General features: G+C 40.0%; 31 protein-coding genes, 8 tRNA genes and 1 pseudogene (2 of these 40 cut by a window edge). 31 read left to right on the top strand and 9 right to left on the bottom strand.

Features of this window, described 5'->3' with window-relative positions; genetic code table 11:
• The 13 genes from IGJ87_RS12025 to gor all read left to right on the top strand — a co-directional run.
• A tRNA-Lys gene (locus tag IGJ87_RS12025) sits at positions 1-8 on the top strand (it extends 65 nt beyond the left edge of the window).
• 7 nt (positions 9-15) lie between these two features.
• Positions 16-97 (top strand) — tRNA-Leu (locus IGJ87_RS12020).
• Positions 98-114: 17 nt separating this feature from the next.
• Positions 115-187 (top strand) — tRNA-Thr (locus IGJ87_RS12015).
• Between the two features lie 11 nt (positions 188-198).
• Positions 199-270: transfer RNA gene (locus IGJ87_RS12010), tRNA-Gly, on the top strand.
• A 16-nt stretch (positions 271-286) separates the two neighbouring features.
• Positions 287-372: transfer RNA gene (locus IGJ87_RS12005), tRNA-Leu, on the top strand.
• Between the two features lie 10 nt (positions 373-382).
• Positions 383-456, top strand: a tRNA-Arg gene (locus IGJ87_RS12000).
• Positions 457-477: 21 nt separating this feature from the next.
• A tRNA-Pro gene (locus IGJ87_RS11995) sits at positions 478-551 on the top strand.
• 57 nt (positions 552-608) lie between these two features.
• Positions 609-682, top strand: a tRNA-Arg gene (locus IGJ87_RS11990).
• A gap of 135 nt (positions 683-817) precedes the next feature.
• The gene (locus tag IGJ87_RS11985) at positions 818-1,285 is read left to right on the top strand and encodes a CtsR family transcriptional regulator (protein WP_002289036.1); all 468 of its coding nucleotides are present in this window, start codon (positions 818-820) and stop codon (positions 1,283-1,285) included.
• 6 nt (positions 1,286-1,291) lie between these two features.
• On the top strand, positions 1,292-3,784 hold the full coding sequence (locus tag IGJ87_RS11980) for an ATP-dependent Clp protease ATP-binding subunit (protein WP_002289035.1): 2,493 nt from the start codon (positions 1,292-1,294) through the stop codon (positions 3,782-3,784).
• 220 nt (positions 3,785-4,004) lie between these two features.
• Entirely contained in the window at positions 4,005-4,928 is a 924-nt protein-coding gene (locus tag IGJ87_RS11975) for a peptidase U32 family protein (protein ID WP_002289033.1), read from the top strand.
• Between the two features lie 5 nt (positions 4,929-4,933).
• Positions 4,934-6,187, top strand: a complete 1,254-nt coding sequence (locus IGJ87_RS11970; protein WP_002318037.1) for a peptidase U32 family protein — start codon at positions 4,934-4,936, stop codon at positions 6,185-6,187.
• Positions 6,188-6,320: 133 nt separating this feature from the next.
• A complete protein-coding gene (gene gor / locus IGJ87_RS11965) occupies positions 6,321-7,667 on the top strand; it encodes a glutathione-disulfide reductase (protein WP_002289031.1) in 1,347 nt (448 codons plus the stop codon).
• 693 nt (positions 7,668-8,360) lie between these two features.
• Here gor and menA read toward each other — a convergent pair.
• The 3 genes from menA to pplA form a co-directional block, all read right to left on the bottom strand.
• Complete coding sequence (gene menA, locus IGJ87_RS11960) at positions 8,361-9,314, bottom strand: 1,4-dihydroxy-2-naphthoate polyprenyltransferase (protein ID WP_104889239.1); 954 nt, start codon at positions 9,312-9,314, stop codon at positions 8,361-8,363.
• Positions 9,315-9,326: 12 nt separating this feature from the next.
• A complete protein-coding gene (locus tag IGJ87_RS11955; RefSeq protein WP_002294811.1) occupies positions 9,327-10,430 on the bottom strand; it encodes an FAD:protein FMN transferase in 1,104 nt (367 codons plus the stop codon).
• An 89-nt stretch (positions 10,431-10,519) separates the two neighbouring features.
• A complete protein-coding gene (pplA, locus tag IGJ87_RS11950; RefSeq protein WP_002307821.1) occupies positions 10,520-11,455 on the bottom strand; it encodes an extracellular electron transfer flavoprotein PplA in 936 nt (311 codons plus the stop codon).
• Positions 11,456-11,756: 301 nt separating this feature from the next.
• Between pplA and IGJ87_RS11945 the strand changes: the two genes are divergently transcribed.
• From IGJ87_RS11945 to IGJ87_RS11930, 4 genes are all read left to right on the top strand, one after another.
• Positions 11,757-13,691 (top strand): NAD(P)/FAD-dependent oxidoreductase, encoded by a 1,935-nt coding sequence (locus tag IGJ87_RS11945; protein ID WP_002307820.1) that lies wholly within the window; start codon positions 11,757-11,759, stop codon positions 13,689-13,691.
• A 456-nt stretch (positions 13,692-14,147) separates the two neighbouring features.
• Entirely contained in the window at positions 14,148-14,564 is a 417-nt protein-coding gene (locus tag IGJ87_RS11940) for a NusG domain II-containing protein (RefSeq protein ID WP_002328264.1), read from the top strand.
• Positions 14,565-14,577: 13 nt separating this feature from the next.
• Positions 14,578-15,144 carry a Gx transporter family protein gene (locus tag IGJ87_RS11935; RefSeq protein WP_002289378.1) on the top strand — a complete coding sequence of 189 codons (567 nt, stop codon included), beginning with the start codon at positions 14,578-14,580 and terminating at the stop codon, positions 15,142-15,144.
• A 22-nt stretch (positions 15,145-15,166) separates the two neighbouring features.
• Positions 15,167-16,153: a polyprenyl synthetase family protein gene (locus IGJ87_RS11930; RefSeq protein WP_002328262.1), complete on the top strand. Its 987-nt coding sequence runs from the start codon at positions 15,167-15,169 to the stop codon at positions 16,151-16,153.
• Positions 16,154-16,307: 154 nt separating this feature from the next.
• Here the strand turns inward: IGJ87_RS11930 and scm are convergent.
• Positions 16,308-18,090: pseudogene (gene scm / locus IGJ87_RS11925) on the bottom strand (collagen-binding MSCRAMM adhesin Scm).
• Between the two features lie 286 nt (positions 18,091-18,376).
• Between scm and IGJ87_RS11920 the strand changes: the two are divergent.
• Positions 18,377-18,901 (top strand): DUF664 domain-containing protein, encoded by a 525-nt coding sequence (locus IGJ87_RS11920; RefSeq protein ID WP_104889211.1) that lies wholly within the window; start codon positions 18,377-18,379, stop codon positions 18,899-18,901.
• A 316-nt stretch (positions 18,902-19,217) separates the two neighbouring features.
• Here IGJ87_RS11920 and IGJ87_RS11915 read toward each other — a convergent pair whose 3' ends face one another.
• The 4 genes from IGJ87_RS11915 to IGJ87_RS11900 all read right to left on the bottom strand — a co-directional run bounded on the left by IGJ87_RS11915 (position 19,218) and on the right by IGJ87_RS11900 (position 23,040).
• A complete protein-coding gene (locus IGJ87_RS11915) occupies positions 19,218-20,186 on the bottom strand; it encodes a biotin--[acetyl-CoA-carboxylase] ligase (protein WP_002328258.1) in 969 nt (322 codons plus the stop codon).
• Between the two features lie 156 nt (positions 20,187-20,342).
• Positions 20,343-21,149, bottom strand: a complete 807-nt coding sequence (locus tag IGJ87_RS11910) for an ABC transporter ATP-binding protein (RefSeq protein WP_002328257.1) — start codon at positions 21,147-21,149, stop codon at positions 20,343-20,345.
• On the bottom strand, positions 21,146-22,054 hold the full coding sequence (locus IGJ87_RS11905) for an ABC transporter permease (RefSeq protein ID WP_002338722.1): 909 nt from the start codon (positions 22,052-22,054) through the stop codon (positions 21,146-21,148). Before IGJ87_RS11905 ends, IGJ87_RS11910 begins: the two co-directional genes overlap by 4 nt.
• A gap of 17 nt (positions 22,055-22,071) precedes the next feature.
• Positions 22,072-23,040: an ABC transporter substrate-binding protein gene (locus IGJ87_RS11900; protein WP_002328255.1), complete on the bottom strand. Its 969-nt coding sequence runs from the start codon at positions 23,038-23,040 to the stop codon at positions 22,072-22,074.
• A gap of 727 nt (positions 23,041-23,767) precedes the next feature.
• Between IGJ87_RS11900 and rpoB the strand changes: the two genes are divergently transcribed.
• Positions 23,768-27,385, top strand: coding sequence for a DNA-directed RNA polymerase subunit beta (gene rpoB / locus IGJ87_RS11895; RefSeq protein WP_002295964.1), 3,618 nt, complete (start codon positions 23,768-23,770; stop codon positions 27,383-27,385).
• A 78-nt stretch (positions 27,386-27,463) separates the two neighbouring features.
• Positions 27,464-31,117: a DNA-directed RNA polymerase subunit beta' gene (gene rpoC, locus IGJ87_RS11890; RefSeq protein WP_089030517.1), complete on the top strand. Its 3,654-nt coding sequence runs from the start codon at positions 27,464-27,466 to the stop codon at positions 31,115-31,117.
• 362 nt (positions 31,118-31,479) lie between these two features.
• Here rpoC and IGJ87_RS11885 read toward each other — a convergent pair whose 3' ends face one another.
• On the bottom strand, positions 31,480-32,505 hold the full coding sequence (locus tag IGJ87_RS11885) for a LacI family DNA-binding transcriptional regulator (RefSeq protein ID WP_002300082.1): 1,026 nt from the start codon (positions 32,503-32,505) through the stop codon (positions 31,480-31,482).
• A gap of 274 nt (positions 32,506-32,779) precedes the next feature.
• Here IGJ87_RS11885 and IGJ87_RS11880 point away from each other — a divergent pair, with 274 nt between their 5' ends.
• The 11 genes from IGJ87_RS11880 to msrA all read left to right on the top strand — a co-directional run.
• Positions 32,780-34,465, top strand: coding sequence for an alpha-amylase family glycosyl hydrolase (locus IGJ87_RS11880; protein WP_002328253.1), 1,686 nt, complete (start codon positions 32,780-32,782; stop codon positions 34,463-34,465).
• A gap of 12 nt (positions 34,466-34,477) precedes the next feature.
• On the top strand, positions 34,478-35,761 hold the full coding sequence (locus tag IGJ87_RS11875; RefSeq protein ID WP_002288135.1) for an ABC transporter substrate-binding protein: 1,284 nt from the start codon (positions 34,478-34,480) through the stop codon (positions 35,759-35,761).
• Positions 35,762-35,830: 69 nt separating this feature from the next.
• On the top strand, positions 35,831-36,700 hold the full coding sequence (locus IGJ87_RS11870) for a carbohydrate ABC transporter permease (protein ID WP_002302347.1): 870 nt from the start codon (positions 35,831-35,833) through the stop codon (positions 36,698-36,700).
• A complete protein-coding gene (locus IGJ87_RS11865) occupies positions 36,697-37,533 on the top strand; it encodes a carbohydrate ABC transporter permease (protein WP_002328252.1) in 837 nt (278 codons plus the stop codon). The genes IGJ87_RS11870 and IGJ87_RS11865 overlap by 4 nt, the downstream gene beginning before the upstream one ends.
• 25 nt (positions 37,534-37,558) lie before the next feature.
• Positions 37,559-38,626, top strand: coding sequence for a zinc-dependent alcohol dehydrogenase (locus IGJ87_RS11860; RefSeq protein WP_002338724.1), 1,068 nt, complete (start codon positions 37,559-37,561; stop codon positions 38,624-38,626).
• A complete protein-coding gene (locus IGJ87_RS11855) occupies positions 38,623-39,450 on the top strand; it encodes a sugar phosphate isomerase/epimerase family protein (RefSeq protein WP_002328250.1) in 828 nt (275 codons plus the stop codon). Before IGJ87_RS11860 ends, IGJ87_RS11855 begins: the two co-directional genes overlap by 4 nt.
• Before the next feature lie 44 nt (positions 39,451-39,494).
• Positions 39,495-40,520, top strand: a complete 1,026-nt coding sequence (locus IGJ87_RS11850) for a Gfo/Idh/MocA family protein (RefSeq protein WP_002318027.1) — start codon at positions 39,495-39,497, stop codon at positions 40,518-40,520.
• Positions 40,517-42,700 carry a glycoside hydrolase family 65 protein gene (locus IGJ87_RS11845; RefSeq protein ID WP_002302351.1) on the top strand — a complete coding sequence of 728 codons (2,184 nt, stop codon included), beginning with the start codon at positions 40,517-40,519 and terminating at the stop codon, positions 42,698-42,700. The genes IGJ87_RS11850 and IGJ87_RS11845 overlap by 4 nt, the downstream gene beginning before the upstream one ends.
• Positions 42,700-43,830 carry a glycerate kinase gene (locus tag IGJ87_RS11840; protein ID WP_002328248.1) on the top strand — a complete coding sequence of 377 codons (1,131 nt, stop codon included), beginning with the start codon at positions 42,700-42,702 and terminating at the stop codon, positions 43,828-43,830. The genes IGJ87_RS11845 and IGJ87_RS11840 overlap by 1 nt, the downstream gene beginning before the upstream one ends.
• A complete protein-coding gene (gene pgmB, locus IGJ87_RS11835) occupies positions 43,827-44,504 on the top strand; it encodes a beta-phosphoglucomutase (RefSeq protein ID WP_002328247.1) in 678 nt (225 codons plus the stop codon). The genes IGJ87_RS11840 and pgmB overlap by 4 nt, the downstream gene beginning before the upstream one ends.
• 83 nt (positions 44,505-44,587) lie before the next feature.
• Positions 44,588-44,657, top strand: partial view of a peptide-methionine (S)-S-oxide reductase MsrA gene (gene msrA, locus IGJ87_RS11830; RefSeq protein ID WP_002328246.1) — the 5' portion only. The gene runs 458 nt beyond the window's last position; the window shows 70 of its 528 coding nt (coding positions 1-70); it begins with the start codon at positions 44,588-44,590; its stop codon lies beyond the right edge, outside the window.

Here is a 44,657-nt window from a genome sequence, read left to right as displayed (position 1 = left end):
ACGGCTCATATTTTTGCGGGTGTGGCGGAATTGGCAGACGCACTAGATTTAGGATCTAGCGCCTTACGGCGTGGGGGTTCAAGTCCCTTCACCCGCATAATTTAAGTTTTACATGCCGGCTTAGCTCAGTTGGTAGAGCATCTGATTTGTAATCAGAGGGTCGAGGGTTCAAGTCCTTTAGCCGGCATCTTTAAACACGCGGAAATAGCTCAGTGGTAGAGCACCACCTTGCCAAGGTGGGGGTCGCGGGTTCGAACCCCGTTTTCCGCTTTGCCAAAGCAATCGCGCCGGGGTGGCGGAACTGGCAGACGCACAGGACTTAAAATCCTGCGGTGAGTGATCACCGTACCGGTTCGATTCCGGTCCTCGGCATTTCAAATATGCGCCCATAGCTCAACTGGATAGAGTGTTTGACTACGGATCAAAAGGTTAGGGGTTCGACTCCTCTTGGGCGCGTAGTCTTTTTTATTTTTTAAACGGGAAGTAGCTCAGCTTGGTAGAGCACTTGGTTTGGGACCAAGGGGTCGCAGGTTCGAATCCTGTCTTCCCGATTTTTTTTATCTTGCTTTTTGTTTTCAAATGATTTATAATTTTTTTAAATTGAATATGCGCCCATAGCTCAACTGGATAGAGTGTTTGACTACGGATCAAAAGGTTAGGGGTTCGACTCCTCTTGGGCGCGTCGATACGGAATAGTATATTCCGTATTTTTTTTTGTTGATTCTAAAGGATTTATTTAACAAAAAGCGTTCTTCTTTCTTTCTATTACCAAATTCGTTATAATTAAGGTCAATATTAGTCAAAGGGAATGAATAAGATGGCACATCAGAATACCTCGGATTTAATTGAATCATATATAAAGAAAATTCTGGAAAATAGTGAAATGATCGAGATTCGAAGGATTGAAATGGCAGACCTCTTTAACTGTGTTCCTTCACAAATCAACTATGTGATTAATACCCGTTTTACCATCCAACGTGGTTATCTAGTAGAAAGCAAACGTGGTGGTGGTGGTTATATACGAATTGCAAAAGTAAGGATTTCAGATAAAAAACAATTACTTGAGCAGATAAATCAGTTATTTGATGATACAATCAGTGAGAAAAATGCTTTTGCTATTATTCAAAAACTTTATGAAGACCAAATAATTACAAAAAAAGAAGGAAACTTAATGTTGAGTGCAATTGCAAAAAACACATTGAATTTCAATGAATATGAAGATCATACACGTGCTCGGATTCTCCGAGCATTTCTGGAACGTTTAAGTTATGAAGATGGGAAGTGAGATTAGATGGAAGAACTTTTTACTGAAAGAGCCCAAGCAGTATTAGAAATTGCACAAGAAGAAGCAAAACGATTGAAACATCAATCAGTTAGTTCAGAACATGTTTTACTAGCCTTAGTGGTCGAGCAAAATGGAATTGCTGGAAAAGTATTACGTGAAATGGATTTGAATGAAACGGAAATTTATGAAGAAATTGAACATCTGATTGGTTATGGTGGTATCCGTTCTTACCCTAAAGGAGTCTTTCTTCCATATTCACCAAGAATGAAACAAGTTTTTGCTTTAGCTAGCAGCGAAGTGAAGAAAACTGGTTCTCAAAAAGTTGGAACAGAACATATTTTGATGAGCTTATTAAAAGATGAAAGTATCATGGCTACTCGAATCATGATCAACTTAGGTATCAGCCTTTCAAAAGCCCGTCAAGTTCTGAAACAAAAAATGGGGCTAGCTGGTGATTCTGCTGGAAAAGGAATGAATCGTCGTAGAAATGTAAATGTACAAGATAAACGGCAAACACCGCAAGGAACACCTACGCTAGATTCATTAGCACGTGATTTGACGAAATTAGCAAAAGAAAACAAGCTGGACCCAGTTGTTGGTCGTTCGAGAGAAGTGAAACGGCTTATCCAGATTCTTAGCCGACGGACAAAGAATAACCCTGTACTGGTGGGTGAACCTGGTGTAGGCAAAACAGCTATTGCTGAAGGGTTAGCTCAAAAAATCATTTTAGGTGAAGTGCCAGAAGACATGCAAGAAAAGCGCCTGATGATGCTTGATATGGGATCTTTGGTTGCTGGTACGAAATATCGCGGTGAATTTGAAGATCGAATGAAAAAGGTCATCGACGAAATCTATAATGATGGTCAAGTAATCTTATTCATTGATGAATTGCATACCTTAATTGGTGCAGGTGGAGCAGAAGGAGCAATTGATGCTTCGAATATCTTGAAACCGGCGTTAGCTCGAGGAGAATTACAAACGATCGGAGCAACGACCCTAGATGAATATCAAAAATATATCGAAAAAGATTCTGCATTAGAGCGACGTTTTGCTCGCATTCAAGTAGATGAGCCAACTCCTGAAGAAGCAGAAGTGATTCTTCAAGGATTGCGTACAAGATATGAAGAGCACCATGGAGTGGAGATCACAGATGAAGCTGTACGAGCAGCAGTCAATCTTTCTGTTCGTTATATCACTTCTCGTCAACTACCCGATAAAGCAATTGATTTGATCGATGAATCAGCAGCGAAAGTCCGTTTGGATCAAACCGATCACTTAACAAAATCAACTGTGATCAAACTAGAAATCGATGAACTAGTACAAGAAAAGGAAGCAGCAATCCAAAAACAAGACTTTGAAAATGCTGCTCAATTACGCAGACAAGAAAAAGCACTACGTAAAAAGCTGCAAAAAGTTTCTGCAATTGAAGCAAAACAGGAGCAAGGTTATTCTGATCGTGTAACAGAAGAAGATGTTGCTACAGTTGTATCGGAGTGGACTGGTGTCCCTCTACAGCAGTTGGAGAAAAAAGAAAGCGAACGCTTGTTAGAACTGGAAGGACTTCTGCATGAACGTGTCGTTGGTCAAGATGAGGCTGTCAAAGCAGTTTCACGTGCGATCCGCCGTGCACGAAGCGGATTGAAAGATCCTGATCGTCCAATTGGTTCATTCATGTTCCTTGGACCAACTGGTGTCGGAAAAACAGAATTGGCCAAAGCACTTTCAGAAGTCATGTTTGGAAGTGAAGATGCCCTGATCCGTGTTGATATGTCAGAATTTATGGAAAAATACAGTACAAGCCGATTAATCGGGTCTCCTCCAGGATACGTAGGGTATGATGAAGGTGGACAGTTGACAGAAAAAATTCGTCAAAAACCATATTCAGTGATTCTCTTAGATGAAGTGGAGAAAGCACATCCAGACGTTTTCAATTTACTTCTGCAAGTATTGGATGATGGTCATTTAACAGATTCTAAAGGTAGAAAAGTGGACTTTAGAAATACAATCATGATTATGACTTCAAATATCGGAGCGACACAAATTCGAGAAGAAAAAAATGTCGGATTCAATGTCCAAGATGTTACTAAAGATCACAAAGCCATGCAAAAACGTATCTTAGAAGAGTTAAAGAAAGCTTTCCGACCTGAATTCTTGAATCGAATTGATGAGACTGTCGTCTTCCATTCATTGAGTAAAGATGAAATCCATACAATCGTCCAAATCATGAGCAAAGCGATTATCAAACGATTGAAAGAACAAGATATTCAAGTGAAAATCACACCATCTGCAATCGATGTGATCGGGAAAGCCGGATTTGATCCTGAATATGGTGCACGTCCAATCCGTCGCGCACTTCAAAAAGAAATTGAAGATCGATTGAGCGAGGCTTTGCTTGGCGGAGAAATTCGTTTAGGTGACCACGTAACAGTAGGTGCTTCAAAAGGTAAGATCACATTGAATGTTCGCGGACCTAAAAAGGAAACAGTAGGTTCCCTATAGTTACTTGGCCTGTGTAGCTGAATTTTTATAATAGTAAGACTTGATTAAGAGGTTGTGACAAGATTTTTGTCACAATCTCTTTTTATATTTGGACAGAATATATCGAACTTTATTTTGATTTTTTGTGAAATAATTTTCAAAAATCCGACTTTAAATAGAAGAAGTATTGGAAAGTTTTTAGAGCTATGCTACTATTATGAAGTTGTAGGAGGAGAAAATTATGATCGAACTCATAACCACAGTAGAAACTATTGAACAAGCAGAACAGTTGCTTGCTGCAGGTGCAGATACACTATATTTCGGTGAAGAGCAATTTGGATTGCGTCTGCCTGCTTCATTTACACGAGAAGAACAGCGACAATTGGTAGAATTAGCACACAAGTATGGTAAAAAAGCGAATATTGCTGTAAATGGGATCATTCATCCTGAAAAAATGAAAAATGTACCTGAATATTTGGCTTTTTTAAAAGAAATAAACGTAGATGTGATCACAGTTGGTGATACAGGTATTATTTATACGATGAAAAAAAATCCTGAATTGCGTATACCGTATATTTATGATGCTGAAACATTAGTAACGAGCGCACGTCAAATCAATTTCTGGGCGAAAAAAGGCGCAGTTGGAGCAGTACTTGCTCGTGAAGTTCCTTTTGAAGAGATGAAGGCGATGGAAGAAAAACTCGATATTCCTGTAGAAACCCTTGTGTATGGTGCTACATGCATCCATCAATCCAAACGTCCACTGCTACAGAATTACTATAACTATACGAAACAAGACGAACAAAAAGATCGTGAAAGAGGTCTTTTTATCTCGGAACCTAAAAAAGAAGAGACACATTATTCTATTTATGAAGATAGTCATGGCACACATATTTTTGCCAGCAATGATCTGAATCTCTCGAATGAATTGAATGAACTTTATCAGCATCATTACTGTACATGGAAATTGGACGGATTATTTACTCCAGGCGAAAAATTCGTAAACATCACTCGACTATTCGCCGAAGCAAAAAAACAAATTTTAGAAGGTAGCTGGGATCAAGAAAAAGCGGAAAAAATGACTAGCGAAATCAGTAAATTGCATCCTGAAAACCGTGAATTAGATACAGGATTCTTTTATATTGATCCTTCTGCTATCAAATAAGGAGTATGATGAAAGAAATGACAGTAAAAAGAAAATTGAAACGACCAGAAATCCTAGCGCCAGCAGGAACACTGGAAAAGTTAAAAACCGCGATCCATTATGGAGCAGATGCAGTATATATTGGCGGGAATGCATATGGTTTAAGAAGCCGTGCAGGTAATTTTACTTATGAAGAAATGGCTGAAGGAGTTGCTTTTGCAAAAGAACATGATGCGAAGGTATACGTTGCTGCTAATATGGTCACCCATGAAGGAAATGAAGATGGAGCAGGGGAATTTTTCCGCAGTTTGCGTGATGTCGGTATTTCTGCAGTAATTGTTTCTGATCCAGCTTTGATCGAAATTTGTGCGACAGAAGCCCCAGGTCTGCCGATCCATTTATCCACTCAAGCTTCAGCAACTAATTTTGAGACATTGGAATTCTGGAAAGAAGAAGGGTTGGAACGTGTCGTTTTAGCTCGTGAAGTTTCAATGGAGGAAGTGGCAGAGATTCGTAAAAATACGGATATCGAAATCGAAGCATTTATCCATGGTGCCATGTGTATCTCTTATTCTGGTCGATGCACATTGTCCAACCATATGTCGATGCGGGATGCAAACCGTGGCGGATGTTCTCAATCTTGTCGCTGGAAGTATGGATTGTTCGATATGCCTTTTGGTCAAGAACGAAACAGTTTAACTGATACAGGCGAAGTGGAAGAAGAATTCTCGATGAGTGCAGTGGATATGTCAATGATCGAACATATTCCAGAATTGATTGAAAACGGCGTAGACAGCTTCAAGATCGAAGGAAGAATGAAATCGATCCATTATGTATCTACGGTGTCAAATGTCTATAAAGCGGCTGTAGACAGTTATATGGAAGATCCTGAAAACTATGTCTGCAAGCAAGAATGGATCGACGAGTTATGGAAAGTAGCACAACGAGAATTAGCTACAGGTTTTTACTACAATACACCAACTGAAAACGAACAATTATTCGGTGAACGTCGTAAAATCCCAGTATATAAATTTGTCGGTGAAGTATTATCTTATGATGAGGCAACACAGATTGCTACGATACGTCAGAGAAACTTGTTTTCTGTAGGAGATGAAATCGAATTTTATGGTCCAGGATTCAGTCATTTCAGTCAAACCGTTGAAGTTATGCATAATGAAGAAGGCGAATCCATTGACCGAGCACCAAATCCAATGATGATTTTAACTATGCCAGTCGCACAGCCGGTGAAACCTGGAGATATGATCCGAAAACGTAAATAAGGAAAAAGCTGATATATCCCTGTTTTAAGCATCTTCGCATACAAAATTCAAGAAAAGTGTTACACTTGCTTTCTGTAGAAAAAGGATCGTTAAATAAAGGTTTTGATTGATCTCTTCAATAAGGAGGAACAAAATGCAAATATATGATTACATCGTAATTGGTGGCGGCTCTGGCGGTATTGCTTCAGCAAACAGAGCAGGGATGCATGGCGCAAAAGTTTTGCTGATTGAAGCGAATGAATTGGGCGGAACATGTGTCAACGTCGGTTGTGTACCTAAAAAAGTTATGTGGCAAGCAAGTACGATTTTGGAAACAATTGAACGAGATGCCTCAAGTTACGGTATCCAAGCAGATTTAAAAAATGTTGATTTCGCCGGTCTAGTAGAAAGACGAGAAAAATATATTGATTTTCTACACGGTGCTTATCAAAGAGGATTAGATAGCAATCATGTCGAGGCTATAAAAGGTTACGCTACTTTTATCGATAGTCAAACGATCGAAGTAAACGGTGAAACCTATCGTGCTCCTAAAATCTTGATCGCTACTGGAGGCCGTGCAAGTAAAATGACCATTCCTGGTGGAGAATACGCCATTGATTCAAATGGATTTTTTGAATTAACAGAGTTACCTAAGAGAGCAATCGTTTTAGGTGCTGGATACATTGCGGCTGAACTTTCAGGTGTATTTCGTGGTTTAGGTAGTGAAGTCATGTGGGCATATCGAAAAGAACGACCACTTAGAACGTTTGATAAAATGCTTTCGGACAATTTGATCCAAATGTACCAAGAAGCTGGAATAAAAACTTACGCACATCATATTGCTAAAGAAATTACTAAAAACAATGACGAATATACGGTGCTATTTGAAAATGGTGAAACCTTAACTGGTGATTGTGTACTTTTTGCCGGTGGACGTGTACCAAATACCGAAAAATTAGGTCTGGAAAATACAAATGTGGAATTGGACAAAAAAGGGTTTATCAAAGTAGATAAATACCAAAATACAACGGATGAACATATTTTTGCTGTTGGTGATGTGATCGGTAAATTAGATCTGACTCCTGTTGCAATCGCAGCTGGTAGACGTTTATCAGAACGTTTATTTAATGGAAAGAAAGATTCTTATCTTGACTATAAACTTGTTCCGACAGTCGTCTTTACGCATCCACCAATTGCAACAATTGGTTTGACAGAAGAAGAAGCATTGGAAAAATATGGCGAAAATGAATTGAAAGTTTATCGTTCACGCTTTACCCCAATGTACTTTGCATTAAATGATTATCGCCAAAAATGCGAAATGAAATTGATCTGTGTCGGAAAAGAAGAAAGAATCGTCGGCTTACATGCTATTGGTGTTGGTGTCGATGAGATGCTGCAAGGTTTTGCTGTGGCTATCAAGATGGGTGCAACTAAAGAAGACTTTGACAATACAGTAGCCATCCATCCAACAGGAGCGGAAGAATTCGTAACGATGCGATAATTTAATATTAACAGTTCCAACAGCTTTTTATTGAACAAACCATGTAAAACCAGAAAATCAGTATACTGATTTTCTGGTTTTTTGTTTTTTAGTTATTTATGTAAGATTGCTTCGATAATTCTCAAAACGAAATAAGTAGGGAAGTTGGAGATTTTGATTATCTTCGTAACTGACGAAGAGTAAATGAATCCATTTGGTATGCACTCTTAAGTTCAAAATATTGGTATCGATGTTTAAAAGAAATAGAAATGTATCGAAGAACAGATGATTAAAAAAGTGTGACTTTGTATAAATAAATTAGAAGAAGCAAACGAGGATGTTAAAAGAATACCATATAGTTACCAAACCAAGAAAGTTCTCGTCAAGTTCGCTGGTACGAATCACATCAAGTGACAAAAGGGACTGTGAAAAAAGTTGTGTCATAGTTAGTCACTTTTTCCGAACAAATGGTGTTCTCCTGCCAACTCCCAATCACAAGTCACAATATTCATAAAACATGAGAAGCTGTTTTTTGAACTTGTTCCTTGCGACTCGGAGCTAAACGGCAGACTCACGACCTCTTTCTTAAATGGTGTTCAAAAGCTTGCATCTGCGGTAATAAGCCCAACCAAACGAAAAATATAAGGAGCTATTTTTATTTGGCTGTTCTTATTACTTGATGCAGGGCAGCTTTTTCACAACCTCTTCATGCTGTTAAATGGCTTGCATAATGATTGTTAGTAATAGCCCCAATACATAACTGGCATTGAATAAGACCATATTTTTGATGGAATAGCTGAAACTGATAGGCTGGGGTAACGTTTGCTTGAATTGATCCAAATGCTTCTTCACAATTGGCAAGGTCAAGAAGGTGACCAAGATCGGCCATTCATAGATACCGCTCAACAACCCCATTAAAATCACGAAATAGCAAGCATACATCAATAGCTGGAATAAGACTGTTCCCGCAGGACGTCCGATATAAAAAACTAGTGTATAGCGATGATTTTCAATATCACGGTCAAGATCCCGCAAATTATTAGCCAACATGATATTGGCAATCGTAAACACCAAGGGTAAGGAAGCTAATACGATTGCTGCTATAGCCCAAAGATTTCCTACCAAAGCAAATTGTCCAGATGAAAAGTTGACTGTCAGATCATAGACATCTGAACCGAATGTATTGACATAAACGACCATGGCAAAAATTCCAAGGCCCATAGTCACCCCACTGAAAATTTCCCCTAAAGGCATTCGAGATAAAGGAATCGGTCCGAATGTATAGAATACTCCAATAAAACAACAGATAAATCCCATCAAAAGTAAAAGCCAACCCGTATTGATCGTTAGAATAACGCCGATAACAAAAACAAATGCAATCATAGCTAAAATCATGTTTCGAATCAATACAGGAGATAGATTTCTGCGGCCAATGACATTTTCTTCATACTTATATACTTCAGAATGAGCCTTTTCATAATCCATGTAATTATTGATAGCGGTAGTCGCTAAATCAAAAACTAGCATTCCAATAAAAAATAAAAAAGTGTTTAGCCAATGTATCTCATGAAAAAAAGCGATAGAGAATAATACCCCTACCGCAAAAGGAAATACACTAGCCACCTTTGTTTGTATTTCAACTACTTCTAAAAAGATTTTTAGTGTCATGGTTCGTACTCCTTATTTTAGTTCAGAACGGTCACCCATCGTGTAATGGGAGTCCTCCGATAATTTGAAGGTGTCTTTGATTGGATCGGTCACATATACTTTATCGTCTTTTGTCACGAAGATCGCTTCCGTCCCGTTATTCAATTCGCTTTCGACGTATTCCAGTCCTTTTTTCACACCCATTGAAAAGACTGCTGTAGACAACCCGTCACCATCAATTGATTTATCTGTTATGATCGTGACACTTGCGATATCATTGTCGAACGGATAACCCGTTTTTGGATCAAACAAATGATGGTATTTTTTGCCATCTACTTCTAAATAACGCTCGTAAATTCCAGAGGTAACTAATGTTTTGTTCCGTTCTTTAATAGAACCTAAAACAGATCCGCGAGCCATGTTCGGATCTTGGATGCCGACTGTCCAGTCTTGGTTTTCGCCTCTTGGGCTGTGGCCTAAGACATAGACATTACCGCCCAAGTCAACGATGGCAGTGGTCACTCCTTGTTTTTTCAAGACTTTCACTACTTCGTCCGTAATGTAACCTTTGGCGATTGCACCTAAATCGATGATCATTCCTTTTTCTTTTAGATAAACAGTTTTTTCTTTGTCATTTAGTTCGATCTTATGATAATCCACTAATTTCAATGCCTGATCGATTTCTTCTTGGGAAGGTTTTCTGGCGTCATCAAAACCGATTCGCCATAATTGTGTGATTGCACCAATCGCCATATCGAATCCGCCTTGAGAATCTTGGCTATATTCGTAGGCCCGCTTGACTAACGTGTAGACGTCATCAGAAACTTTTACTGGTTTGATCCCAGCTTGCTCATTCACTTCATCGATCTCAGAACCTTTTTGATTGATCGTGATTTTATCACCAAGTTCTTTTACTCGATCGAAGGCAGGTTTCAATGCTGATTCTTTGCCTTCATCATACACACGGATACGAACGTAAGTCCCTAACAAGAACTGTTCATCAGAATATGGATCTTTCAATATCTTGGTAGCTGCTGAACTTTCAGTGGTTGTTTTATTTGCTGAGTTGCTGCAGCCAGTTAGCACCATAAAAGAGATGCCCAGTGTGATTAAGGAAAATAGTAGTTTTTTCCGCATTGTTTTCCTCTCTTCATTTTGAAAGGTGAGACGACTGCCTAATCTGGCTATCGTCCCACCCTCCAACTTTTATTAGTATGATTATGTGATTATTTTTCTGTTACGATATTATCTACTTCGATTGTTTGAGTGTCGCCTTTTTCAGCTGCATTCACTAATTGTTGTGCGTACATGATGAATGAATGTGAGCTGTGTGTAGCACCTGTAACAACTTCTACATCAGCAGGTGAGCCATCTTCTTCGCCCATTGCTTTGACGAATTCGTCGTTCAGAGTAGGGATGTAAGTTTTTGGTTCTGTACCGCTTTTTGCTTTCATATTTTCATTATATTCTGTATCATCTTGTTTTGATTTACCGTCTTTGTCGATATAATCAAAGTTTGATTCAGTTACTTTGCCGCCAGCAACTGTCATTTCGAATTGCACACGGTAGCCGTTAGAGTAGTTCTTTTCTTCAAGCTTGTAAGTGCCGTCTTTCAAATCAGCACCATTGTCGATTTCGATTGTATCTGTGTTACCAGCTTGAGCAGCTTGGATCAATTGTTGTGCGTAGTTTTGGAAGCTTTCAGATGAGTGAGTAGCTCCAGTTACGACTTCCACACCGCTTGCGCTTTGTGCTTTTAAGAATTGGTCATTCAACTCAGGAATGTATTTTTCTGGGTTTGTGCCAGATTTTGCTTCCATGTTTTTGTTGTATTCTGCATCTTTTGTTTTTGATTCGCCGTTTTCATTGACGTTATCATATTTTGATTCAGTGATTTTGCCGTCTTTTACAACCATTTCAAAGACTGCGCGGTAACCGTTTGAATAATTTTTTTCTTCTAATTTATATGTGCCGTCTTGCAAGTCTCCGCCAGCAACAACTTTTGCAGATGATTCTGTTGTGCTTTTTGCAGTCGAAGATTGTGCTGTAGATGATTCAGAAGAAGAGTTTGAGCTTCCGTTGTCATCTGCGCCGCAAGCGCCTAACACTAGAGCTGAAAATGCTAATACGGCAAATCCAGTTACAAAACGTTTTTTCTTCATTTTAATACCCCACCATTCCATTTTTAGTCCACAATTTTTCTTTGTGATTCATTATACATTCTAATCTTTTTAGCCTATAAGTCAACTATTTTTGATAAATAACCCATGTAATATTTCAAACGTTTTCTTTCAGCAAATTTCGTGAAAAAACGCTTTATTTTAAAATTTGAAAAAAATCCAAAAGGAGTTAGACAAAAGAACAGAACATCTATATAATATATGGAGATTGTGTAATAAGTATCAAACTAAAAGAATTATCATATATTCATTATATAGATAGTCTATAAGGAGCGGATGATCAATGGCAAAGCAAAATATTGTCGTTGTAGGAGCAGGATATGCCGGTGTTTCAGCTACAAAATACTTGGCAAAGAAACTGAAAAAAGAAGATGTAGCAATTACTCTGATCGATCGTCATTCGTACCATACTATGATGACCGAGTTGCATGAAGTAGCTGGCGGACGTGTAGAACCAGAAGCAATCCAATACGATCTGCAGCATTTGTTTGCTCGTCAAAAGAATGTACAACTTGTCACAGACACTGTAATCGGTATCGATAAAGAACAGAAAATCGTCAAGACCAAATTAGGTTCCTATCCTTTTGATCAGCTGATCCTTGGAATGGGCGGAGAGCCGAATGACTTTGGTACACCTGGTGTCAAAGCACATGGATTCACCCTTTGGTCATTTGAAGATTCTGTAAGGATTCGGGAACATATTGAGAAGACAGTAGCAAAAGCTGCATTGGAACCAGATGATGAACTGCGTAAAGCCATGCTGACTTTCGTTGTCTGTGGTTCTGGATTTACCGGTATTGAAATGATTGGGGAACTGATCGACTGGAAAAATCGCCTAGCCAAAGATTATAAGTTGGATCCAAACGAAATCACACTGATGGTCGTAGAGGCAATGCCGACGATCTTGAATATGTTGGATCGAAATGATGCTGCAAAAGCTGAACGCTATTTGCGTAAGCACAACGTGGAATTATTATTGAATGCACCAATCGTAGAAGTGGCTGCTGATCATATCAAATTGAAAGACGGACGCAACATTCCGACTCACACACTGATTTGGACAGCTGGTGTCAAAGGAACTTCTGACGCTGCTGACTTTGGATTAGAATCAGCACGCGGACAGCGGTTGATCGCCAATGAATATATGCAGGCAAAAGGCTACGAAGATAAAAACATCTATATCATTGGTGATTTAGTCTTTTATGAAGAATTCCCAGGAACACCGACACCGCAGATCGTTCAAGCTGCTGAACAAACAGGACACACGGCTGCAGCGAATATCGTGGCTTCGATCAAAGGTGGAGAAAAGCACAAATTCAAAGGGAACTATCAAGGATTTATGGTTTCTATTGGAGCCAAATGGGGTGTGGCGAATTTATTTGACAAGATTCATCTAAGTGGATTTTTAGCTATCGTGATGAAACATATCGTTAATTTGAAATATTTCTTTGATATTCGTTCTGGTTATTATATGTTCCAATATTTAATGCATGAGTTTTTCCATATCAAAGATGATCGCAACGTGACTCGAGGACATTCTTCTCGTTACGGCAACGTCTTATGGAGTGTGCCACTTCGTATTTTCTATGGTTTAGTTTGGTTCGTTGAAGCCTCCAAAAAAATCATTGGTAATGGTGAAGTGTTAAAACCAAGTACTTGGTTTGGTGAAGGATCATGGTTCACTGGAAACAGTGTGTTCCCTTGGACATGGGAATACAATGTAACAGATGTTGCCAGTGGTGCTTCTGCTGCTGGTGATGCAACCACAGCTGCCAGCGGAGCAGGGGCAAGTGCCGGAGAAGCAGCGACTCAAGCTGCACATTTTGGTTTGAGTTATGCATACGGTGAAGAACCAATGGCTGTGATTGAGAAGTCACCAGACTGGTTCACAAAGATCATGCAAGTGATCATGCCAAACAATGACGTAGCAATGTTCTTCCAAAAATTCATGGTATTCTTTGAAATTGCCTTGGCATTAGCATTGATTGCTGGATTATTCACATGGCTATGCAGTGCGACAACGATTGTATTGGTGATCACGTTCTGCTTATCAGGCATGTTTTACTGGGTAAACATTTGGTTCATTTTTGTTGCTTTCGCATTGATGAACGGTTCCGGACGTGCGATTGGGTTGGATCGCTGGGTAATTCCATGGCTACAACGTACACTAGGTAATTGGTGGTACGGTAGACCAAGTTCCCAGTACGGCAAGAAATAAATAGATAAAGAACGTTATTTGAATGCAAGATTTCAATAGAAAGGGGCTGAGACAAACCGTCACAGCCTCCTTTTTATGTAAAATTAAAGGAATAAGATGCCCGAGATAAGCCTCCATGAGCAAGACACAGGTGTCGCAACCTCTGTTACAACCTCTTGTTATAAACGGTGTTCCAGAAGTAGCTTCTTCGAAAAATAAGCCGAAATTTCACAAAAACTTGAAAAGTAATTTTCGTAAATTCCTTCTTATTTCTTGAAGTTGCCCACTTCTGTCACAACCTCTTGTTATAAACGGTGTTCCACCTGCTGCTTCTCGGTAATAAGCCCAAAGAATTAGAAAACATGGAAAGCTGTTTTCTATTCTTCGTTCTTATTACTCAAAGCAAGACACAGGTGTCACAACCTCTTGTTTTTATGCTAAAATTGGGTGAGTTAATCTGGAAAAAGGAGAACAAAAATGAGCCTTAAAGAATTTGCTGAAAAAAGTCTGCTCAAACCTTGGGATGTTTTTATAATTTTTCTTTTGACTGTTCTTTCTTTTTTGCCAGTCATGATTTTTGGTCTTCAGCAAAACACCGTAACAGCAGAAAAAGAAGCGGTACTGCGTGTGGATGGCACAGAAATCAAAACATTCCCTTTGATGGCTGGAGAAGAGAGCTACACATATACTTACAAAGATGAACACGGAGATTATAACTTGATCGAGATAGATGGCGATCGAGTACGGATAAAAGAAGCAGATTGCGATGACCAGATCTGCGTACGTCGAGGCTGGGCAACGAAAAATGGCGAAACCATTGTTTGTTTACCACATAAATTAGTGATCGAGGTCCGATCAACAGATGGGGGTGACGAAGACAGTCTGATTTATTAGACCTTCACACACCATGAGTAAATTACAAAAAATGATTTATATTTCGCTACTTGTTGCACAAGGAGTGATCATTGGTTTATTGGAAAATATGATCCCTTATCCTTTTTCTTTTGCGCCTGGTGCAAAACTAGGCTTAGCCAATCTAATCACGATCGTTGCCATTTTTACCATGAAAAAACGAGACAGCTTCTTACTACTTTGGCTACGACTATTCCTGACTACTCTGCTAGGCGGAACGATTTCCACATTCCTTTATAGTATGAGTGGTGCTTTGCTTAGTTATTTTGGAATGTTATTGGTCAAGCAATTAGGACCAAAACGTGTCAGTATCATCGGAATTAGTGCGGCCGGCGGTTTCATGCATAATGTCGGACAGCTTTTGATGGCTTCTTTCATTGCACAATCATGGACAGTCATGTTGTACTTGCCAGTCCTTTCAGTTTTAGGGATTTTATCAGGGATTGCAATCGGGATCGCAGCGAATTATCTTTTACGACATGTGCAGACACTTCAACGATTCCAAAAAGATTATGAGCAGGGAACCAAACAAAAATGGAGCCCAATGTTTACCAAAAAATAATCGTCACACAAGGAGTTTTTTTATGAAGCTACATCCAATGTGGGAAAACTATCCTGCTTTAAGTAAAGAATTGACAGAAACACTAAAACGGATGGAAGAAACTGTCCGCCTGAAAAACAAACCTGTCGAACAAGCAATCAAAGAAACGATCCATGCCGGCGGAAAGCTGTTGCGTCCTGCCTATCAGCTATTGTTCTCACAATTTGGACCAGAGCAAGATCGAGACAAAGCCATCGCTTTGGCAGCTTCTATCGAAATGCTCCATACGGCCACACTGATCCATGATGATATCGTTGATGAAGCGGATCTGCGACGTGGTCAGCCTAATATCCGTAGTCAGTTTGGTAATGTCGTTTCTGTCTATGCAGGAGACTATTTATTTGTCTGCTGTTTTAAACTATTGTCTGATTACTCCACTTCCTTGAAAAGTCTCCAATTGAATTCTCGCAGTATGGAAAAAGTATTGAATGGCGAATTAGGGCAGATGGATGATCGCTATAATTATGAACTTTCTGTAAAAGAATATTTGGAAAATATTTCAGGTAAGACAGCTGAACTGTTCCAATTAAGTTGTTCTATTGGCGCTTTTGAAAGTGGAACAAGCGAGCGCTTCGCAAAAAAAGCAGGAGATATCGGACTTTCTATCGGGATGGCCTTTCAGATTATCGATGATATTTTAGATTATACAAAAGAGAGCCAGGAAATCGGCAAACCTGTACTAGAAGACATGCGTCAAGGGGTCTATTCTTTACCGTTGATCTACTCTTTGCAAAAAAACAAACCAAAGCTACTACCTTATTTAGAGAAGAAAGCGGCAATGACAGAAGAAGATGTCGACGCCGTACGCAAAATCGTTGAACATACAGGAGGCGTGGAAGAAGCTAGGAAGTTAGCGGCCTCTTACACAGAAAAGGCTTTGAAGGAAATAAAGAAATTACCTGCCACCTCTCTTCGAACAAAAGAGAATCTCTTTTCCCTTACCCAACTGATTTTGGATCGCAAAGACTGAATAGGGAAAGGTTCGATACGTAAATAAATTTCTCAGAAGGAAATCTACGTGTTTTTTGACAAATTGAATTGTAGTTCTTGTATTTATGATAAAAAGCAAAAATAAAGAGCAACGTCCGTTAGCGACGTTGCTCTTTTTTATCTTGAATATTTTTTTACCTTTTCGATTTCTTATAACTCATAAAAGTGATTCTTAAACCGATTACAAGTAATATAACGCCTGCGAGTGTTATCCAATTATTCGATTGACTTCCAGTTTTAGGAAGTGCTCTTTTTGATTTGTTTCCATTGTCATTGCTTGTTTTATTAGTTAAGTTAAAGTTCGTCCTGTTATCCGAACTTGTTTTTGAGAAGGAGACACTTGCATGACGTGTATCGCTTGTGGTAGACGACGTGTCTGTACTATCGCTTGAAGTTGATGAATCTGAGCTATCACTTGTGGTAGAGGTAGTATCTGTACTGTCGCTTGAAGCTGACGTGTCCGTGCTATCACTTGTGGTAGAGGTAGTATCTGTACTGTCGCTTGAAGCTGACGTGTCCGTGCTATCACTTGTGGTAGAGGTAGTATCTGTACTGTCGCTTGAAGCTGACGTGTCCGTGCTATCACTTGTGGTAGAGGTAGTATCTGTACTGTCGCTTGAAGCTGACGTGTCCGTGCTATCACTTGTGGTAGAGGTAGTATCTGTACTGTCGCTTGAAGCTGACGTGTCCGTGCTATCACTTGTGGTAGAGGTAGTATCTGTACTATCGCTTGAAGCTGACGTGTCCGTGCTATCACTTGTGGTAGAGGTAGTATCTGTACTATCGCTTGAAGCTGACGTGTCCGTGCTATCCACTTGTGGTAGAGGTAGTATCTGTACTATCGCTTGAAGCTGATGAATCTGAGCTATCACTTGTGGTAGATGTATCTGTACTGTCGCTTGTGTCTGTCGTATCTGTACCATTGTCGCTGATAAATATTTCGTTAGGATCCCAACGATTGGTAGCTGCATCTAAAATCACATTTGTCCCTATAATCGTTCCGTCTTGGTTTTGAGTAATGCGGATAGTAGCATTAGGCGCAAGGATTGTTCCTTGAAAAGGAGCACTGATTGTCAAATCAGTCATCTCATTTCCAAAATTCCAAGAGATATTCGCATCCGAAAAATCTTCTGTTTCATGATTTGAACGATCATTGTATTTGATTGGTGACTGTACGTTCAATGCAGAAGAACTGTTGATGACATTAAATACAACTACTTGATCATTTGGATTGATGATTTGAAGTGGCGTATTCATCGTTAACACTTCTGCATCGATATTTACCAATAAAAACCCGGTATCTGATAAACCAGTTAAATCGATTGTCCGATTGTTCATGTCTGGAAAATCTGCAGCAGTATATGTTTTAGCTGGAGTGATGGTTGCAAGATCATTTGCTGCTACATTCAATTTAGCAAATTCCTGCTCGAAATCAATATATTCATGCCCAGCACGATCTTTATAAAAATCATCTGGAGTTAAGTGATCAAGCCTGGATCCATTGACTGTAGGATGACCATCTTGAAGTGCTACATCCACGTTACTGTCAACGACAAATTTATTCATTCTTGTGCTACCTGTAGGTATGCCTGAAGAATTAGCGAAAGAATCAGTTTTTTGTATATAATTTATTTCTTGGTTCAATAAACCTTCATGAAGCTCTGTACCAAAATTATTTTTTGCATCAAGTTCATGTGTTGCTATATTTCCGTCTGTATGTGCATTCACAGTTGTCTTATTTTTAGCAAATACGTGGAATTGACTAGCAATTCCTAACAAGCCATAGTTACCGGTTAGATCATTATAAATATTCCCAGGGTCTTTAGGAATGTATGTTTCCGCTGAAACGGCCACACCATACGAAAAGATATTGAACAACAAAGCAACTAGGACTAGTAAACTTGCCCTTTTTTTCATTTTTCCCCTTCCTTTCCTTTCAAACATTTTCCTATTATACTCTTTTTCTCCTAGTCTTAAACTGTTCGTTTGAAAAATCATTGTTTATTTAAAGAATATTAATGAAACGTTCATATTGTTGCTTCTTGTTCAATTGATAGTTCGACACTATCTTTTTCTTTCAATCTCCAAACTATTGATGATGGTGACTGTTAAAGTGTAAAAAATAAGGGTGTGTAGTAACATATAAGTAGGTATCCTAGAATTAGGAAAAAGTAAGTAGGATAAATAAAAAGGAGGAAAATAAATGGATTATTTAGATATGCTATGCGAGAGTATGGATCGGGCATACGATCGGTTTGAACGTTTGTTTGAAGGCGTCTCTATTGAGGAGGCCAATCGTTTTCCAGTGGAAGATAGAGCCCCGCAGATCAAATCAATGACTTGGCTGGCTTGGCATACCGCTCGAGAATTAGATTTCCAGATTGCTGATTTAGCAGGAACTTCTCCAATTTGGCATAGTCAAGACTGGGAAAGCCGGTTTCCGATGACGATAGCAGATAACGAACAAGATTGGAAGCATAGTCTGGAACAAGCAAAGCAGATCCAAGCTAATCAAATAGAAGATCTGCTAGGATACTTGCGAAGAGCTGCTGATTTTGCTATTTCTTACTTAAGAAGGCTGGAACCTTCCGAGCTAGATGAAGTAATTGACGAGAACTGGACACCACCAGTCACACGAGGAATGCGTCTCGTTTCTATTATTGATGATGCTGCTATGCACTCTGGTCAGGTGATCTATGCGAGACGTTTGTTGGGATTAAGAGATTAAGGCACTAGCTAAAAAAGAACTTACGGCAAAATAAGTCGCAAGTTCTTTTTTGTTTTTATCGTTACCCATGGTCTATCTATAAGATTGAAAAAGGAAGCGGCCTGCTATCTCTTTTGATCGTGTAAACTGATGACTCTCTTGTTTTTTGCATTGATTCATTTAAAGAAAGTGTACCATGCTTTATAGATATTTTTAGAATACCTTTTTCTAGAGGATAGAGAAACTGTCAGCTGATAGAATAAGGAGAGTCTTTTGAAGAGAATTCAGAAAAAAGGACACTGTATGAGATCAGGTGTCCTTTTGTGAAATCTGATAATTATTGCGTACGGATAGATGTGAGACTGATTTCGCCAGAAGACAAACTCATCTCCTGTTCATTTGTTTGGACGATCAGTTCGCCATGATCACCGATTTCTTTTGCAAGACCGACATAAGTCGTTCCTTTTTGATTGAACGACACGGTTTTTCCCAATACGAATGATTTTTCTTTATAGAAGTCCAACGCTTTTTCTGGGTGAGAAAGATAAGTGAACAATTCTTGCCAGATTTTGCTGATTAGCTGATTCCTTGTGACACTAGCTTGTCCGTCGGGAAAGACAGAGGTGGCTTTTTCTTGGAGATCAGCTGGAAAATGATTTTGAGGAACAGAAAAATTAAGCCCGATCCCAATGATGATATGACTGATCCTGCCGCTTTCCATATCACTGACTGCTTCAGATAAAATCCCACAGACTTTTTTTCCATCCATGTAGATATCATTGACCCATTTGATCGAAGCAGAACGACCGGTTACAGATTCAATGGCTTTCACACAGGCACTGGCTGCGATGATCGTATATTGAGGCAATTCATCAAACCGTTTGTCTGGATGGAGCAAGAGACTCATGTAGATTCCTCGTCCAGGTTCAGCGAAAAAAGGCCGTCCAAAACGTCCACGAGCTTGTTCTTGTGTATCAGCAACAAATAACTTCGAAACAGAATCTCCTTGAGCTGCTGCCAGTTTGGCATCTTTCATCGTAGATTCAGAAGTCAACATCGTTTGTACTTTCAAATCAGGAATAAACGACCGTAGCTCTTGCTGGATTTCTTTTGCATCTAGTACGTCAGAGGGCAGGTAACGATACCCTGTAGGCCCGTGCTCAAAACGATAGCCTGCCTTTTCCAATTCTTTGATGGCTTTCCAAATACTTGTCCGGGAAACTTCCAGTTGCTGTGCCAACTTTTCTCCGGAAAGAAAATCTGGTGTCTTTTTCAATAATTGAAGTACCTTGTCTTTCGTTGTCATGGCATCAAGCTCCTTTCCCATCCATTCTATCAGGAAGAAGGAGAGAACAAAATAGTTTTCGAAGAAACAACGGTTGATACATAAAGCAAAAACGAAAGAAGGAAAGAGAAAAAAGAAGAGGGTGGGCGTTCATTTTTTGTCCCAGCCTCTTTCTGATTATGAAGATAAAAGTACTTGATCGTCTTTTAATGCCGTGCCGCTGTTTTGTTTGAACAACGCTAATAATTGGGGCACTGTGAGCTGCTGTTTTTCCTCTTGCTGGATATCTACGACGATCCTTCCTTGATGCAGCATGATCAGTCGATTCCCATAGCGGATCGCGTCTTCCATGTCATGAGTGACCATAAAAGCAGTGAGATTCTGCTCAGTGATCAGCTTTTCTGTCAATTCCATCACCGTTTTGGAAGTAGCAGGGTCAAGCGCTGCAGTGTGTTCATCTAATAAGATCAGTTCTGGACGCTGTAATGTGGCCATCAACAACGTAATAGCTTGACGTTGTCCTCCAGACAGCAAACCGATTTCTGAGGATAAACGATTTTCCAACCCCAAATTTAGCCGAGCCAGCTGGTCTTTGAAAAATGTTCGGTCTTGTGGTTTGACACCACGGAAGAAGCCGCGTTTTTTTCCTCGTTTCATAGCAAGAGCAAGATTTTCTTCTACCGTTAAACGAACGGCTGTCCCTAGTTTAGGATCTTGGAATACGCGACTGATGGATTTCGAACGTTCGACAACAGATTTTTTCGTGATATTTTTTCCATTCAATAAAATTTGTCCCTGATCGACAGAAAATGTACCGGCGATGCTGTTCAGCAAAGTAGATTTACCAGCCCCATTTCCACCGATGATCGTCACGAAGTCGCCGGGATCTAAGGAAAGATTAATGCCTTTCAGGACATGATTTTCGTTGATCGTTCCTTTTTCAAAGGCATGATGGAGATTTTCCAATGTTAAGACGTCATTCATTTGACACTACCGCCTTTCTTTTTTTGAGGTAAATGGAATTTTTGCTGGATCTGCGGGAAAGAAAGACAGATCACTAGCACGAAAGCAGAAGCAAGTTTCGAATCACTTGGTTCAACATTCAGTTCGAAGACTAACGCTAAAATAAAACGGTAAATGACCGCACCTAAAACGACAGTCAAGAGACGGAGAAATAGTGGCTGGTTACGTAACAAAACTTCTGCGATGATAATAGAAGCAAGTCCAATTACGATCGTTCCAATACCAGAATTCAAATCAGCAAAGCCGTTGTTTTGCGCAAGCAAGGAGCCAGAAAGAGCAATGCATCCATTAGAAATCATATAACCGATGATCTTCATATTATCTGTGTTGATCCCGTTTGCTTCGCTCATTGCCAGATTATCGCCAGTTGCACGAATAGCAAGTCCTGTTTCTGTACGTAAGAACAAAACAAGTAAACATACAACGATCAAAGCAAAAAGCAGACCGACGATCAGTACAGCGTTGTCTTTTGTTATGCCGAATGACTCGACCCAATGAAAGATCGTTGGCTGACCCAATAAAGAGATGTTCGGCGCAGCACCCATCACACGGGACGTGACAGAATATAAACCAGTCATGGTGATGATCCCTGCAAGAAGGGCGGGAATTTTCAATTTTGTGTGAAGCAGTCCGGAAACAAGCCCTGCTGCCGCACCCCCTAAAAAGCCTAGAAGACAAGCTGTCAATGGATGATAGCCATTTGTAATACTTACTGCCGCGATCCCTGCACCTAAAGGGAAGCTTCCTTCAGCAGTCAAGTCGGCAATGTCCAAGATACGGAAAGTGACGTATACACCAATCGCAAGTAGGGCCCATAAGACCCCTTGCGATGCAGATGATAAGAAAAGAGAGAGCAAATTTGTCATGAGAATCCTCCTGTGTTTTATTCAGCTTCTTTGATGCTGTCTGGATTGATGCCTAATGCTTTGGCCATGTCTTTATTGACATACAGTTCCAAATCATTCGCTGTTTCGACAGGAAGTTCACTTGGCTTCTTGCCGTCTAAGATTTTTGCTGCCATGATCCCTGTTTGTTTGCCCAAGCTTTCGTAGTCGATTCCTACTGTTGCTAGACCGCCGTCTTTGACTTGATCAACTGCGCCAGCAACGACAGGTGTTTTTGTTTCTTTTGCGACTTCACCGACAACACTTGCCGCACTTGCGAACGTGTTATCAGTAGGAATATAGATTCCATCTACATCTTTAGCTAGACTTTTCGTCACTTGTTGGACATCATTTGTGGAATTTGCTGTCAGTACTTTGACTTTGACGCCCGCTTTTTTCAATTCTTTTTCTGCCAAATCAGCTTGGATCTTAGAGTTTGCTTCACCGTTGTTATACATGATGCCGATTGTTTTGGCGTCTGGCACGATATTTAACAGTAAGCCGATTTGTTTTTCGATTGGCACCATATCTGTCGTGCCAGTCACATTGCCGCCAGGTTTTTCATTGGATGTGACTAAATGGGCTTGTTCCAAGTCTGTGACCGCTGTGACAGTCATCGGGATAGTGGTTGTTTCATTTAATAAAGATTGTGCTGCTGGAGTGGCGATTCCAAGTAGCAAATCAGGATCTTCTTTGACGAGTTTCTCACTCATACTTTTCAGGTTGTCTTGATTGTTTTGGGCATTTTGATAATCGATTGTTAGATTATCGCCTTCTTTATACCCTTCTTCTCCTAATCCTTCTTTGAATCCTTTATAGGCAGCATCTAACGAGTTATGTTGTACAAGTTGCAATACGCCAATTGTTTTTTGTCCATCTGATGCCTCTGCGGAATTGTCTTTTTGTGCGCAACCTCCTAAAGCTAGTAGCAGGGCAGCGCCTAATCCGATGATTATATTTTTTTTCATTTCTTTTTCCTCCTTAATTTTGGGAAACAAAAAATCCATTCAGACAAAATGTCCAAATGGATTGAAAAGTCGGAAAATAAATTGAAAAAGTAGAATGCTTGATACTTTTACTTTGTATTTTCACTGCTCAGCCACTTAGCATTTTGTCTACGTGGCTTTTTGCTGCAATACAAAGTTCTTTAGCCATCATAGATACAAACTGTCGTTTAACGTTTGTATCCATCATGATGAATACAAACCTATCTAAAGTAGCTAAAGTAAAAGTTATTCAGTTGTGTTGGTGCGATTTGGTTGATGTTGGTTCGCATAGAAGTTCCTCCACAAAATGAATTTTCTAAAGTATAACCGAGATAAAAAGGTCTGTCAATTAAGAATTGTCAGATAATTGAAAACATAAAATTGAAAACATTAAGAAAATATTGCGAAAAAGCAGAAGAAACGCCAGGAAGTGTTGACTTTTATAGAAAATAAGTGTAGTATATGAAGTTGCAAAAACTATCTGATGAAGAAAAGGCAGAAACGAAATATTGTCCGTTTCGGCTTTAATATAAGGAAACAAAAGTAGAAGCTCACGAAGTAAGGTTTCAAGAGAATGTTCTATTTTTGGTTTTTTTTTGCCTAAAAGCCGCAAAAAATGTCTGTTGTTACCTAAAAATAATATTTGAAATATTATTGTAACAATTGATCGGGTAGTCTTTTTGAATGACATTTTAGAGGGGTGAAGAGCTTGGCTGGACACGTAGTAAAATACGGAAAACATCGCGAACGTAGAAGTTTCGCAAGAATCAGTGAAGTGTTGGAATTACCAAATTTGATCGAAATTCAAACAGACTCTTACCAATGGTTCTTAGATGAGGGACTTAGAGAAATGTTTGAAGACATTTTGCCAATCGATGACTTCAATGGCAATCTATCTTTGGAATTTGTAGATTATGAATTGAAAGAACCAAAGTATACAGTAGCAGAAGCTCGTGCGCATGATGCAAACTACTCTGCACCATTACATGTAACATTGCGTTTGACAAACCGCGAGACTGGCGAAATCAAAGCACAAGAAGTATTCTTCGGTGATTTCCCATTAATGACAGAACAAGGAACATTCATCATCAACGGGGCAGAGCGAGTAATCGTTTCTCAGTTAGTCCGTTCACCAGGTGTCTATTTCCATGGAAAAGTCGACAAAAACGGAAAAGAAGGATTCGGTTCTACTGTTATCCCTAACCGTGGCGCTTGGCTAGAAATGGAAACTGATGCAAAAGACATCTCTTATGTACGTATCGACCGTACACGTAAGATTCCTTTAACCGTATTAGTTCGTGCGTTAGGATTTGGTTCCGATGATACGATCTTTGAAATCTTCGGCGACAGCGAAACATTACGCAATACAGTCGAAAAAGACTTGCATAAAAACGCAAGCGACTCAAGAACAGAAGAAGGTTTGAAAGACGTTTACGAACGTTTGCGTCCAGGCGAACCAAAAACAGCAGACAGCTCACGTAACTTGCTGAATGCTCGTTTCTTCGATCCAAAACGTTACGACTTAGCAAACGTTGGTCGTTACAAAGTAAACAAAAAATTAGATTTGAAAACACGTCTATTGAATCTGACATTAGCTGAAACATTAGTTGATCCAGAAACAGGCGAGATCATCGTTGAAAAAGGAACAGTCTTGACTCACCAAGTCATGGAAACATTAGCTCCTTTCATTGATAACGGTCTAAATTCAGTGACTTACTATCCATCAGAAGATGGTGTGGTCACAGATCCAATGACTGTCCAAGTCATCAAAGTATTTTCACCAAGAGACCCTGAACGTGAAGTAAATGTGATCGGAAACGGCTATCCAGAAGCAGCTGTAAAAACGGTTCGTCCAGCCGACATCATTGCTTCAATGAGCTATTTCTTGAACTTGATGGAAGGTATCGGCAATGTCGATGATATCGACCACTTAGGAAACCGTCGTATCCGTTCAGTCGGTGAACTTTTACAAAACCAATTCCGTATCGGTCTAGCACGTATGGAACGTGTGGTTCGTGAAAGAATGTCGATCCAAGATACTGAAACATTGACACCTCAACAATTGATCAATATCCGTCCAGTTGTGGCAAGTATCAAAGAATTCTTTGGTTCTTCTCAGTTGTCTCAGTTCATGGACCAAACAAATCCTCTTGGCGAATTGACACACAAACGTCGTCTTTCAGCCTTAGGACCTGGCGGATTGACTCGTGACCGTGCCGGTTATGAAGTTCGTGACGTTCACTACTCCCACTATGGCCGTATGTGTCCGATCGAAACTCCTGAAGGCCCAAACATCGGGTTGATCAATAGTTTGTCCAGTTATGCGAAAGTAAATAAATTCGGATTTATCGAAACACCTTATCGTCGTGTAGACCGCGAAACAGGTCGTGTAACCGACCAAATCGACTACTTGACAGCAGACATCGAAGACCATTACATCGTAGCCCAAGCAAACAGCCCATTGAATGAAGATGGAACATTTGCTCAAGACGTTGTTATGGCTCGTGCTCAAAGTGAAAACTTAGAAGTATCTATTGATAAAGTAGACTACATGGACGTATCACCTAAACAAGTAGTTGCCGTTGCGACAGCATGTATTCCTTTCTTGGAAAACGATGACTCCAACCGTGCCTTGATGGGTGCCAACATGCAGCGTCAAGCAGTGCCGTTGATCAATCCTCAAGCACCATGGGTTGGTACTGGTATGGAATACAAATCAGCGCATGACTCAGGAGCTGCTTTGTTATGTAAACATGACGGTGTCGTTGAATACGTTGATGCTTCTGAAATCCGTGTACGCCGCGACAACGGTGCATTAGATAAATACGATGTAACAAAATTCCGTCGTTCAAACTCCGGAACAAGCTACAACCAACGTCCAATCGTTCATTTGGGTGAGAAAGTCGAAAAAGGGGATACTCTGGCAGACGGACCATCTATGGAACAAGGCGAAATGGCTCTAGGCCAAAACGTTTTAGTTGGTTTCATGACTTGGGAAGGGTACAACTATGAAGATGCGATCATCATGAGCCGTCGTTTGGTAAAAGATGACGTATACACTTCTATCCATATTGAAGAATATGAATCAGAAGCCCGCGATACAAAATTAGGACCTGAAGAAATCACACGCGAAATCCCTAATGTCGGGGAAGACGCATTAAAAGATTTAGACGAAATGGGTATCATCCGTATTGGTGCAGAAGTCCAAGATGGCGATTTGCTTGTAGGGAAAGTCACGCCAAAAGGGGTAACAGAATTATCTGCAGAAGAACGTCTATTGCATGCGATCTTTGGCGAAAAAGCTCGTGAAGTCCGCGATACATCATTACGTGTACCACATGGCGGCGGCGGGATCGTTCACGATGTGAAAATCTTTACTCGTGAAGCTGGAGATGAATTGTCACCAGGCGTAAACATGTTAGTTCGTGTTTATATCGTTCAAAAACGTAAAATCCATGAAGGGGATAAAATGGCCGGTCGTCACGGAAATAAAGGGGTTGTATCCCGTATTATGCCGGAAGAAGATATGCCATTCCTACCTGATGGAACACCAATCGATATCATGCTGAATCCTTTAGGGGTGCCTTCACGTATGAACATCGGGCAAGTATTGGAATTACACTTGGGTATGGCTGCACGTCAGTTAGGTATCCACGTAGCAACGCCAGTATTTGATGGTGCAAGTGATGAAGACGTATGGGAAACAGTTCGTGAAGCCGGTATGGCCAGCGATGCGAAAACTGTTCTGTACGACGGACGTACAGGTGAACCATTTGATGGACGTGTGTCTGTCGGTGTGATGTACATGATCAAACTTGCTCACATGGTCGATGACAAATTGCATGCACGTTCAATCGGACCTTACTCATTGGTTACACAACAACCATTGGGAGGTAAAGCTCAATTTGGTGGACAACGTTTTGGTGAAATGGAAGTATGGGCACTGGAAGCTTACGGTGCGGCTTATACTTTACAAGAAATCTTGACATACAAATCAGATGACGTAGTCGGACGTGTGAAAACATACGAAGCAATCGTCAAGGGTGAACCAATTCCAAAACCAGGTGTACCGGAATCATTCCGCGTATTGGTGAAAGAATTGCAATCACTAGGTCTGGACATGCGTGTCTTGGATATCGAAGAAACAGAGATCGAACTTCGCGACATGGACGATGAAGACGACGATTTGATCACTGTTGATGCTTTGACAAAATTTGCCGAACAGCAAACTGCCAAAGAATTAGAAAAGAAAGCTGCTGAACAAGTGGAAGATGAAAAAGACGATGTCATCCAAAACTTTGAAACCGCAGAAGATAATTTAGACTAATCCGGTCTATGAGCTGCAAGGCGGTCGAAGATCAGCCGTCTTGCGGTTTGCCATTAAATGAAATGGAGGGAACCCCTTTTGATCGATGTAAATAAATTCGAAAGTATGCAAATAGGTTTGGCTTCTCCCGAAAAAATCAGAAGCTGGTCTTACGGTGAAGTAAAAAAACCTGAGACGATTAACTATCGTACCTTAAAACCTGAACGCGAAGGGTTGTTCTGTGAGCGGATTTTTGGTCCTACAAAAGACTGGGAATGTGCCTGCGGAAAATACAAACGTATCCGTTATAAAGGAATCGTTTGTGATCGATGCGGAGTGGAAGTTACTCGTTCGAAAGTTCGCCGTGAACGCATGGGACATATTGAATTAGCAGCTCCTGTTTCACATATCTGGTACTTTAAAGGGATTCCTTCACGTATGGGTCTTGTATTAGACATGAGCCCACGCGCTTTGGAAGAAATCATTTATTTTGCTTCATATGTAGTCATCGAACCAGGAAATACGAATTTAGAGAAAAAACAATTGTTGACAGAACGCGAATATCGCGAAAAACGTGAACAATATGGACAAGAATTCCAAGCTGCTATGGGTGCAGAAGCGATCAAGCAATTACTTGATAATGTTGATCTAGATGCAGAAGCAGCCGAATTGAAAGAAGAATTGAAATCTGCACAAGGACAAAAACGTACACGTGCAATCCGCCGTTTGGATATTTTAGAAGCATTCCGCGCTTCAGGAAATCAACCAAGCTGGATGGTTATGGACGTTATCCCTGTTATTCCACCAGATTTACGCCCAATGGTTCAATTAGAAGGTGGACGTTTTGCAACAAGTGACTTGAATGATCTTTACCGTCGTGTAATCAACCGTAATAACCGTTTGAAACGTTTGTTAGACTTGAATGCACCTGGAATCATCGTTCAAAATGAAAAACGTATGCTGCAAGAAGCAGTAGATGCATTGATCGATAACGGTCGTCGCGGACGTCCAGTTACTGGACCAGGTAACCGCCCATTGAAATCTCTTTCTCATATGTTGAAAGGGAAACAAGGTCGTTTCCGTCAAAACTTGCTAGGTAAACGTGTCGACTACTCCGGTCGTTCCGTTATCGTTGTTGGACCTTTCTTGAAGATGTACCAATGTGGACTTCCAAAAGAAATGGCTATCGAATTATTCAAACCATTCGTGATGCGTGAGCTTGTTCAACGCGAACTAGCTTCAAACATCAAAAACGCTAAACGTAAAATCGAACGTCAAGAAGACGAAGTATGGGATGTCTTAGAAGACGTAATCAAGGAACACCCAGTATTGCTGAACCGGGCACCTACGCTTCACCGACTTGGTATCCAAGCATTCGAACCAGTTTTAGTACAAGGACGCGCAATCCGTTTGCATCCACTTGTATGTGAAGCTTATAATGCCGATTTCGATGGAGACCAAATGGCTGTCCACGTTCCATTGAATGAAGAAGCACAAGCAGAAGCACGTATGTTGATGTTAGCTGCTCAAAACATCTTGAACCCTAAAGATGGTAAACCAGTTGTTACTCCTTCTCAAGATATGGTTCTAGGTAACTACTACTTGACAATGGAAGAAGAAGGACGCGAAGGCGAAGGAATGGTCTTCAGAGATCAAAACGAAGCCGTTATCGCATGGCGCAACGGATATGTTCATTTACATTCACGTATCGGTGTGAACCCTAACTCATTAGGTGAAAAACCATTTACTGAATGGCAAAAAGAACGTACGATGATCACAACAGTTGGTAAGATCATCTTCAACGAGATCATGCCTCCTGAATTCCCTTATCTGAATGAACCAACAGACTTCAACTTGACCGTCCAAACACCGGACAAATACTTTGTTGAAGCTGGTACTGATATTCCTGCACATATCAAAGAGCAAGAATTAGTATTACCGTTCAAGAAGAAAAACTTAGGAAACATCATCGCAGAAGTCTTCAAACGATTCAAAGTAACAGAAACTTCTAAGATGCTTGACCGTATGAAAGACTTAGGGTATAAACATTCAACACATGCCGGTATCACAGTAGGGATCGCTGACATCAGTGTACTGAATGAAAAACAAGAAATCATTGAAAATGCCCATAAACAAGTTGAAACTATTACAAAACAATTCCGTCGTGGTCTGATTACAGATGACGAACGTTATGAACGTGTCATTGCTGTTTGGAACGCTGCAAAAGACAGCATCCAACAAAAACTGATGGAAGGTTTGGAAGCGAAAAACCCAATCTTCATGATGTCTGATTCTGGAGCTCGTGGGAACATTTCCAACTTTACACAGCTTGCCGGAATGCGTGGTTTGATGGCCGCTCCTAATGGTCGAATCATGGAATTGCCAATCATTTCGAACTTCCGTGAAGGACTATCCGTCTTGGAAATGTTTATCTCAACTCACGGGGCTCGTAAAGGGATGACCGATACAGCCTTGAAGACTGCCGATTCAGGTTACTTGACTCGTCGTCTGGTTGACGTGGCCCAAGATGTAATCATCCGTGAAGAAGATTGCGGTACTGACCGAGGTCTTGAAATCCAAGCAATCCGTGAAGGAAATGAAATCATCGAATCATTAGAAGATCGTTTAGTGGGACGTTACACTCGTAAAGAAGTACGTCATCCTGAAACAAATGAATTGATCATTGCAGGAAACCAATTGATTTCCGAAGACATCGCAAAACAAATCGTTGATGCAGGTGTCGAAACAGTGACAATCCGTTCTGTCTTCACATGTAATACAAAACATGGTGTCTGCAAACATTGTTACGGACGCAACCTTGCAACTGGCTCTGACGTTGAAGTCGGAGAAGCAGTTGGTACGATCGCCGCTCAATCAATCGGTGAACCTGGTACTCAGTTGACGATGCGTACATTCCATACGGGTGGGGTTGCCGGAGACGATATCACTCAAGGTCTTCCTCGTGTCCAAGAAATCTTTGAAGCACGTAATCCGAAAGGGCAAGCAGTGATCACAGAAGTAACAGGGGATGTCATCGATATCTCAGAAGATCCTGCAACACGTACCAAAGAAGTAACAATCAAAGGAAAAACAGATAAACGTACGTATACTGTTCCTTATACAGCACGTATGAAAGTAGCAGAAGGCGATATGATCCACCGTGGTGCGCCATTGACAGAAGGATCAATCGATCCAAAACAATTGTTGCAAGTTCGCGATGTATTATCTGTTGAAAACTACTTGCTTCGTGAAGTACAACGTGTTTACCGTATGCAAGGGGTAGAAATCGGCGACAAGCATATCGAAGTAATGGTTCGTCAAATGCTGCGTAAAGTTCGTGTAATGGATCCAGGTGATACAGATATCTTACCAGGTACATTATTAGACATCGCAGACTTTAAAGATCAAAATTACAATACGCTAGTCTCAGGAGGCGTTCCTGCAACTTCTCGACCTGTCTTGCTAGGTATCACAAAAGCATCATTAGAAACAAATAGTTTCTTATCTGCTGCATCATTCCAAGAAACAACTCGTGTCTTGACGGATGCTGCGATCCGCGGTAAGAAAGATCCTCTTCTTGGTTTGAAAGAAAATGTTATTATCGGTAAGATCATCCCAGCTGGTACTGGTATGCAACGTTACCGTGACATGGAACCAAAAGAAGTCGGTGTAGCAAGCGAAAATGTCTACAGTATTTCAGATATTGAAGCACAAATGGCTGCAGAAGACGCAATGAACAATCAAACAAAATAGATATTTTACAAAAGAGGTTGTGACAAATTATTGTCACAACCTCTTTTTTTGTTTGTCTAAAATAATTTGTCTAACTAGAAGAAAAGTGGGAAAGGATCTTACAACATCGGTTCGTATCCCATTAAGGTATCGGAACGATCATCTTCCCAGAGAAGTCAATCAATAAAAATAAAGATAGATCATTTTTTGAATGCAAAATAAATTCATGGGAAGATAGAGCGGTTATTTTTAATATTTTGCTAGCTATTAGTGAATAGTTCCTCGAATAAAATACCGGGAGGGGGTAATGGAGGATGAGTGATTGAAAAAAGAACAGAGTAACTGACTTATCCTCAGTGTTTCTGTTCTTTTATAAATCTGCCCTACATTTCTTGTTGTTGGATCGAATCTGTGAGAGTAATCTCGGTTGAAAGAATGATTCTTTTTTCTTCTGGGTATTGGTGATGGATCAATTGGAATAAAAGTTCTGTGGCTTTGATTCCTAACTGATTTGTTGGAATGTCTATCCGAGTCAGCTGTGGCGAAAATAGGGAGGACAATAAGGGATCACTGAATCCTGCGATCGAAAGATCATCAGGTATCTGCTTTCCAGTTTGTTCTGCCACTTTGTAAATACTCAATGATTTTAATGCATCGGTAGAAAAAATCGCAGTTGGTCTTTCTCGCAACTTCATTAAATCATTCATTGCTGCCATGCTGTCTTCTAAGCGAAAGCCGCCGTCTATGATCCATTCATTACGGATATCTAGGTGATGATCAAATAAGCATTGACGGTAACCATTGAGACGATCATTGGATACATAAACTTCTGTCGGAGCATGGAGACAGCCGATATGACGGTGTCCATTCTTGATCAGTGTTTCCACCAAATCGTAACTATCCTGGAAATTATCCGTGTCCACTGAGTAGATGTTCGTGTAGTCGTTTCCGACTTTTCCGATTACCACAATAGGAATATTGTATTGATCCAATTCAAAAAGAAGTGTTTCATCCATCGTAGAGCTTAAAATAATAATTCCTCGAATCATTTTTTCTTGGATCTTTTTCGCGCATTTTTCTAGCTCTTCTTCTGGTGTTTTTGCCGTTTGTAGAATCAAGTCGAAGTTATTTTGTTCAGAAACGGCAGAAATGGATTGAATAACATCTGAAAAAAAAGGATTGCCATAGGTCGTATGAGAAGTACGATGAGATAATGCTAGAATCGCGTCAAAACCATTTCCTGACAGTCCTCTTGCAATTTTGCTCGGTTCATAATTCAATTCTTTGATTGCTTGAAGTACACTTGCTTTTGCTTTATCAGAGATATTTGGCTGGTTATTTAATACTCTGGAGACAGTTGATTTGGAGACATTGGCTTTGTTCGCAATGTCATAAATAGTAGGTTTCAATTTTATATGCACCTCCTTTTTGGGAGCGTTTTAGAATAATTCCATAGTACAATAGACATTCTTTTTTGTCTATGATTTTGAAAATTTAGGAATAGCTTGCATGATCATGAGAGACCATATTTTTTTAAGAAGCTATTAACTATTGATACATAAGCTTTCTTATTTGTATTTTTTTGTATATCAAAATTATTTAAAAAAATGCTATTGACAGTAAGCGTTTTCCATAATATGATCAAATCGTTGGGAACGCTCCCAAAAAAGAAAGGGGAATCCGATGTATACAAAACTTTTACAAGCGATTTATCGCGACTCAGATTTGGCTGAGAAAACCGCCTCTATGATTGAACAAAAAGTCAGTGATTATCAGCAGAAGAAAGGCCAGGCAGGCAAACTGCATTGGGACGAAGAAGATATTTTCTTGATTACTTATGGGGATCAATTTTTTGAAGAGCAGCAACCAACTTTGCGTACATTTAAGAAATTTTATCAAAAGTATTTGGCAGATACATTTAGAGTTGTACATTTCTTGCCATTTTTCCCATATACATCTGATGATGGTTTCTCCGTTGTAAATTATCAGGCAATCAACGACCGTTTGGGCACATGGGAAGATATAGAAGAAATGAGAAGCGAAACACGGTTAATGTTCGACTTTGTCTGCAATCATATGTCTGCCGAAAGTACTTGGTTTCAGGAATATTTAAACTTGAATGATACGTACAAAGATTTTTTTATTGATTTGCCACTGGATACAGATACAAGCAGCGTGACTAGACCAAGGACTAGTCCACTACTTACAACTTTCATCGACAAAAACGGGAAAGAAAAACATGTATGGACGACTTTTAGCGAAGATCAAGTAGATTTGAATTTTAAAAACCCAGAAGTTTTATTGAAAATGATCGATATTCTTTTGTTTTACCTAGAAAAAGGCGCTTCATTTATTCGTTTAGATGCTGTGGGGTTTTTATGGAAAGAACTAGGAACTTCTTGTATACACCTGCCAGAAACGCATAAGATTATTCAGTTATTCCGTGCAATCGTTGATGAAGCAGCTCCAGGAACGGTATTGATCACCGAGACAAATGTGCCACACAAAGATAATATTAGTTATTTTGGCGATGGCAGGAATGAAGCACAGATGGTCTATCAGTTTTCACTGCCACCTTTGACTCTTCACGCGATACGCTCGGGAAATACAAGTAAGTTGAAAGAATGGTTAGAAACAATCAATTTTACATCGAAAAAAACGACCTTTTTTAATTTTTTAGCTTCCCATGACGGAATCGGATTAAACCCGATAAGAGGTATTCTGCCGGAAAAAACGATCCTTGAATTAGTGGAACAGCTGAAGAAAGAGGGTGCCCGAGTAAACTACAAGAAAAACCCAGATGGAACGACCAGTCCATATGAGATAAACGCTACGTATCTAGATGCGTTAAGTTCTCCAACAGATACGACGGAATGGAGAAGCAAACGCTTTTTAGCAGCTCATTCATTTTTGGTAACTTTACCAGGCGTGCCGGCAATTTATATTCAAAGTGTGCTGGGAAGTCGAAATGATTACAAAGGCGTAGAAAAAACAGGAGAGAATCGAAAAATCAATCGGCAAAAATTTTTGTTAGCAGATATTGAGAAAGAGTTGCAGACAGATCCATTAAGAACAGCAGTATATGGTGAATTGACCCAGATGCTATCTATTCGAAAAAAAGAAAAAGCCTTCCATCCGAATAGTTTGATTTACTTACTGGACTCAGCTGATTCTTTTATCAGTTTTATTCGCGAAGCGAAGGAAGAGAAAGTCTTAGTTATCCATAATTTTTCCAATCAATCAGCAGGTTATCTTTTACCAAAAGGAGATTACCTAGACCTGTTTTCTGGACAAATTATCCATTGCAGTCAAGAACGAAAGTTGATATTCCAGCCGTATGAATATATGTGGCTGAAAATAATAAAATAAGAGGTGGAAAAAATGAAAAAAATTATTGTTACTACCTGTCTGCTAGCTACTGGATTTCTTCTTACTGCTTGTGGTGAAAGTCAAAGCTCTAACGAATCACAACAGACAACGATTCAATTCATGCACTCTTCTGTCGAACAGGAACGATTAAGTGTGATCAATGAACTGGTTGCTGATTTTGAAAAAGAAAATCCAGACATCAAAATCAAGCAAGTGCCGGTAGAAGAATCAGCGTTCAATACGAAAATCGTTACGTTAGCTCGTTCCGGTAAATTACCAGAAGTAATGGAAGTCAGTCAGGATTTTGCTAAAGTGATGGATAAAGATGAACTGATTGATCAGACGGCAGTCCAAAACGTTATCGAGGAAGCTGGAGAAGATAATTATTATGACGGAGCCAAAAACCTTGTTCGTTCAGAAGATGGAAAAAGCTATATTGCTGCACCAATTAGCGGCTGGGTTCAAGGTATTTGGTATGACAAAGAAAAATTATCAGAAGCTGGTTTTTCAGAACCAGAAAATTGGGATGATATTTTAAAAATTGCTCAACATTTCACAGATAAAGAGAATAAACAATATGGAATTGCTATGCCTACTGCTGAAGGAACAATGAGTGAGCAAGCGTTCTCTCAATTTGCTTTGTCAAATGGAGCAAATGTTTTGGATGATGAAGGCGAGGTAACGATCGATACGGAAAAGATGAGAGAAGCATTGTCGTTTTATCAAAACTTATCCCAATACACGATGCCAGGCTCTAATGATGTGACAGAAATCAAAGATGCTTTCATGAATGGAACAGCACCAATGGCAATCTATTCAACTTACATTTTGCCTTCTGTTTATGAAGCGGGGAACTCAGAAAATATCGGTTTTGCTATCCCAACACAAAAAGATCAAGCTGTCTATGGCACAGTATCTGGATTGACGATTTCTTCTGGTCTAGACGAGAAACAAAAAGAGGCTGCTGAAGCATTCACAGCTTTCTTATCTCAACCGAAAAACATGGAAAAGTGGGTCTTGATGTCTCCTGGTGGTGCTCAACCAGTGAATAAACAAGTAGTCGAACTGGATGGTTACAAAGAAAATGAAGTCATCAAGTCTTTTGGCGAGCTGCCATCTGAGATTGCTAGTGCTTTTGATGAAGTACAAGTCTTTGGACTAGTCGGGGAAAAGAATTTCACGAAAATGGGAGATATCACAAGCTCAGGTGTGATCGGAAAAGCAGTGAACCAAGTAACTGTCGGAAACGAAGATGTCGATCAAGCTTTAGCTGACGCACAAAAAAATACGAAATAACAAGAAGTTCTGCCAATGGTGTTCGAAAAAATCAGATAGCTATTGGCAGATTATCAGGGGGAGGTTTCAATGAATCGTCCAAGGAAACATTCTGACTTAAAATTAGCCATGGGACTTTTAGCACCAAGCATGCTTTTATTAGCTGTTTTAGTGCTGATTCCAATGCTTTCCAATATTCAGATCAGTTTTTTCGATATGCCGCTGAATCCTAACTTAGACGCCGTTTTTATCGGATTAAGCAATTATCTTGAAATTTTAAGTGATAGTGAATTTTATCGTTCTTTAGGTTTAACAGTTGCTTACACATTCTTAGTTGTAGCAGGCAGTACAGCTTTAGGATTAGCCGTAGCTATTTTGCTTAACCGCAAGTTCAGATTTAGGAAAACGGTGCGTTCACTGATTTTATTAAGTTATGTTACGCCATCTATTTCTTTGATTTTTGCTTGGAAATATATGTTCAATAATAGTTATGGAATCGTCAATGATCTGTTAGTAGATAGGTTGCAGCTTTTCAACGAAGCACCGCTGTGGTTCGATCAGCCAGTTGCTAGCTTCTTTATGGTCGTTTTGTTTGCGATCTGGAGATACTATCCGTATGCGTTTATTTCATTTTTGGCTATTTTGCAAACAGTCGACAAAACGCTTTATGAAGCAGCTGAAATGGACGGTGCAAATGCTTGGCAGAAGTTCAAGATCGTGACACTGCCGGCAATCAAACCAGTACTAGCAACTGTGATTGTTTTACGATCTATCTGGATGTTCTATATGTTTACAGATGTCTATCTACTGACGAATAAAGTCAATATCTTAGGCGTTTATTTGTATCAGACAGCCTTTGCGTTCAATGATCTTGGAAAAGCAGCAGCTATATCGATTCTATTGTTCATCATTATTGCAGCGGTCGTCTTGCTCTCACGAAAGAAGGTGGACTTGAAATGAAAAATAAAAAGAGCAGGAAAATCTTATTTTACGCGACGATTTTGTTGCTATTAGCTGTCAATTTGTTTCCATTTTTGATCATGCTGATGACATCATTCAAGGATTCACAAGAAGCAATTGCAACGACACAAACTATTTTTCCGAAAGAATGGACTTTTGAACATTATCAGGATATTTTCAATGCTGAGATTTTTCCATTCATCATGTATTTCAAAAATAGTTTAGTGATCTCCTTGATAGCCTCCGTAACTGCAGTAGTGATTGGGATCAGCGGGGCATACGCTTTGTCAAAACTACGCTTCAAAGCTCGCTCGAAAATCAATGCTAGCTTTTACACGGTTTATATGTTTTCCGGTATTTTGATCGTTGTTCCATTATTTAAAATCATTTCCAGTCTAGGTTTGTATGATACCAATACAGCACTGATTATCACGATGGTCGTTCAAACACTTCCTACTGCGATATTCATGCTAAAAAGTTATTTTGACACGATTCCGACTGATATTGAAGAAGCAGCAATGATCGATGGTCTTAGCCGGATCCAGATCATTATTCGGATCATTATACCATTGGCTATTTCTGGAATCATTTCTGTCTTCGTTTATTGTTTTATGGTTTCGTGGAATGATTATTTATTTGCTTCGATTTTCCTGTCGACCTCCGAAAAATTTACTTTACCAATCGGTTTGAACACATTATTCAGTACACCAGACTACATTTGGGGACGAATGATGGCCGCTTCATTGGTGACCGCTTTACCAGTCATCATTATGTATGCGTTATCTGAACGATTCATTAAAGGTGATTTAGTCGAAGGCGGCGTAAAAGGATAAAAAGAAAAGAAAGAGGAAAGAAAAGATGAAAAAATTAGTTGCATTAGAACCAAGAATAGCCGGATTCAAAGATTACGAAGACCGCGAGATCGAAAAGAACGAAGTACGTATCCGAGTAATTTTCGCTACTCCAAAACCAGGAACAGAAATTGTCGACTTTAGAGGATTAAGTCCATTTATCGATGAAGAATTTTCAGGAGAATGGCGCCTATTCTTGCCAAGAGAAGAAGGAAGCCAACGCGGTGTGGTATTTGGCGAATTTCAATTAGGAAATATGATTGTCGGTACGATCGAAGAAACGGGCAGTTTGGTGACAGAGTATCAAAAAGGAGAGTTAGTCTGCACTTATGGACCCATTCGTGAAACACTGATTACAAACGGTGTTGATAATTATAAACTACGTAAACTTGATCGGTTGGATCAATGGAAAAATGCAGTATGTTACGATCCTGCTCAATTCGCTTTAGGTGGTATCCGAGAAGCACATGTTCGAGCAGGTGATGCTGTAGCAATCTTCGGTTTAGGCGCTATCGGACAAATTGCGATTCAATTAGCTAAAAAAGCAGGTGCCACTACCATCGTTGGGATCGATCCCATAGCGCAGCGTAGAGAATTAGCAGAAAAATACGGTGCCGATTACACGCTAGATCCTATGAAAGCAGATGTTGGTTTTCGTCTAAAGGAATTGACAGATAAACGTGGAGTAGATTCAGTTATTGAAACGAGTGGCAGTGCTGCCGCATTACAAGCTTCTTTAAGAGGGATCGGCTATGGCGGGATCATTTCTTATGTTGCCTTTGCTAAACCTTTTCCAGCTGGGTTTAATCTTGGTCGCGAAGCACATTTCAATAATGCAAAAATCGTCTTTGCTCGAGCATCTAGTGAACCAAACCCAGATTACCCAAGATGGAACCGTAAACGAATCGAGGACACATGTTGGGAATTATTGATGAACGGTTACTTGGATTGTGAAGAAATCATTGATCCAGTTGTGCCATTTGCAGAAAGCGCAGAAGCTTACATGCGTTATGTAGATCAGCACCCAGAAGAAAGTATCAAAATGGGTGTTCAAGTACAAGGAGGAGAACAATGAAATTCGGTACGCAAGATCAAGCATTTTTCCCAAGAGACATTTTAGAAAAATTTAGATTTATCAAAGACTGTGGATTTGAAGAATACGAAATCGACGGTAAGTTGTTAATAGAAAATATCGACACAGTCAAACAGGCAATCAAAAAAACAGGGATCCCAGTAGTGACAGCTTGTAACGGCTACGATGGGTGGATCGGTGACTTTATCGAAGAACGGCGTCTTAATGGTGTACGTCAAATTGCTGAGATTTTGCGTGCACTAAGCGAGGTTGGAGGCAAAGGAATCGTTATCCCAGCAGCTTGGGGAATGTTCACTTATCGATTACCGCCGATGGTTTCACCCCGAAGCAAAGAAGGAGACTATAAAGCAGTCAGCGAATCACTTCGTTATTTAGATAAAGTAGCCGAAGAAACAGGTACGGTTATTTATTTGGAGCCTTTGAACCGATACCAAGACCATATGATCAATTTGTTAGCGGATGCGCGTCATTACATTGACTCTAATCAATTGAAACATGTGCAGATCATCGCTGATTTTTATCATATGAATATTGAAGAAGATGATATTTCAAAAGCATTGACTACGCAAAAAGAGTATGTGGGTCATATCCATTTAGCAGATAATCATCGCTACCAACCAGGATCTGGCGCAATTGATTTTACTCGCCATTTTCAAACGCTACTTCAAAATGAGTATGAAGGTTATATGGTATATGAATGTCGTTTGCGAGGAGAAAATGAAGTGAAAATTTATCAGGAATCATTGCAATACTTGAAAAACTGTCTGGAAACAGCGCGTCATTTAAATGATTTAGAGAAAGAATAGAGAAAGAAAAACAATAAGTAAATAAGCAAAGGAGGGAGAAATAAATGAAGAAAGTAGCAATCATAGGCGCTGGACAAGTAGCAGAAAAAGTACATGCTGCTTATTATCAAAAAAGATCAGATGTCTTAGAATTGGTCGCTGTGGTTGATCCAGTCAGCCAGCGAGCAGAAGACTTTTGCCGACGTACAGGATTTTCTCATGCGTATACATCAGTTACACAAATGCTGAATGAGATTTCTCCCGATATCGTGAGTGTCTGTACACCCAATCGCTTTCACTTCGAACATGTATTGGCTGCCCTCGAAGCTAATGCTTCAGTGATGTGCGAGAAACCACCAGCTATGACAGCTGATCAAGCAAGAAAGATGGCAGAGACAGCCGATAAAAACGGGCAGATTTTGGCTTATGGATTCCAGCATCGTTTTTCTGACGAAGCAACAATGATCAAGAATTATCTTGATGTTCTCGGGGATATTTATTACGTAGAAGCGAATGCGCTTCGTCGGTCTGGTGTTCCAGGCTGGGGAACGTTTATCGACAAAGAACTTCAAGGAGGCGGGCCTTTGATCGATTATGGCATTCACATGCTTGATACAGCGATGTATATTACTGGATTTCCTAAAGTAAAAAACGTTCGGGCGTACAGCTTCCAAAAAATTGGTACGAAAAAAAATTCAGGGAAATTCGGGAAATGGGATCCAAGCAAATTCACAGTAGAAGATGCAATTTTTGGCACACTGGAATTAGAAAACGGCAAGATCATCCAACTGAATACTTCGTTTGCTTTGAATATCAGAGAAGACAAACTGAATGTGGCTTTTTGTGGCGATCAGGCAGGTGCTAATCTGTATCCAGGCGAACTATTCGAAGATGTAGATGGAAAGCTGGTTTCCTTACAAAAGACCACGCCAGTTAATGACCCACATGAACTAAGTATGGCTCATTTTGTGAATCGGGCGCTCGGTGACCAGACTCAGATGATTGCAGATGGCTGGCAAGGATATGTCATCCAGAATCTGGTGGAAAATTTATATCGTTCGGCAGAAACAGGAGAAGTTATTACCTTATGAAAGTAGAAGAAAAACAATTTGATTTAGAGTATATCAATAAGTATGCGAGTCAGATGACCATTGGAAATGGATTTTTTGGTATCAGAGGAAGCCAGGAGGAAGACTATCGGAATCAAGTAAGGGGAATGTTTGCAGCTGGTGTATATAACCGACCTTTAGGAGCAGAATCAGCCGAGTTAGTGAATCTCCCAGATGTCATCAGATGGGAAATAAAAATCGACGGTGAACATTTTTCTCTTGAGACGATGAAAGTTCTTGCATATGAGCGGGTACTAGATTTAGAAATGGGAGAGCTTAAACGCTATGCGCTCATTGAAACTGCTCAAGGAAAAAAAGTGGAAGTCATTACTTGTCGTGTTGCTGATCAAAATAATCTCCATCAGGCAGCCCTGAAAGTGGTCATCAAGCCGTTGACCGAAGACTGCCAAGTAGATGTGAAAACGGGTATCGATGGACAGCAAACCAATTTTGGTACACAGCAGTTGGTTGAAAAAGAACTGCGAGTATTTGGTGACGATTTGATCAGTGCATCCTACCAGACAACAGAAAGTAAAATTGATATTGGGATTGCAGCTAAATTCAATAAAGCAGGTGTATTCCAAGCAAAAAATCGCCGGATCACCGCTTCCTTTTCAGAAAAGATCAGAAAAAATACGTCCTTTACGCTAGAGAAGATCATCGTACTCTCTACCTCTCTTCAGCAAACAGACCCGTTTAAGAAAAGTATTGCCCAAGCCCAGAAAAGCGTTAGTTATACAGAAATTTTAGAGCAGTCGATGTCTTATTGGACAGATTTTTGGCATCAGCATCGGATAACGATCCAAGGCGATTCTTCTTTCGATCAGTTAGCGATGGACTTCGCTGCTTACCATTTACAGATTATGACTCCCCGCAATGATCCAAGTGTTAGTGTAGGGGCGAAGGGACTAACTGGCGAAGGTTATAAAGGGCATGTTTTCTGGGATACGGAAATTTTTATCCTGCCTTTCTTTTTATATCAGTTTCCTGAAGTAGCAAAGAATTTGCTGCTGTACCGTTATGATCGATTAGAAGGCGCACGGCAAAAAGCAAGAGATTATCACTATCAAGGTGCACTTTTCCCATGGGAGAGCGCACACACTGGTCAGGAAGAGACACCCAAATTTGCTGCATTGAATATCAAAACCGGAACAAGACAAGAAGTTGCTTCAGCTGCCGCAGAACACCATATCAGTGCAGACCTTGCTTATGCCGTTCAAGAGTATGTCCAAGCAACAGAGGATCAATCGTTTTTAGAAACAAAGGGAAAAACGCTCATTCATGAAACAGCAGCTTTTTGGCTGAGCAGAGCTGTAAAAGTCGATGATCATTTAGAGATACACAGAGTCATTGGTCCAGATGAATACACAGAATATATCGACAATAATGCATATACGAACTATCTGGCGCATTATAATGTGGCCTTAGCTGTTAAATATCAAGCTGGCGATCCGCTTTTTTTGAAAGAATGTCAAAATTTTTTAGATAAGTTATATTTGCCAGTGCCTAACAAAGAACAGCTGATTCCGCAAGATGACACGTATCTCAGTAAGCCAGTTATTGATTTGACCACTTACAAAGAACGTCCTGGCAGCCAGTCTATTTTACTTGATTATGCCCGTAGCGAAGTAAATGAACTCCAAGTCAGCAAGCAAGCAGATCTTGTCATGCTGTTATACTTATTACCTGAGTATTTTTCTCAACCAATCGTTTCTAAGAATTTGCATTACTATGAAAACAAAACGATCCACGACTCATCGTTGAGTAAAGCGATTCACGCCATAGAGGCTTGCCGTATCCAAGAAATGGAATGGGCGTATCATTTATTCCAAGAAGCGTGCCTGATTGATTTAGGACCAGATCCGCATTCATCAGATGACGGAATTCATGCTGCTTCATTAGGAGCACTATGGCTAGCAGTTATATTTGGTTTTTCAGGTATTACAGTAACGAATGGAACTCTTTCTATTTCTCCAAGACTTCCTTCAGCATGGGAAAAAATTTCTTTTCCTTTTATTTGGAAAAATCACAGGTTGCTATTTGTTTTGACAAAAAAACAAATAGTAATAAAAAAAGAGACGAAAGAAACATTACCTATTTTTGTCAATGGAGACCAATACCAGCTGGAAAAAGAACTGATCTTGGAACGGAGGGGAAAATAATGCGTATTCTGATTGCGCCAGATTCTTTCAAAGAAAGTCTGACAGCCTTAGAGGCAGCACAAGCCATTCAATCAGGTTTTCAAGAAGTTTTTGTTCAGGCTGAATATGATCTGCTACCTATAGGCGATGGAGGAGAAGGAACGGTTTCATCATTAGCAGACAGTTTAAGGTTGAAGCGGCAAACAGCAGTCGTTACTAATGCATTTGGCAAAAACAAAGAAATCCAGTACGCTTCAGACGGTCAAACTGCGATTTTTGAAATGGCAGAAATCGTCGGATTGAAAGATGTCCCACTAAACCAACGACAGCCACTTAGGTTATCCACGCGAGGAGTAGGAGAACTGATACGACAATTGTTGCAACAAGGTGTTCGACACATCATCATCGGCGTTGGCGGAAGTAGTACCAACGATGGCGGCATCGGCATGGCAGAAGGTCTAGGTTATGCTTTTTACGATCAAGATAATCAAAAAGTAGAAGCACTGGGAGAAAATCTAGGTAAAATTGCTACAGTTGATAAAACGAACGTGCCTATTGAGCTGATTAAAGCCAAAATCACTGTCATTACTGATGTTACTAATCTTTTATGCGGAAAAGAAGGCGCTTCTTTTATTTTCGGACCACAAAAAGGCTTGAAAGAAAATGAACTAGCAGTAGCTGACCAAGCTATGCATGATTTTTACATGAGATTTGCCCCTCAAGTAATCGAGGCATCGGGAAGTGGTGCTGGTGGTGGTATGGGTGCAGGACTATTAGCATTTGCTTCAGGGAAAATAGTCTCTGGCATCGACTACGTATTGGATTTACTGGAGTTCGATAAACGGGTACAGCAAGCAGACCTCGTAATCGTAGGCGAAGGACGTCTAGATGGACAAAGTCTAAAAGGAAAAGCGCCAGTTGGGATTGCTAGAAGAGTACCAGAGGGCGTTCCTGTGATAGCTATTTGCGGAAGTGTTGGTAAAGGAAGCGAAAAAGCAACAGATTTTGGCATTTCGGCCGTTTTTCCGATTCTTCCTGCAGCTGTTCCTTTAGAAGAAGCTTTACATCAAGCCACTGATAATCTGCATCGTACAGCTAAAAACATCGCATCTTTACTTCAAGTCGTTCATTTTCAAGGAGGTAATCGATGAAAATCAAAGCAGCGCTATTCGATTTAGATGGCGTTCTTGTAGACACAGCTCGTTATCATTACGAAGCGTGGCTGGTTATAGCTAACCAGCTGTCCATTCCATTCACTGAGAAAGAAAACGAGCAACTGAAAGGAATATCCAGAACCGAGTCACTAGAGCGATTGCTGTCATTTGGAAAAATGGAACAGAAATTCTCAGAAAAAGAGAAATCAGCCTTTGCTGAGCAAAAAAACAATCTATATCTTCAAGCGATTCAAAAAATGGATGAAACATCCGTTTTGCCTGGTGCAATAGCTGTTCTTGAGTACTTGAAAAAAACAAACATCAAGATCGGATTGGGATCAGCAAGCAAAAATGCACGCCTCATTTTAGAAAAAACGAATTTGACAAGTTATTTTGATGTCCTTATTGACGGCACGCAAGTATCAAAAGCAAAACCTGATCCGGAAGTTTTTCTCAAAGGAGCACAGCAATTGAATGTACCGCCAAATGCATGCTTGGTCATTGAAGATTCAGAAGCTGGCTGTCAAGCAGCTTTGGCTGGTAACATGCATGTATTGGGAATAGGTGAAAACATAAATCTTCCTTCTGCTGAATATGTGATTCCTGATTTAACCGTTTTTGATCAAGTACGTTCGTTTTGGTATTTATCAGAAGCCGTATCACGTATATAATAGTTTCCGTTTTTTCTGTCACAAGCAAAACGTTATCCTCCTTTTGGAAATCAAGGTATGATGAGAAAAAAGGGGGATTTTATATGACAAAAAAAGCAGTTTTCGCAGGCGGATGCTTTTGGTGTATGGTCAAACCATTTGAAGAGCAGCCAG

It is taken from the genome of Enterococcus sp. DIV1411a (assembly GCF_050531945.1).
GTDB lineage: Bacteria > Bacillota > Bacilli > Lactobacillales > Enterococcaceae > Enterococcus_B > Enterococcus_B faecium.
The sequence above is the reverse complement of the archived record's forward strand: the minus strand, read 5'-3'. Positions and strand labels throughout refer to the sequence as shown.

Coding starts and splice junctions, on each gene's coding strand:
- IGJ87_RS11980 (WP_002289035.1), top strand. CDS start 1,292: ATGGAAGAACTTTTTACTGAAAGAGCCCAAGCAGTATTAGAAATTGCA.
- IGJ87_RS11875 (WP_002288135.1), top strand. CDS start 34,478: ATGAAAAAAATTATTGTTACTACCTGTCTGCTAGCTACTGGATTTCTT.
- IGJ87_RS11985 (WP_002289036.1), top strand. CDS start 818: ATGGCACATCAGAATACCTCGGATTTAATTGAATCATATATAAAGAAA.
- IGJ87_RS11920 (WP_104889211.1), top strand. CDS start 18,377: ATGGATTATTTAGATATGCTATGCGAGAGTATGGATCGGGCATACGAT.
- IGJ87_RS11865 (WP_002328252.1), top strand. CDS start 36,697: ATGAAAAATAAAAAGAGCAGGAAAATCTTATTTTACGCGACGATTTTG.
- IGJ87_RS11935 (WP_002289378.1), top strand. CDS start 14,578: ATGAGTAAATTACAAAAAATGATTTATATTTCGCTACTTGTTGCACAA.
- IGJ87_RS11910 (WP_002328257.1), bottom strand. CDS start 21,149: ATGAATGACGTCTTAACATTGGAAAATCTCCATCATGCCTTTGAAAAA.
- IGJ87_RS11915 (WP_002328258.1), bottom strand. CDS start 20,186: ATGACAACGAAAGACAAGGTACTTCAATTATTGAAAAAGACACCAGAT.
- pgmB (WP_002328247.1), top strand. CDS start 43,827: ATGAAAATCAAAGCAGCGCTATTCGATTTAGATGGCGTTCTTGTAGAC.
- pplA (WP_002307821.1), bottom strand. CDS start 11,455: ATGAAGAAAAAACGTTTTGTAACTGGATTTGCCGTATTAGCATTTTCA.
- IGJ87_RS11945 (WP_002307820.1), top strand. CDS start 11,757: ATGGCAAAGCAAAATATTGTCGTTGTAGGAGCAGGATATGCCGGTGTT.
- IGJ87_RS11860 (WP_002338724.1), top strand. CDS start 37,559: ATGAAAAAATTAGTTGCATTAGAACCAAGAATAGCCGGATTCAAAGAT.
- IGJ87_RS11845 (WP_002302351.1), top strand. CDS start 40,517: ATGAAAGTAGAAGAAAAACAATTTGATTTAGAGTATATCAATAAGTAT.
- IGJ87_RS11840 (WP_002328248.1), top strand. CDS start 42,700: ATGCGTATTCTGATTGCGCCAGATTCTTTCAAAGAAAGTCTGACAGCC.
- IGJ87_RS11970 (WP_002318037.1), top strand. CDS start 4,934: ATGATGAAAGAAATGACAGTAAAAAGAAAATTGAAACGACCAGAAATC.
- menA (WP_104889239.1), bottom strand. CDS start 9,314: ATGACACTAAAAATCTTTTTAGAAGTAGTTGAAATACAAACAAAGGTG.
- IGJ87_RS11905 (WP_002338722.1), bottom strand. CDS start 22,054: ATGACAAATTTGCTCTCTCTTTTCTTATCATCTGCATCGCAAGGGGTC.
- IGJ87_RS11850 (WP_002318027.1), top strand. CDS start 39,495: ATGAAGAAAGTAGCAATCATAGGCGCTGGACAAGTAGCAGAAAAAGTA.
- IGJ87_RS11940 (WP_002328264.1), top strand. CDS start 14,148: ATGAGCCTTAAAGAATTTGCTGAAAAAAGTCTGCTCAAACCTTGGGAT.
- IGJ87_RS11855 (WP_002328250.1), top strand. CDS start 38,623: ATGAAATTCGGTACGCAAGATCAAGCATTTTTCCCAAGAGACATTTTA.
- gor (WP_002289031.1), top strand. CDS start 6,321: ATGCAAATATATGATTACATCGTAATTGGTGGCGGCTCTGGCGGTATT.
- IGJ87_RS11975 (WP_002289033.1), top strand. CDS start 4,005: ATGATCGAACTCATAACCACAGTAGAAACTATTGAACAAGCAGAACAG.
- IGJ87_RS11900 (WP_002328255.1), bottom strand. CDS start 23,040: ATGAAAAAAAATATAATCATCGGATTAGGCGCTGCCCTGCTACTAGCT.
- IGJ87_RS11930 (WP_002328262.1), top strand. CDS start 15,167: ATGAAGCTACATCCAATGTGGGAAAACTATCCTGCTTTAAGTAAAGAA.
- IGJ87_RS11870 (WP_002302347.1), top strand. CDS start 35,831: ATGAATCGTCCAAGGAAACATTCTGACTTAAAATTAGCCATGGGACTT.
- IGJ87_RS11880 (WP_002328253.1), top strand. CDS start 32,780: ATGTATACAAAACTTTTACAAGCGATTTATCGCGACTCAGATTTGGCT.
- IGJ87_RS11955 (WP_002294811.1), bottom strand. CDS start 10,430: ATGCGGAAAAAACTACTATTTTCCTTAATCACACTGGGCATCTCTTTT.